Here is a 55,476-nt window from a genome sequence, read left to right on the forward strand (position 1 = left end):
CCAGTTCCGGATGTTGGCGGATATAATCCAGCGCCTGCCGCCAGTTGTTCTTGTTGCCCTGATTATCCTGATAGGGGAAGTGGCGGCGGAAGCAGTAACGGCAGTTGACCGCACAGCCGCCCTTGACCAGCAGCAGCGCGCGATTGCGGTATTTGTGCAGCAGGCCCGGCACCACGCTGCGCTGCTCATCGAGCGGATCGGTGGTGAACCCTGGGGCGTTGATGAACTCCTCTCTGGCGGTCAGCACCTGGCGCAGCAGCGGGTCGTTGGCATCGCCGGGGCGCATGCGCGCAGCGAAGGCGCGCGGCACGCGCAGGGCGAACAGCCGGCGGGCATCGCGCCCCTGCGGCAGTTCCGGGTGCGTATTCAGTGACAAAAGCTGCAGTAATTCATCTGGATCGGTAATAACATCGGCGAGTTGATGCAACCAATCTTCTCTATGTGCCGTACTTTGGGTTATAATGTGTGCCATTTTTTTGGCTAAGCTACCAGTTCAAATATTCAGAGGGCCATCATGGCGACTTATTCTAGCAACGATTTCCGTCCGGGTCTTAAAATCATGTTCGAGGGCGAACCTTACGCCGTCGAAGCCAGTGAGTTCGTTAAGCCGGGTAAAGGCCAGGCGTTCGCGCGCGTGAAAATGCGTCGTCTGCTGACCGGCACCCGCGTGGAAAAAACCTTCAAGTCTACCGATTCTTGCGAAGGCGCAGACGTGATGGACACCAACATGAACTACCTGTACAGCGACGGTGAGTTCTACCACTTCATGCACCCTGAGTCTTTCGAACAGCATCAGGTTGACGGCAAAACCGTCGGCGACGCGGCCAAATGGCTGCAGGATAACGCAGAGTGCATCATCACCCTGTGGGATGGCCGTCCAATCGCCGTTCAGCCGCCGAACTTCATCGAAGCGGAAATCACCGATACCGATCCTGGCCTGAAAGGCGATACCGCAGGGACTGGCGGCAAGCCGGCTACCCTGAGCACCGGCGCCGTGGTTAAAGTGCCGTTGTTCGTCCAGATCGGCGAAGTGATCAAAGTTGACACTCGCTCTGGCGAATACGTCTCTCGCGTTAAATAAGTTTCAAAGCAGAGGAACCCCCGCGGTTCCTCTGTTTTATCCCATCCCCGTTCGTTGGCAGAAAACCCGCATGTTCAAGAAAACGTTGTTGGCCGTGCTCTCCCTGTTGTTTCTTTTCTCCCTTAGCGGTTGCAATACGTTTCGCGGTTTCGGCGAGGACGTTCAGCATCTCGGCGGCGCCATTTCGCGCACGGCCAGCTGATCCCGCCCTTTAACCCGATGTATTTGCGCCACAAAGCCGGTGGCGATTCCACCCCCTGCGCCAATTTTGACTAAGCTTAGAAAGCCGTACTTTTTCATCAACGACAAATAAGGACTTTCTTATGCTGAAGAAAAGTATTATCGCGATCTTCTCTTTGATGATTTTGACCTCGTTGACCGCCTGTAATACCACCCGCGGCGTGGGTGAGGACATTCAGGCCGGCGGCAAGGCCATTCAGCGCAGCGCGGAATAATCCGTTCTCCACCCGGCGGCGTTCCGCGTGCGGAGGGCCGCCGCATTTCCTCCTCTTGCCTGAGCGTTAACGCTGCTGCTATCCTGCCGCAGTGCGGGTGAGGTTACCCGCCGTTCTTCACCCCGCTGAACGGGACGACCCGTTTACGCGTCATTTTATCGGGGACGACCCCAGTGGTAGGGAGGCCGTCTCATGGCCTGGATTATTCTGCTTATCGCCGGTTTGCTCGAAGTGGTTTGGGCTATCGGTCTGAAATACACCCACGGTTTTACCCGGCTGACGCCGAGCATCATCACCATCGCTGCGATGGTGGTCAGCATGTTGCTGTTGGCCAACGCCATGAAAACGCTGCCCGCCGGCACCGCCTATGCGGTGTGGACCGGCATCGGCGCGGTGGGTGCGGCCATCATGGGCATGGTGCTGTTGGGTGAATCGACCAATATTGCGCGCATCATCAGCCTGTGCCTGATCGTGGTCGGTATACTCGGGCTGAAGTTCAGCAGTCACTGATCGGCGGGCTGCTCCACCCAGATCAGCGCATCGGTGGCGAAACCGTAGCCTTTGGCCGTCTGCAATAAGCTGTCGCGTACGCCGGCGTCAAGCGTCGGGGTGCGCGACAGGATCCACAGATAGTCGCGGTTAGGGCCGCAAACCAGCGCGTAGCGATATTCCGGGTCCAGGGCAATCACGTTATAGCCGCCGTAGAAGGGGCCGAAGAACGACACTTTCAGCGCCGCGACCTGCGGTGAACCGATAAAGTAGGCTTTGCCTTCGCTTTCTTGCCATTGCTGTTTCTGTGGATTGAAGCCGCGATTGATGACTTTCAGCCCGCCGTCGGCGCGTGGGCTGTAGTGGGCGGTTACCTGCTGCAAACCGCGTTCAAAACGATGATCCAGACGCGCGATTTCGTACCAGGTGCCGAGATAGCGCTGACTGTCGAAAGGGGTCACGACCTTGATGTCTTTGGGCGGGGAGACGCTGCAAGCGACGGAGAGCAGGGCAGAAAGCATGACGCTAAGCTTTGACCATAAACGCATCGGTGACTCCTGTTTACCGGGGGCGAGTAGACAGTGTAGCCGATGAGAAAAGGGCGGCCAACGGGCGTTGGCCGCCTGAGCGGTTTACAGGGTGACGACGCCGATAACGGTGACCACGCTGAGGATCGCCGCCAGACCGTAGAACACCCATTTGCCGGCCGGTACGTGGATCTTCAGATCGTGCATCGCATGGTGGATGCGGTGCAGGCCGCACCACAGTGGCAGAATGATCATCAGCAGCAGGAACAGGCGGCCGATCAGGCTCTGGCAGAACGCCAGCACGCGCTCGTAACCCAGTGCTTCACCGGGGAACAGCCCCAATGGCAGCAGAATGCCGACCAGCAGCACGATGGCCGGCGCGACGATCGCGCCCCACATGCCGCCGGCGCCGAACAATCCCCAGAAAACCGGCTCGTCGGAGCGTTTAGGTGCTTGATTTATCATGTTTCCTCCGGATTAGATCAGGGCCACGGCCAGGATGACCACGCTGACGACGATGGTGACGGCCCACAGCCCTTTCACGATGGGGCCTGGGCCCATTTTCTCGCTGTTGACCACGATATTGGCGGCCTTCGGCGCCAGATCGAACCAGGTTTTGGTGTGCAGCGCCGCCGCCAGCAGGGCGACGACGTTGATCAACAGCACCAGCGGGTTCTGCAAGAAGCCGACGAAGCCGGCCCAGCTCTCGGCTCCGCCCTTCAGCGCGAACACGCCGTAGAGCAGCACGATGCTGAACCAGACCGCCAGCACCGAGGTGCCTTCGCGCAGCATGTAGAAACGGTAAAAGCCGAGCTTTTGCCACCAGGTGGGCGTCATGGTGCGCACATAGGGCTTACGTTGAGTTGTCATGGCAATTTTCTCCCTTATTGCGGCTTCAACATGGCGATCATGAAGTCTTTGGCGCTCTCCACCTTGCCCTGCTGGATAGCGGCGGCGGGATCGACGTGTTTCGGACAGACTTCGGAGCAATAGCCGACGAAGGTGCAGCTCCAGACGCCGTTTTGGCCGTTAAGCTGCGGCATGCGCTGTTTCTTACCGTGGTCGCGGTTGTCCAGGTTGTAGCGGTGCGCCAGCGTGATCGCCGCCGGGCCGATAAATTCGGGATTGAGGCCGAACTGCGGGCACGCGGCGTAGCACAGGCCGCAGTTGATGCAGCCGGAGAACTGGTGATACTTGGCCATCTGCGCCGGGGTCTGCACGTTCGGGCCGTCTTCCGGTTTGCGATCGTTGCCGATGATGTACGGCTTGATCGCCTCCAGGCTTTCGATGAAGTGGGTCATGTCGACCACCAGATCGCGCTCGATCGGGAAGTTGCCCAGCGCTTCGACCTTCATGCCGCCGACGTAATCGCGCAGGAAGGTTTTGCACGCCAGCTTCGGCACGCGGTTGACCATCATGCCGCAGGAGCCGCAGATCGCCATGCGGCAGGACCAGCGGTAGGAGAGATCCGGCGCCAGGTTATCCTTGATGTAGCCCAGCGCGTCGAGCAGCGAGGTCTGTTCGTCGTAAGGCACAGCGTAGGTGACGAAATGCGGCTCGGCGTCGCGTTCCGGGTTATAGCGCATGACTTCGATCTTCAGGGTTTGCATCTCAGCCATTTGCCTGCTCCTTATTCTTTTTCTCCTGCGCTTCGGCTTCTGCGCCATAGACGCGTTTGGCCGGCGGCAGCTTGGTGATTTTCACGTCGCTGTATTCGAGACGCGGCGCGCCCTGCGGGTTATGGAACGCCAGCGTATGCTTGAGGAAGTTGACGTCGTCGCGCTCGGTGCAGCCTTCGTCCAGGCGCTGGTGAGCGCCGCGCGACTCTTTGCGGTTAAACGCAGAGTGCGCCATGCATTCGGCGACGTCCAGGCCGTAGCCCAGCTCGATGGTGTACAGCAGATCGGTGTTGAACACGCTGGAGTTGTCGGTGATGTTGACGCGCTTGAAGCGCTCTTTCAGCTCCGCCAGCTTATCGATGGTTTTTTGCATCAGCTCCGGCGTGCGGTAGATGCCGCAGCCCTCTTCCATCGACAGCCCCATTTCGTCGCGGATCTTCGCCCAGTTTTCGTTGCCTTCCTGCTTCATCAGGTTGCTCAGGCGGGTTTCGACGTCGCGGGTTTGTGCATCCAGCGCGCTGCCGTTGGCCGGCGCGGTTTCCAGCGCGCGGCGCGCCGCGTGCTCACCGGCGACGCGGCCGAACACCACCAGTTCTGCCAGCGAGTTGGAGCCGAGACGGTTGGCGCCGTGCAGGCCGACGGAGGAGCATTCGCCGACCGCGAACAGCCCCTTGATGCGGGTTTCGCAATTCTGGTCGGTTTCAATGCCGCCCATGGTGTAGTGCGCGGTAGGGCGCACCGGGATCGGATCTTTCACCGGATCGACGCCGACGTAGGCCTTGGCCAGTTCACAGATGAACGGCAGCCGCTCCAGCAGCTTTTTCTCGCCCAGGTGGCGCAGATCGAGGTAGACCACGTCGCCGCGCGGGGTGGCGATGGTGCGGCCGGCGCGCCATTCGTGCCAGAAGGCCTGGGACACTTTGTCGCGCGGGCCCAGCTCCATGTATTTGTTCTTCGGCTCGCCCAGCGGGGTTTCCGGGCCCATGCCGTAATCTTGCAGGTAACGGTAGCCGTCCTTGTTCACCAGAATGCCGCCTTCGCCGCGGCAGCCCTCGGTCATCAGGATGCCGGAACCGGGCAGGCCGGTCGGGTGATACTGCACGAACTCCATGTCGCGCAGCGGCACGCCGTGGTGGAACGCCATGCCCATGCCGTCGCCGGTAACGATGCCGCCGTTGGTGTTGTAGCGGTAGACGCGCCCGGCGCCACCGGTAGCCATCACCACCGCGTTGGCGCGGATCTGCACGCGGGTGCCTTCCATCATGTTGAGCGCCACCAGGCCGCGCGCTTGGCCGTCGTCCACCAGGATATCCAGCACGAAGTGCTCGTCGAAGCGTTGAATTTGCGGGTATTTCAGCGAGGTCTGGAACAGGGTGTGCAGCATGTGGAAGCCGGTCTTGTCGGCGGCGAACCAGGTGCGTTCGATCTTCATGCCGCCGAAGCGCCGCACGTTGACCGACCCATCCGGTTTGCGGCTCCACGGGCAACCCCACTGCTCGAGCTGGGTCATCTCGCGCGGGCACTGATGCACGAAGTGATCGACCACGTCCTGTTCGCACAGCCAGTCGCCGCCGGCGACGGTGTCGTGGAAGTGGTAGTCGAAGGTATCGTGATCCTGGGTGACGGCGGCGGAGCCCCCCTCGGCGGCGACCGTGTGGCTGCGCATCGGGTAGACCTTAGAGATCAGCGCGATTTTCAGTTGGGGATTGGCTTCCGCTGCGGCTATTGCTGCACGTAAACCAGCGCCCCCGGCCCCAATAATGGCAAGATCGGCGTTAAAGGTTTGCACTGCATTCCTCCAATGTTCTTGTTAAGAACGGCAAGTTAAATATCTATGCTTAAAATTTAGCGAACTCTTCGGGTGCTAACTAATTGAACCGATTAATGTTGCTTAAAGGTTAAGGATAGATATCTCCCACCAATAATGGGGAATTAACTATACCTAAAGTTAAGTAGTCGAAATTTGATGTGATCGATTGTTTTGTCGATTAACGCTCGTCCAACAGGCTTGTCTGTCTTTCTGCGTGTTCGGCGTGCTTTACCCTTTTTAACGCGCTTTTGCCGCCCATTTATCGGAAATTGGTGTTATGGCCGGTTGCGCATCGTGAAGAATTTGTTTGGCTGCAAGGATGCGAGTAGACTGCATCCCCTGTTTGATTTCGGAGTTAATTACCATGAGCGAAACGGCAAGCTGGCAGCCTAGTGCACCCATCGCCAATTTGTTGAAACGCGCAGCGATTCTGGCTGAGATCCGGCGTTTCTTCGCCGATCGTGGCGTGCTGGAAGTTGAGACGCCCACCATGAGCCAGGCGACGGTCACCGACGTTCACCTGTTCCCGTTCGAGACGCGTTTCGTCGGGCCGGGGGCGGCAGAGGGCCTGACGCTATACATGATGACCAGCCCGGAATATCACATGAAGCGCCTGCTGGCGGCGGGCAGCGGCCCGATCTACCAAATGGGGCGCAGCTTCCGCAATGAAGAAGCCGGGCGGCATCACAACCCGGAATTCACCATGCTGGAGTGGTACCGTCCGCACTACGACATGTACCGCCTGATGAACGAAGTGGACGATCTGCTGCAACAGGTGCTGGACTGCGAGAGCGCGGAGACCCTGTCTTATCAGCAGGCCTTCCTGCGCCATCTGGACATCGATCCGCTGTCGGCGGAGAAGGCGCAGCTGCGCGAAGCGGCGGCCAAGCTCGACTTGAGCAACATCGCCGATACCGAAGAAGACCGCGATACGCTGCTGCAGCTGCTGTTCACCGTGGGCGTGGAGCCGCATATCGGCCGTGAAAAGCCGGCGTTCGTTTACCACTTCCCGGCCAGCCAGGCGGCGTTGGCGGAGATCAGCACCGAAGACCACCGCGTGGCGGAGCGTTTCGAGGTGTACTTCAAGGGCATTGAGCTGGCGAATGGTTTCCGCGAGCTGACCGACGGCCGTGAACAGCAGCAGCGCTTCGAGCAGGACAATCGCAAACGCGCGGAGCGCGGCCTGCCGCAGCAGCCGATCGACTACAACCTGTTGGCGGCGTTGCAGCACGGCATGCCGGAATGTTCCGGCGTGGCGCTGGGGGTGGATCGCCTGGTGATGCTGGCGCTGGGCGCCGAGAGCCTGAGCGACGTGTTGGCCTTCCCGGTTGGGATCGCCTGACGTTTCAGGCGCAGAGAAAAGCAAAAGGGTCGGCATTTGCCGGCCCTTTTTTTATCGCGAGAACCGCTTACAGCCCCCCGGCGTCGCGCTTGGTGTTCGGCGCCGGCGTGGACGGCGGCGTACGGCCGTTGTTGGTCAGCCGCGACAGCGTCTCGGTGCGCACCTGGAACGGCGGGTACGGCAGCGTGATGCCGTGCTCGCGGTAGCCCGCCAGGATCAGCTGGTGGATCTCGTGGCGCAGCGGCATGCGGTGGCCCATCTCGGCGGCGTAAATACGCATCTCGAAGATCTGAATGCCCTGTTGCAGATCGACCAGGTAGACTTCCGGCACCGGATTGTCCAGCACCAGCGAACAGCGCTCGGCGGCGTTCATCAGGATCTTGGTCACCTCTTCGCTATTGGCCTCGCCCGGGGCCGGCACGGTCAGCACCACGCGGGTGATGGCGTCCGAGAGCGACCAGTTGACGAACTGCTCGGTGATGAACGCCTTGTTCGGCACGATGATCTCTTTGCGGTCCCAATCGGCGATGGTGGTCGCTCGGGTATTGATCTTGGTTATCGTGCCGGTCAGGTTGCGGATCGTTACGGTATCGCCGATGCGGATCGGCTTCTCGAACAGGATGATCAGGCCGGAGATGAAGTTGGAGAAAATCTCCTGCATGCCAAAGCCGAGACCCACGCTGAGCGCGGTGACCACCCACTGCAGTTTCGACCATTCGATGCCGATCCAGGAAAAGCTGAGAATGGCGCCGAACAGCAACAGCAGGTATTTGGTGATGGTGGTGATGGCGTAACCGGTGCCCGGCGACAGATCCAGGTGCTGCAGCACCGCCAGTTCCAGCAGCGCCGGCAGGTTGCGCACCAACTGCATGGTGATGATCAATACCAGAATGGCGATCAGCACTGCGCCGAGGGTGATCGGATGGGCGGTTTCCACGCCGTTGACCGTCGAGGTCACGTCCCACAGCGAGATATTTTCCAGGAAGCTGAAGGCGGAGTGGATCTCCGACCACAAAACGATCACCGACACCAGCGCGATCAGCGTCAGGATCGAACGCACCAGCCGCAGCGACTGGGCGCTGATGGTATCCAGGTCTATCTCTGAGTAGTCCATATCCACCGAACCTTCGGTGCTGTTCGGGGTATGCGAGGTTTCGTCTTCGCCGCGGGCGCGCTGGGCCAGAATGTCCGCGCGGCGCTGTTTGGCGCGGTCGAAGGCGATGCGTCGCCGTTGAATCAGCATCCAGCGGCGGATGATGTGGTAGACGACCAGCAGCAGGAACCAGATCGCCACCGAGGTTTCCAGGCGCGCCAGCAGCGCCTGCGCGGTGGTGAGATAACCGACGCTCGACGCCAGCGCCGCCAGCAGCGGCGCCGACAGCAGCAGCCCCCAGAAGGCGCTGTTGAGCATGTTGTCGCCGGAGCCGTTTTTATCCAGATACAGCGGGATGCCGGCGCGCTTGAGGCTGTGGGTGACCAGCGCCAGCGCCAGACACAGCAGAATGAAGCACAGCCGCCCCAGCGTGTTGGCGAACTCGCGCTCTTTCAGGCTATCGAAGGTGATCAGCGCCATGATCAGCGGCACGATCAGCCAGATCGACATCTTGTAGTAGCGCATGGCGCGCGAAACCTGCTTCACCGGCCAGCGGAAGTGCACGATGAACAACCCCTGCGGGTGGGCGAAGGCGGCGCAGATCATGCAGATCCACAGGATCGGCAGCGTGGCGGTCACCCCTTTGCCGATCGCTTCCGCTACCGGGTAGTTCCAGGCGCTCTGCAGGCCGTAGCCGAGCGCGGCCCACAGCACCGGCAGCGGCATCGCCACCAGAATCGACCAGAACACGGTGCGTACCGTCAGGAAGAATTCGTCCTGCGTCACCTTGCCGACGCGGCTGCTGGCGCGCTCGAGGAAGGCGTGGTAGTGCTTGCGCGAACTGATGCTGAAAATCACCAGCAGCAGGGCGCCGAAGATCGGGATCAGCGTTTCGCGGCTGGTCACCATCATCATGAAGGCGCCGCCGAGCTGCGACAGCGTGTCCAGTGACAGAACGCGCGTCAGATCGTGCGCCACGTTGAGCGGATAAGAGAAGTTGATCGGATTGACGTCCGGCACCCAGAACAGATAGCGGTGGGTGGCGTCGCGAATTTCGTTCAACGCTTCGATCAACTGGGTGTTGGCCACCTTCAGCTTGGTCAGCTCGAGGATTTGGGTGTCGCAACCGGACAACAACGAGTTCAGCAGCTCGCGCTGGGTGCGCAGCTGGGCATCGACGATGCGCTGCTCCTGGTTGGTCAGCGCGCTGCCGTCGTCGCGCTTGAATTCGCGCTGCGACAGTTTTTCCAGCTGAGTTTCAAACTGCAGGCGCTGCACGCGCAGCTGGGCCATGTCGCCGTCCAGCTGTTGCGGCTTGGGCATTTCCGGCAGCGTTGCCACCTGGGCGCGCAGGGTTTCCCCCAGCGCCGACGACGAACCGAGCCACTGGGCCTGCTCGATGATGGTGCTCAGCGCCTGGCGCACCTGCAGCGTCTGCGCCGCCGCCTGCCGCTGCTGCGATGAAATCAGATCCATGCGCTGCGCCTGGCTGTTCAGCGCGGCGGACAGTTCGCGGTTGATCTGCAGCTGTTGGCTGATGCTTTTTGGCAAATCGCCGTTCTGCTCGGCCAGCTGCTCGGTTTTTTCCAGCGCCTGTTCCGCTTCGCGTTGGCGCTGGGCGTTGAGGTTGTTGCGCAGCGCCTGCAGTTGAACGTCTATTTTCTCGTGGCGCTTTTTATAGACTTCGGCGCGCATGCGCGCCAGCTCCTGCCGGTTGTTGGCCGACAGCTGCGCCAGTTCCAGCTCGTCCACTTTGGCCTTGCGCGCCGCGGCTTCGGTCTGCAGCAGAGCCAGGGCGGCCTGCGCGTACGGCGTGGTCGGGTTGGCGGGCTGCGCCTGCAGGCGGCGCTGCACTTCCGTCAGCGCACGGCGGGCGTCGGTCTGCTGCTGCGGCAGCTGGCCGAGCGAATCGCTGATTTCCCGCGTGCGATCCTGCTCTTGCTGCAGCAGGCGCGCCTGTTCCAGCAGCAGACTGCTGGTTTGCAGGATCTGCTGTTCCAACTCGGCGGCCGGCAGATCGTCGCCGTTCGGCAGGATCTTGTTGCTTTCCAGCACCAGCTGGCGGCGCAGTTCCTGCGTCATCTTCGGGAAATCGTCGATCACCCTCTGATACTGCTCGGAGCGAGTCTGCGACTCTTTACGCTCCGCCAGCCAGTTGAGGGCGCTTTGCAGCGCCTCGGTGGTCTCCGCCTGATTCGGCGCGTTTTTGCTGCTTTCCGCCTGCTTCAGCTCTTGCTTGAGCTGGGTCTCGGTCGGCAGGGGGGCGGCCAGCGCCGGTTGCCACAGCAGGCAACCGAGCAAAAGCGTGATGATCAGGCGCACGGCGTCGATTCCTTTAGAGCGGGGTCTGTGGTGTTTCAGCGGCGGCCGGGATTTCGGCGAACGCCTCACCCATGCGGGTGACGGTGCCGTTTTGCAACTGCGGCGCGAGCTGCACGCTGCCTGCGGTAAACAGATTGATCACCGTGGAGCCAAGCTTGAAGCGGCCCATCTCTGCGCCTTTTTCCAGCGCGATGGCGCCCTCTTCACCGGCGGCCGGGTAGGTCCAGCGTTTGATGATGCCTTCGCGCGGCGGCGTGACGGTGCCGGCCCAAACGGTTTCGATGCTGCCGACGATGGTGGCGCCGACCAGAATTTGCACCATCGGCCCGATGTCGGTGTCGAACACGCAGATCACGCGCTCGTTGCGCGCGAACAGGTTAGGCACGTTGGCGGCGGTGAGCGGGTTGACCGAGAACAGATCGCCCGGCACATAGATCATTTCGCGCAGCACGCCGGCGCATGGCATGTGCACGCGGTGGTAATCGCGCGGCGCCAGATAGGTGGTGGCGAACAGGCCGTTGCGGAACGGTTCGGCCAGCAGGTAGTTACCGGCCAGCAGCGCTTCCAGGCTGTAGTGATGGCCTTTGGCCTGGAAGATTTGATCGTCGCGGATCGGGCCGAGCTGGCTGATGGCGCCATCGGCGGGCAGCGCCAGCCAGTTGGCGTCGGCGATGATTGGGCGTGCGCCATCGCGCAGCGGGCGCACGAAGAAGTCGTTGAAGGTGGCGTAAGACGCCAGGTCCGGATTTTGCGCTTCCTGCATGTCCACGCGGTAGAAGCGGGCGAAGGCCTTGATCACCAGTTGGGTCAGCCAGCCGGCCCGTTTGTCGGCGCCCCAGCCCGCCAGGCGGGTCAGCGCCAGCTTCGGTAGCCAATATTGCAATTTAATCTTGATGCTATCCAGCACGTTAACCTCGTGAATCAGGGTAAAGGGCGCGCATTGTAACGAGGGCCTCGCCGCCGTCAATGCCCGCCCGTCAGTGTCAGTCTGCGGCGTCCGTGAAGTTCTTACGAACCTTCACCTGCGCCATGCTTTCCAGAATGCGGTGATAGTTGTCGAAACGCTCTTCCGCGATATCGCCTTTCTCCATCGCCGCGCGGATAGCGCAGCCGGGATCGGTATCGTGGCGGCAGTCGCGGAATTTGCAACCGCCTAAATAATCACGGAATTCGACAAATCCGCGGGTGATTTGTTCCGGCTCCAGGTGCCACAAGCCAAACTCGCGCACCCCCGGGGAGTCGATCACGTCGCCGCCGTGCTGGAAATGGTACAGCCGTGCGGCGGTGGTGGTATGTTGCCCGAGGCCCGATACGTCGGAAACCTGATTTACCAGAATTTGCTCTTCGGACGGCGGCAGCAGCGCATTCAGCAGGCTGGATTTGCCGACGCCGGACTGGCCGGCGAAGATGCTGATGCGCCCGGCCAGCGACTGTTCGAACTCCGCCATGCCTTCCCGCGTCTGGCTGGAGACTTCCAGCACCCGGTAGCCAATCTTGCGATAGATATCCATCATGCCGTCGACCAGCTTGCGCGCTTCGGCGTCCAGCAGGTCGATTTTGTTGAGTACGATCAGCGGCTCGACTTCGAGCGTTTCGCAGGCCACCAGATAGCGGTCGATGATGTTCAGCGACAGCTCGGGCAGGATCGCCGACACGATGACGATCTGATTGATATTGGCGGCGATCGGCTTCACGCCGTCGTAGAAGTCCGGGCGCGTCAGCACCGAGGTGCGTTCGTGCACCGCTTCCACGATGCCCTTCACCCCTTCATGGGTGCCCAGGCCGGGGCGCCACACCACGCGATCGCCGGTCACCAGCGAACGCAGCGTGCGGCGGATATTGCAGCGGTGCTGAGTGCCATCCGGCGCTTCAACGTCGGCGTGCATGCCGAAACGGCTGATGACGACGCCTTCCTGCGGCTCGCCCAGTTGGGAATCATCCGGTTCCGGTTTGTTATCAGCGCGCTTCAGACGGCGCTGATGGTTCGCCTGCACGCGGCGTTGCTGACCTTTGGACAGTTTGTTCTTACTCACTGCGCCTCACTTGACTCGATTTTATACCTTTACACGTACGGCGGCGGTTGGGGCCTTCCCCGGCCGCAGCCTTGAACCCGTCGGGGTATATGTCGCCCAGGGCGACCAAAAAGACTATGATACACGCTATTTTATATTAAATAACCGTTGTTAGCCGTCGGCTGCGGCGCGTCGCCACCGGCGGCGTCCGCCGTCTCGTCCGCACAGCGTTTTTCTCTCGGCTTTTAGGCAGGAAACATCATGACAGGAAACGAAAATAACCTGATTTGGATCGATTTGGAGATGACCGGGCTGGATCCCGAGCGTGACCGCATCATCGAGATCGCCACGCTGGTCACCGACGCCAACCTGAACATCCTGGCGGAAGGGCCGGTGATCGCCGTGCATCAGTCCGACGAACAGCTGGCGCTGATGGACGAGTGGAACGTGCGCACCCATACCGGCAGCGGGCTGGTGGAGCGGGTGAAAGCCAGCCGCCAGGACGATCGCGCCGCCGAGCTGGAAACGATAGCCTTCCTGCAGCAGTGGGTGCCGGCCGGCAAATCGCCGATCTGCGGCAACAGCGTGGGCCAGGATCGCCGTTTCCTGTTCCGCTATATGCCGGAGCTGGAGGCCTACTTCCATTACCGCTACCTGGACGTCAGCACGCTGAAGGAGCTGGCGCGCCGCTGGAAGCCGGAAATTCTCGCCGGCTTTAAAAAGCAGGGCACCCATCAGGCGCTGGACGACATTCGTGAATCGGTGGCCGAACTGGCGTATTACCGCGAACATTTCATCCAGCTCTAAGGTGCGAGGGCCTCTGCGGGGAAAAAACGCCGGTTTTAGCCGCTTAATTCGCCAATCTGGCGCTTTAATCGGCAATCAAACAAAAATCGCGTTTTTTTGCTTTCAGGGGCTTGCGGCAAAAAGGATTTCTCGTATAATGCGCACCCCGTACCGATGAAGAATTTCGTAACGTTCCACCATCGATACGCCGGGCGGGAATAGCTCAGTTGGTAGAGCACGACCTTGCCAAGGTCGGGGTCGCGAGTTCGAGTCTCGTTTCCCGCTCCAAATTCAACAATGTCGCGATGCGGCATGATGAATAAATAAAGCAGTATCAAGCAGTACCTATGCGACGCGGGAATAGCTCAGTTGGTAGAGCGCAACCTTGCCAAGGTTGAGGTCGCGAGTTCGAGCCTCGTTTCCCGCTCCAAAAATTCAAAGGTCACGCCAGTGTTTGGTGGCCGGATGCCAAAAGCATCTCAATGCGGGAATAGCTCAGTTGGTAGAGCACGACCTTGCCAAGGTCGGGGTCGCGAGTTCGAGTCTCGTTTCCCGCTCCAATTTTCTCTTCGTTTCAAACTCAAATCCAACGCCTTATCCGGCGCGGGTTTTTGTCCCGTTTTACACGCCTGGTAAAAATGTTGTGAACAGAGTTATCCACAGCCTCTGCACATAAACTCGCCTGCCTGAAAAATCAACGTCATACAAATTAAATATTTATCTATTTGATTTATAGGTTTATTTATTTATCCCAAAACGTTATGCCGATCACTTGCTCTTTTTGTTGCAGTTGAAAGACAACGTGTTTTTATTTTTATGCACAAATCCACAGAGTGAGTCTTCCGGCGCTATGTCCGAATGGCGCACGCCGTCAGGCATCCCTTGGCAAACCTTTTTCCACAGCCCGTATCAGCCGTTTTTTCTGCGCCGTTTGCACCTCGATGCCCTGCGCTTCGCGGCGGGCGAGCTGTTGCGCCAGCGCCCAGTGGATATGTTCGTCCAGCATGGCGTTCTGGCCCAAACGGGTGCGCAGTGCGAGCACGATGCCGTCCTCGTAGGGCGCATTGCCCAGCGCCACGGCGATATTGCGCAGCCAGCGCAGGTGGCCGATGCGGCGTATCGCCGAGCCTTCGGTGATGCGCAGGAATTTTTCCTCCGTCCAGTTGAACAGATCGATCAGCTGCGGCGCATGCAGCGCGGCGCGCGGGCTGAAATCGTCTTCGTCGGTAAGCTGCGAAAAGCGGTTCCACGGGCAGATCAGCTGGCAGTCGTCGCAGCCGTAGATGCGGTTGCCGAGCAGCGGGCGGAACTCCTCCGGGATCGCGCCTTCCAGCTCGATGGTCAGGTAGGAGATGCAGCGCCGGGCGTCTACGGTATAGGGGGCGACGATGGCGCCGGTCGGGCAGGTGGTGATGCAGGCGACGCAGCGGCCGCACTGCTCTTCCTGCGGCTGGTCTACCGGCAGCGGCAGATCGATCAGCAATTCGCCGAGGAAAAACCACGACCCGGCTTCACGGTTGAGAATTAGTGAGTGTTTACCAACCCAGCCGATGCCCGCCTTGGCGGCCAGCGCGCGTTCCATCACCGGCGCAGAATCGACAAAGGGGCGGAAATTCAACTCGCCGCAGTAGGCCTGGATCTGATCGCCCAACTTTTTCAGGCGCTGGCGCAACAGCTTGTGATAGTCGCGCCCCAGCGCATAGCGGCTGACGTAGCCCAGCTGCGGATTTTGCAAGGTGCTGGCAAACGCCGCCTTGGCCGGCAGGTAGTTCATGCGTACGCTGATCACTCGCAGCGTGCCCGGCAACAGTTCGTGAGGGCGTGCGCGCAGCATGCCGTGGCGCGCCATCCATTCCATTTCGCCGTGGTACTGTTTGTCGAGCCAGGCCTGCAGCTTCGGCTCTTCAAGGCTCAAATCGGTATCGCAGATGCCAACCTGCTGGAATCCTAGCGATTGCCCCCATTGCTTGATATGTTGGGCGAGTTGATGGAGATCGAGGGGGTGCGTCATGACGGGCCACAGTGAAAAAGCATACGCTGACAGTTTATCACACTCCGTCTGGCCTGCGGATTGGATCCGTCGCTCGGAACCCGCAGCGGCGGCCTCGCTCGGTATTTCTCTTTACGATTTGATGCAGCGCGCCGGTCAGGCGGCCTACGCGCTGGCGCGCAACGCGTACCCCTCCCGCGACCACTGGCTGGTGCTGTGCGGCCACGGCAACAACGGCGGCGACGGCTATGTGGTGGCGCGCCTGGCGAAGGCGGCGGGCGTGCAGGTGACGCTGATCGCCTGCGACGGCGCACGGCCTTTGCCACCGGAAGCCGCAGCGGCCCGCGAGGCCTGGCAAGCCGCAGGCGGCGACATTCTGCCTGCGAGCAGCCGCTGGCCGGCGTCTGTTTCTCTCATCATCGACGGCCTGTTAGGTACCGGCCTGGGCAGCGCGCCGCGTGCGCCCTACGACGCGCTGATCGAGGCCGCCAACCGCCATTCGGCACCGGTGGTGGCGCTCGACATCCCGTCCGGCCTGCTGGCGCAGAGCGGCGCGGCGCCGGGCGCGGTCGTGCGTGCCGCGCACACCGTCACGTTCATCGGCCTCAAACCGGGGTTGCTGACCGGCCAGGCGCGCGACTGGGTCGGGCAACTTCATCAGAATGCGCTAGGCTTATCGGGTTGGTTGGCGAAGCAACCGGAGCAGATTCAGCGGCTTACCGCCGAGGTGTTGCCGCGTTGGCTGCATCCGCGCCGTCCCTGCGCCCATAAGGGCGAGCATGGCCGCCTGCTGTTGGTGGGCGGCGATCGCGGGTTCGGCGGCGCCATTCGCATGGCGGCGGAAGCGGCGCTGCGCAGTGGGGCTGGGTTGGTGCGAGTGCTTACTCACATGGAGCATGTCGCGCCGCTGTTGGCGGCCCGGCCGGAGCTGATGGCGCAGGCGCTGGACGAGGCGACGCTGCGACAGGCGATGCAATGGGCGGATGTGCTGGTGATTGGCCCGGGTCTGGGCCAGGCTGAGTGGGGCAAAAACGCCTTGAACGTGCTGCAAACCAGCGATAAACCGGCCTTGTGGGACGCCGATGCGCTGAACTTGCTGGCATTAAATCCCGAGAAACGGCAGAATCGCGTGATGACTCCGCATCCTGGAGAGGCGGCGCGGCTGTTGAGCTGCAGCACTGCCGACATCGAGAGTGATCGCTTACTTGCCGTGCGCAAGCTGACGGCGCGTTACGGTGGCGTGGCGGTGCTGAAAGGCGCCGGTACGCTGATCGCCGATGAGCAGGGGCAGATGGCGATCGCCGACGTCGGCAACGCCGGCATGGCCTCCGGCGGCATGGGCGATGTGCTGTCGGGCATCATCGGCGGTTTGCTGGCGCAAAAGCTCTCGCTGTATGATGCCGCCTGTGCGGGCTGCGTCGTACACGGCGCGGCCGGCGATCGCGTAGCGGAAAGACAAGGAACAAGAGGCATGTTGGCGACCGATTTACTGCCGGACATCCTTCATTTCGTTAACCCTGAGTGGGCAAAATAGACTTTATCGAATGAAAGAACTCGTTTTACCTCTGCCGGACGAGGCAGCGACTGTCGCTTTGGGCACCACTTTGGCCCAGGCATGCGATCGCGCCAGCGTCATCTATCTCTACGGCGACCTGGGCGCCGGTAAAACCACCTTCAGCCGTGGTTTCCTGCAGGCGTTAGGGCATCAGGGCAACGTCAAAAGCCCGACCTACACGCTGGTGGAACCCTATGCCTTGCAGCCGCTGGCGGTGTATCACTTCGATCTGTATCGCCTGGCCGATCCGGAAGAGCTTGAATTCATGGGCATTCGCGATTACTTCGCGCAAGACGCCATCTGCCTGGTCGAATGGCCGCAGCAGGGCACCGGCGTGCTGCCGGAGCCGGATCTGGCGCTGCATCTTAGCTATCAGGGCGAGGGGCGAGAGGCGAAGATCGAGGCGATTTCCGCATACGGCAGCCAGCTGTTAGACCGCATTCATGGATCACAGGGATGATGCTGCAATGACGCACGTGTTGAAAAAATTTGCGGTCATCATGCTGATCGCCGTGCTGGGGCCGCTCGGCACGTTGAACGCGCTGGCGGCGTCCTCGCTGTCCGATATCAAAGTGTCCAACGCCCAACGCGAAGCGACGGTGTCGGTGAGCTTCAATGGCCCGCCGGACTATGCGTTTTTCCCGCTGCACGGCCCGGAACGCGTGGTGCTGGACGTTAACCAGAAGGGCAAGGTCGGCGGTCTTCCGCTCAATTTCAGCGGGCAAAACCTAGTGAAAAGCATTCGTTCCAGCGCGCCGAAAGACGCGCAGAGCGTGCGCCTGGTGTTTGATCTGACCCAGCGCGCCAAAACCCGCGTCGCCACCCGCCAGAACGGCGGCGTGCATACCGTGGTGTTCACCATTACGGCCGAAGGCGGCGCCAATACCGTGGTGCGTAAAGCGCCGGTGCAAACGCCTGCGCCGGTTGCGGTCAATCCACCGCCGCGTCAGGCGCCGGTCACGGTCAGCCAGCCACCGCGGCAGGCGCCGGTCGCGGTGCGTGAAGCGCCGGAGCCGCCGCTGCGCAAAGCGCCGACAGGATCGAATCCCTTCACCAATAAACAGACCGTGGTCGCAGGCACCGCCACAGAGGTCACGCCGCGCAGCAGCCGCGTTTCCGCCGGTTCCGGCGATCGGGTGGTGGTAGCGATCGACGCCGGCCACGGCGGCCAGGATCCGGGCGCCATTGGCCCGAGCGGGCTGAAAGAAAAGAATGTCACCATCGCCATCGCGCGCCGCCTGCAGGCGATGCTGGACGCCGATCCGCAGTTCAAACCGGTGCTGACCCGTACCGGCGACTATTTCATCTCGGTGATGGGGCGCTCCGACGTGGCGCGTAAACAGGGCGCCAACGTGCTGGTCTCCATCCACGCCGACGCCGCGCCAAACCGCAGCGCCAGCGGGGCTTCCGTCTGGGTGCTGTCCAATCGCCGCGCCAACAGCGAAATGGCCGGCTGGCTCGAACAGCATGAGAAACAGTCCGAGCTGCTCGGCGGCGCCGGCGATCTGCTGGCCAACAGCCAGGCTGACCCTTACCTGAGCCAGGCAGTGCTGGATCTGCAGTTCGGCCACTCGCAGCGCGTGGGATACGACGTGGCGGTGAAGGTGCTGCAGCAACTGCAGAGCGTCGGATCGTTGCATAAACGCCGGCCGGAACACGCCAGCCTGGGCGTGCTGCGTTCGCCGGATATTCCCTCGCTGCTGGTGGAAACCGGATTTATCAGCAATAGCACGGAGGAGCGGCTGCTGGGCAGTAGCGCGTATCAGGAGAAGATTGCCAGGGCCATTCATAACGGCCTGCGCAGCTACTTCCTGGCGCATCCGCTGCAAGCCGACCCAAAGGTGGAAAACCGACCGCTGGACGTCGCAGCGGCGGTTAACACCTCAACACCAGACGTGCGCCAGCCTGAGCCTATCGTCAGCTCGGCCGGCGCGAGCCGCAGCGTAAGCGGCAAGACCCGGATCCACGTGGTGAAGCGTGCGGAAACGCTGTCCGGCATCGCCGACAGCTACGGCACCACCATGGCGGCGCTGCGTGATCTGAACAAACTGAAAAAAGACGGCGTGTGGGTAGGGCAACGCCTGAAGGTGCCGGCGGGGAAAGCCGCCGCCGTCACCACCACCGTCGCCAAGGCGAAAACGCCGGCGAAGAAAACGTCTAAACATAAAGTGGCCCGCGGGGATACGCTCTCCTCCATCGCTTCTCGCTACGGGGTCAGCGTCGGCGATCTGAAACGGGTCAATAATCTGAAGTCGGACGTCGCGCCGCTGGATCGGACGCTGACCATTCCGCAGGCCTAGCGCCATCGCTACAGGAGCCAGCATGCCTATCCAGGTGTTACCGCCGCAGCTTGCCAACCAGATCGCCGCCGGAGAGGTGGTTGAACGCCCCGCGTCGGTCGTCAAGGAGCTGGTGGAAAACAGCCTGGACGCCGGCGCAACGCGCATCGATATCGATATTGAACGCGGCGGTGCCAAGCTGATCCGCATTCGCGACAACGGCTGCGGCATCGGCAAGGACGATCTGGCGTTGGCGCTGGCGCGGCACGCCACCAGTAAAATCAGCACGCTCGACGATCTGGAGGCTATCGTCAGCCTCGGTTTCCGCGGCGAAGCGCTGGCCAGTATCAGCTCGGTTTCCCGTTTGACCCTGACGTCGCGCACCGCCGAGCAAAGCGAGGCGTGGCAAGCCTATGCCGAAGGGCGCGAGCAGGCGGTGACCGTCAAACCCGCCGCGCACCCGGTCGGGAGCACGCTGGAAGTGCTGGATCTGTTTTACAATACGCCGGCGCGCCGCAAGTTCATGCGCACCGAAAAAACCGAATTCGGCCATATCGATGAAGTGGTGCGGCGCATTGCGCTGGCGCGTTTCGATGTGGCGATCAACCTCAGCCACAACGGCAAACTGATCCGCCAATACCGGGCGGCGAAAGAAGAGAGCCAGCACGAACGCCGTTTGGGCAGCATCTGCGGCCCGGCGTTTTTGCAGCATGCGCTGAACATCGACTGGCAGCACGGCGATTTGAGCATCCGCGGTTGGGTGGCGGATCCGGCCGGGGCGCGCCAGCTGGGTGAAATGCAGTATTGCTACGTCAACTGCCGCATGATGCGCGATCGCTTGATCAATCACGCTATTCGTCAGGCCTATCAGGATCAGCTGAAGGACGATCAGCAGCCCGCTTACGTGCTGTATCTGGAGGTCGATCCGCATCAGGTGGACGTCAACGTTCATCCCGCCAAGCACGAGGTGCGTTTCCATCAGGCGCGGCTGGTGCACGATTTTATCTACCAGGCGGTAACCACCGTGCTGCAGCAGACCGGTCAGACGCCGCCGCTGCCGCTGGCGGAAACGCCTGACGAAGCGCCCGCGCCGGTCTGGCAGCCGGAGAACCGCGTCGCCGCCGGCGGCAACCATTTTTCTCAGCCTGCGCCGCGTCGCGAAACGCCGCCACCGGCCGGCACCGCCCGCGAGCGGGCGCCGCAGCCGGGTTGGCAAACGGCGGGCGGTTACCAGAAACGCGAAGGCGAGCTGTACGGTAAACTGATGCAGCCCGCCGCCGAGCCGCAGGCCGATGCCGCGCCGGAAGTTTCGAGCAAGCCGCCGCTGTTCCCGTCGGCGAAAGCCGCAGCGGAAACGCCGTTGGCGAGCGGCCAACACAGTTTTGGCCGGGTGTTGATGATCCATCCGCCGTGCTACGCGCTGATTGAGCAGCGCCAGCAGCCGGCGTTGCTCAATCTGGCGGTAGCCGAACGCTGGCTGCGCCAGGCGCAACTCAACCCGCCGGCGGAAGGGCTGCGGCCGCAGCCGCTGCTGATCCCGATTAAGCTGACGTTGGAGAAGCGAGAAGCGGCGGCCATTGCACGGCATCAGGCGCTGCTCGTGGCGATGGGGCTGGATCTGCAGACGGATCACGGCCGTGTGACGCTGCGCGCAGTGCCTTTACCATTACGCCAACAAAATTTACAAAAACTGATACCCGAACTGTTAGGCTATCTGGCCGAACATCAGGAGATGTCGCCCGCGGTGCTGGCCACCTGGCTCGCTCGCCGTCTTGGCAGCGAACATGAACAGTGGAACACCTCGCAAGCGATACAATTGTTGACCGACGTTGAACGACTTTGCCCGCAGCTGGTCAAATCGCCACCGAGCGGACTTTTACAACCCGTTGATTTACAGGCCGCACTGGCGGCCCTCAAGCATGACTGACACTGAAATGACACCACGTCCCCCGGCTATTTTCATCATGGGGCCGACCGCCTCGGGCAAGACCGCGCTGGCGATCGCGCTGCGCGAACGCCTGCCGGTGGAACTGATCAGCGTCGATTCCGCGCTGATTTACCGCGGCATGGATATCGGCACCGCCAAGCCGAGCGCCGAAGAATTGGCGCAGGCGCCGCATCGGCTGATCGATATCCGCGATCCCGCCGAAGCCTACTCGGCCGCGGAGTTTCGCGCCGACGCGCTGAAGGAGATGGCCGACATCACCGCCGCCGGGCGCATTCCGCTGCTGGTCGGCGGCACCATGTTGTATTTCAAGGCGTTGCTGGAAGGATTGTCGCCGCTGCCGTCCGCCGATCCCGCGGTGCGCGAGCGCATCGAATGGCAAGCGGCGGAGCAGGGCTGGGAGGCGTTGCATCGGCAGTTGCAGGCGATCGATCCGGTCGCGGCATTGAGAATTCATCCGAATGATCCGCAGAGACTGTCCAGAGCACTGGAAGTTTTTTTTATTTCGGGTAAAACTTTAACGGAACTGACTAAAATTTCGGGTGAATCGTTGCCGTATCAAGTTCACCAATTTGCGATAGCGCCGACCAGCCGTGAGTTGATCCATCAACGCATCGAGCTGCGGTACCATCAAATGTTGGCGGCGGGTTTTGAGACGGAAGCGCGTGCACTTTTCGCACGGGGTGATTTGCATACGGACTTGCCCTCCATTCGCTGTGTCGGTTACCGCCAGATGTGGTCATACTTGTCTGGTGAAATTAGTTACGATGAGATGGTTTATCGTGGTATTTGCGCAACACGTCAGTTGGCTAAACGCCAGATGACCTGGTTACGGGGTTGGGAGTCGGTCCATTGGTTGGACAGTGAAAAGCCGGGAGAGGCTTTGGACTCGGTGACACAGGTTGTTAGTGCATAGGTTGGGTGATTGTGTACAATTGCTGAGTATTCAGCGCGCAAATTTTTTACGTCGTTTATTTTAGAGCCGACAGGTTCTTAGTTACAAACAACAAGCAAATAAGGAAAAGATAGAATGGCTAAGGGGCAATCTTTGCAAGATCCGTTCCTGAACGCATTGCGTCGTGAACGTGTTCCGGTTTCTATTTATTTGGTGAATGGTATTAAGCTGCAAGGCCAGATTGAGTCTTTTGACCAGTTTGTCATCCTGTTGAAGAACACGGTTAGCCAGATGGTGTACAAGCACGCTATCTCTACCGTTGTCCCGTCTCGCCCGGTCTCGCATCACAGCAACAACCCGAGCGGCGGTTCAAGCAACTATCACCATGGCAACAATCCGTCTGCGCAGCAACAGCCGCAGCAGGAAAGCGATGACGCTGAATAAAGCGCGTTGCAAGTCAACCATGACGGGGAGCATAAGCAGCCGCGGGCTGTTTATGTCCCCCAAACTCACGGTGAGTGTCCGTTTGAGAGGTTGCACGCTTGTTTGACCGTTATGAAGCCGGTGAGCAGGCCGTACTGGTTCATATCTATTTCTCGCAAGACAAAGATACGGAAGACCTCAACGAGTTCGAATCGTTGGTTTCCTCAGCCGGTGTCGAAGCTTTGCAAGTGGTGACCGGTAGCCGCAAAGCCCCGCATCCGAAGTACTTTGTCGGCGAAGGAAAGGCCGAAGAAATTGCAGATGCGGTGAAAGCCAGCGGCGCGTCTGTTGTCCTGTTTGATCATTCCCTTTCCCCGGCGCAGGAAAGAAACCTCGAGCGCCTGTGCGAATGCCGGGTGATCGATCGCACCGGGCTGATTTTAGACATCTTCGCCCAGCGTGCCCGCACCCATGAAGGTAAGCTGCAGGTGGAGCTGGCGCAGTTGCGTCACATCGCCACGCGTCTGGTACGCGGCTGGACGCACCTGGAGCGGCAAAAAGGGGGGATTGGCCTGCGCGGGCCGGGGGAAACCCAGCTTGAGACCGACCGTCGCCTGTTGCGCGATCGCATCAGCTTGATTCTGCGCCGCCTGGAGCGGGTAGAAAAGCAGCGTGAACAAGGCCGACGCGCGCGGACCCGCGCCGATGTGCCGACCGTATCGCTGGTTGGCTACACCAACGCCGGCAAATCCACCCTGTTTAACCGAATAACGTCTGCCGAGGTGTATGCGGCGGACCAGCTATTTGCCACCCTGGATCCTACGTTGCGGCGCATTGACGTGCCGGACGTGGGGGATACCGTGTTGGCGGATACCGTAGGCTTTATCCGGCACCTGCCGCACGATCTGGTGGCCGCCTTCAAGGCGACGCTGCAGGAAACGCGCCAGGCATCTCTGCTGCTGCACGTCATCGATGCCGCAGATCCGCGCGTCGATGAGAACATCGAAGCGGTGAACACCGTGCTGGCGGAGATAGACTCGGATGAAATCCCTACACTGTTAGTGATGAACAAAATAGATATGCTGGACGATTTTGTGCCGCGTATCGACCGCAACGACGAAAACCTGCCGATCCGGGTGTGGCTGTCCGCCGCCAGCGGAGAGGGTATTCCGTTGCTGTATCAGGCGTTGACGGAGCGCTTATCGGGGGAGATCGCGCATTACGAATTGCGCTTACCGCCACGGGCAGGCCGTCTTCGCAGCCGTTTTTACCAGCTTCAGGCGATTGAAAAAGAGTGGAACGAGGAGGACGGCAGCATTGGCGTGGTGGTGCGAATGCCGATCGTCGAATGGCGTCGTCTCTGCAAGCAAGAACAGGACCTGATTGACTTTATCGTATGATCATATCCTGTTACATTTATGCTTCGCGAAAGCCTGAAGTACCCAATCACAGAATATGGAGCTAAAACATGGCGTGGAATCAGCCCGGTAATAACGGACAGGACCGCGACCCGTGGGGGAGCAGCAATAACAATGGCGGCAACTCTGGCGGTAACAACAAAGGCGGTCGTGATCAAGGGCCACCTGATTTGGACGATATCTTCCGCAAACTGAGCAAGAAATTGAGCGGTTTCGGCGGGGGCAAAGGCTCCAACAGCAATAGCGGCGGCACCGGCACCTCTGGTCCGGGCTTCAGCGGCCGCATTATCGGTATCGCGGCGGTGGCCGTGGTGGTGATTTGGGCCGCCAGCGGCTTCTATACCATCAAGGAAGCCGAGCGCGGCGTCGTGACGCGTTTCGGCAAGTTCAGCCACCTGGTGCAGCCGGGCCTGAACTGGAAGCCGACCTTCATCGACGACGTGCGTCCGGTGAACGTGGAGTCCGTGCGCGAGCTGGCGGCGTCCGGCGTGATGCTGACCTCCGATGAAAACGTGGTGCGCGTGGAAATGAACGTGCAGTACCGCGTAACCAACCCGGAAGCGTACCTGTTCAGCGTCGTCAATGCCGACGACAGCCTGAGCCAGGCGACCGACAGCGCCCTGCGCGGCGTGATCGGCAAATACTCGATGGACCGCATCCTGACCGAAGGCCGTACCGTGGTGCGTAACGATACGCAGCGCATGCTGGAAGAGACCATTCGTCCTTACAACATGGGCATCACGTTGCTGGACGTCAACTTCCAGGCGGCGCGTCCGCCGGAAGAGGTGAAGGCATCCTTCGACGATGCGATCGCCGCGCGTGAAAACGAGCAGCAATACATCCGTGAAGCGGAAGCTTACGCCAACGAAGTTCAGCCGCGTGCGAACGGCCAGGCGCAGCGTCTGCTGGAAGACTCCAAGGCTTATAAGGACCGTACCGTCCTGGAAGCTCAGGGTGAGGTGGCGCGCTTTGCCAAGCTGTTGCCGGAATACAAGTCCGCACCGCAGATCACCCGCGAGCGTCTGTATATCGAAACCATGGAAAAAGTGCTGGGCCATACCCGTAAGGTGTTGGTGAGCGACAAAGGCAACAACCTGATGGTGCTGCCGCTGGATCAGATGCTGCGCGGCCAAGGCGCGGCGCCGGAGAGCGGCAACAAGGATACCAGCCTGATTCGCCTCAATCCGAATCCTGCGCCGGCTGCCAACAGCAGCGCCCCGCGCACCAGCGGCGGTTCGATTATGGATCAGCGCCGGGCGAATGCGCAGCGTGACGACACCACTCGCGTAGGGAGAGAGTAATCAATGCGTAAGTCTTTTGTAGTTATTGTCCTCGCGGTGCTGGTGGTGCTGTACGCTTCGCTGTTCGTGGTGCAGGAAGGCCAGCGCGGCATCGTACTGCGCTTCGGCAAGGTTCTGCGCGACGGCGAAAACAAGCCGCTGGTGTATGCGCCGGGTCTGCACCTCAAGATCCCGTTCATTGAGACCGTGAAGAACCTGGATGCGCGCATCCAGACCATGGACAACCAGGCCGATCGTTTCGTGACCAGCGAGAAGAAAGACCTGATCGTCGACTCCTATCTGAAGTGGCGCATCAGCGACTTCAGCCGTTACTACCTGGCGACCGGCGGCGGTGACGTCTCCCAGGCCGAAGTGCTGCTGAAACGCAAGTTCAGCGACCGTCTGCGTTCCGAAATCGGCCGCCTGGACGTGAAAGACATCGTGACCGACTCGCGCGGCAAGCTGATGTCCGACGTGCGTGACGCGCTGAACACCGGCACCGTGGGTGATGGCGAAGAAGTGGCGACCACCGAAGCCGATGACGCTATCGCCTCTGCGGCGGCGCGCGTTGAGCGGGAAACCACCGGCAAACAGCCGCAGGTTAACCCGAACAGCATGGCGGCGCTGGGCATCGAAGTGATCGACGTGCGTATCAAGCAGATCAACCTGCCGGCCGAAGTGTCCGACGCCATCTACCAGCGTATGCGCGCCGAGCGTGAAGCGGTAGCCCGTCGTCTGCGCTCGCAGGGCCAGGAAGAAGCCGAGAAGCTGCGCGCCAGCGCGGACTACGAGGTGACCCGCACCTTGGCGGAAGCCGAGCGTCAGGCGCGTATCACCCGCGGTGAAGGCGATGCCGAAGCGGCCAAGCTGTTCGCCAACGCGTTCAGCCAGGATCCGGACTTCTATGCCTTTATCCGCAGCCTGCGTGCCTATGAAGCCAGCTTCAAGGACAACCAGGACGTGCTGGTACTGAGCCCGGACAGCGATTTCTTCCGCTACATGAAGTCGCCTGATACCCTGCGCAAGTAAGCGCGGCAGGCAATCTGATCGAGGGCCCGTTTTCGCGGGCCCTTTCTCGTTTTTGGGGGATGCATGAACTCAACGATTTGGCTGGCGCTCGGGCTGGTTCTGGTGTTGGAAGGATTGGGGCCGATGCTGTTTCCGCAGGCCTGGCGCAAAATGATTGTGGCGATGTCGCAGTTGCCGGACGCGACGCTGCGGCGATTTGGCGGTGGAATAGTGGTTGCGGGCTGCGTGATCTACTACATGTTGAGCGGCCGCACGGGTCTTTAAAGTCTAGCCCAAAATTTATGCAATCGTATGCTAAAAGTGCTGAAAATCGAAAATTACGGTGGTAGAATCCATTTTTAAGCAATCGGTGATTTTGAAAAATGGGTAAGAACGTCGTCGTACTGGGCACCCAATGGGGTGACGAAGGTAAAGGCAAGGTTGTAGACCTGCTGACTGAACGGGCTCAATATGTTGTGCGCTACCAAGGTGGCCATAACGCTGGCCACACTCTGGTAATCAACGGTGAAAAAACCGTTCTTCATTTAATTCCTTCAGGTATTCTGCGTGAAAACGTCACCAGCATCATCGGCAACGGTGTTGTTCTGGCGCCGGACGCGTTGATGAAAGAAATGGGTGAACTCGAAGCGCGTGGCATCCCGGTACGCGAACGTCTGTTACTCTCTGAAGCTTGCCCGTTGATCCTGCCTTACCACGTTGCGTTGGATAACGCGCGTGAGAAAGCGCGCGGCGCAAAAGCGATCGGCACCACCGGTCGCGGCATCGGCCCGGCTTACGAAGATAAAGTCGCTCGTCGCGGTCTGCGCGTCAGCGATCTGTTCAACAAAGAAACCTTCGCCGCTAAGCTGAAAGAAATCGTCGATTACCACAACTTCCAGCTGGTCAACTACTACAAAGTTGAAGCCGTCGATTATCAGGCGACGCTGGACTACGTGCTGTCTATCGCCGACATCCTGACCGCCATGGTGGTTGACGTTTCCGAACTGCTGGACGGCGCGCGCAAGCGTGGCGACCTGATCATGTTCGAAGGCGCTCAGGGCACCCTGCTGGATATCGACCACGGTACTTACCCGTACGTTACCTCTTCCAACACCACCGCCGGCGGCGTGGCTACCGGTTCCGGCATCGGCCCGCGTTATGTGGACTACGTGCTGGGCATCGTGAAAGCCTACTCCACGCGCGTGGGTGCAGGCCCGTTCCCAACCGAACTGTTCGATGAAACCGGCGAGTACCTGTGCAAGCAGGGTAACGAGTTCGGCGCCACCACCGGCCGTCGCCGTCGTACCGGCTGGCTGGACGCGGTAGCGGTACGTCGCGCGGTGCAGATCAACTCCCTGTCCGGCTTCTGCCTGACCAAACTGGACGTCCTGGACGGCCTGAAAGAAGTGAAGATCTGCGTGGGTTACCGCATGCCGGACGGCCGTGAAGTGGACACCACTCCGCTGGCGGCTGAAGGCTGGGAAGGCATTGAGCCTATCTACGAAACCATGCCGGGCTGGAGCGAAACCACCTTTGGCGTGAAAGAGCACAGCAAGCTGCCTCAGGCTGCGCTGAACTACATCAAGCGCATCGAAGAAGTGACCGGCGTACCGGTAGATATCATCTCTACCGGCCCGGATCGCAGCGAAACCATGATTCTGCGCGACCCGTTCGACGCATAATCAGGCTTTGCGGCATTAAACAAACCGGGCGCGTCCCGGTTTGTTTTTATCCTGACTCCCTCCGATTGCGGTTTCACGTCAAAAAATCCTTTCATAAACCCGCCTTAGGGTGCGGGATTCGCTAAATAATTAGCGACGAACTCTCCGGCTGGTTTATTATCCAATGAGTAATCTTTTGAATAGCGCCGAAAAGCGGCGTATCAGACGGGTAAAACGATACCCAGAGGTAAGATGTGCAGTTAACAAGTTTTACTGATTATGGCCTGCGGGCGTTGATCTACATGGCCTCGTTGCCGCAGGACAAGATGACCAGCATCTCGGAAGTGACCGAGGTTTACGGCGTGTCTCGCAACCATATGGTGAAGATCATCAATCAGTTGAGCCGGGTAGGTTTTGTCACGGCGGTGCGCGGCAAGCATGGCGGCATTCGCTTGGGCAAACCGGCCGAGAGCATTCGCCTCGGCGACGTGGTACGGGCGCTGGAGCCGCTCGCGCTGGTTAACTGCAGCAGTGATTTTTGCCACATCACCCCTGCCTGCCGATTGAAGCAGGTGCTCCACCAGGGCGTACAGAATTTCCTTGAAGAGCTGGATAAGCATACGTTGGCCGACATGGTTGAAGACAATCCGCCGCTCTACAAGCTATTGCTTGTCGAATAAAACGACGTTGAGAAGACAAGGCTCAACGTCATCCTGCTGATGACAACGGAGGAACCGCAATGTCACAAGATCCATTCCTGGAACGAGAAGCAGAAAAATACGAATCCCCTATCCCCAGTCGTGAATATATCCTGGCCCATTTGGCGAAAAGAGAAACGCCGGCCAGCCGCGAAGAACTGGGCAACGAACTGGGCCTCAGCGGTGAAGAGCAGCTGGAAGCGCTGCGTCGCCGCCTGCGCGCCATGGAGCGCGATGGCCAGTTAGTGTTTACCCGCCGCCAGTGCTACGCGCTGCCGGAACGTCTGGATCTGCTGCGCGGCACGGTGATCGGCCACCGCGACGGCTACGGCTTCCTGCGCGTTGAAGGCAGCAAAGACGATCTGTACCTGTCTGCCGAACAGATGAAAATGGCGATCCACGGTGACGTGGTGCTGGCGCAGGCGCTGGGCGCGGATCGCAAAGGGCGCCGCGAAGCGCGCATCGTGCGCGTGCTGGTGCCGAAAACCAGCCAGATTGTCGGCCGCTTCTTCATGGACGCCGGTACCGGCTTCGTGGTGCCGGACGACAGCCGTCTGAGCTTCGATATTCTGATCCCGGCGGACAGCGTCAGCGGCGCGCGCATGGGCTTTATGGTGGTGGTGGAGCTGACTCAGCGCCCGACCCGCCGCACCAAGGCGGTCGGCAAGATCGTCGAGATCCTCGGCGACAAGATGGGCACCAGCATGGCGGTGGACATCGCGCTGCGCACCCATGAGATCCCGCATACCTGGCCGCCGCAGGTGGAAAAACAGGTGGCCGATCTCAGCGAGCAGGTGCCGGAAGCGGCCAAGAAGGGCCGCGTCGATCTGCGCAAGCTGCCGTTGGTGACCATCGACGGTGAAGACGCACGCGACTTCGATGACGCCGTGTACTGTGAGAAGAAACGCGGCGGCGGCTGGCGCCTGTGGGTGGCGATCGCCGACGTCAGTTACTACGTGCGCCCGCGCACCGCGCTGGACGACGAAGCGCGCAGCCGCGGCAACTCGGTGTACTTCCCGTCGCAGGTGATCCCGATGCTGCCGGAAGTGTTGTCCAACGGGCTGTGCTCCCTGAACCCGCAGGTCGATCGCCTGTGCATGGTGTGCGAGATGACCATCTCCGCCCAGGGGCGCCTGTCCACGGCCAAGTTTTACGAGGCGGTGATGAGCTCGCACGCCCGCCTGACCTACAACAAGGTGTGGCACATTCTGCAGGGCGATCAGGAGCTGCGCGAGCACTACCATCCGCTGGTCAAGCACCTGGAAGAGCTGCACGTGATGTACAAGGTGCTGGATAAGGCGCGCGCCGAGCGCGGCGGCATCGCGTTTGAAACCGAAGAAGCCAAGTTCATTTTCAACGCCGAGCGTCGCATCGAGCGCGTGGAGCCGACGGTGCGCAACGACGCCCACAAGCTGATCGAAGAGTGCATGATCATGGCCAACGTGGCGGCCGCGCGCTTCGTCGAGAAACGCAACGAGCCGGCGCTGTACCGCGTGCACGATCGTCCGAGCGACGACCACATCTCCGCGCTGCGCAGCGTGCTGAGTGAGCTGGGGCTGACGCTGGGCGGCGGCAACAAGCCGCAGCCGAAGGACTATGCGGTGCTGATGGATGAAGTGTCCGAGCGCCCTGACCACGAAATGCTGCAAACCATGTTGCTGCGCTCGATGAAGCAGGCGATTTACGATCCGGAAAACCGCGGCCACTTCGGCCTGGCGCTGGCGTCTTACGGCCACTTCACCTCGCCGATCCGCCGTTATCCGGATCTGGCGCTGCACCGCGCGATCAAATATCAGTTGGCCAAAGAACACGGCGAGCCGAAAGAGCGCTGGACGCCGACCGGCGGCTGGCACAGCGAATTCGAAGAGATGCTGCAGTTGGGCGAACACTGCTCGATGACCGAGCGCCGCGCGGACGAAGCGACGCGCAACGTCGCCGACTGGCTGAAGTGCGATTTCATGCAGGATCACGTCGGTGAAGTGTTCAGCGGCATCATCTCCAGCGTGACCGGCTTCGGTTTCTTCGTGCGCCTGAACGATCTGTTCATCGACGGGCTGGTGCACGTATCAACGCTGGATAATGATTACTATCGCTACGATAATATCGGTCAGCGCCTGATCGGCGAATCTTCCGGCACCGTCTATCGCCTGGGGGATACGGTGGAGATCCGCGTGGACGCGGTGCATATGGATGAGCGCAAGATTGACTTCGCGCTGGTGTCCAGCACCCGCAAAGCGCGCGGTGAAGGTAAAACCGAGCGCGATCGCGCCAAGAAGGGCGGCCAGCGCACGCTGCGCGACAACGGCAACGCGGGGCGCGGCAAGCGCCGCGGCGGCAAACCGCCGGCCAACTTCGAGCCGGACAGCGCCTTCCGCAAGCAGGATGACGCCAAGCCCGCGGACAACGTGAAGAAGGCGAAAAAGAAAGCCAAGAAAGCGTCCGACAAAACGCGGAAAATCGCGGCGGCGACCAAAGCCAAACGCGCAGCCAAGAAGAAAGGTGCCGAGCAGGCTTAACCTGCCGCACATCGTTATCATCGGCCGGTTATCGCCGGCCGCACGAATTTAAAAGAGCATCATGAGCGAAATTATTTACGGCATCCACGCCGTCAAAGCCCTGTTAGAGCGCGATCCGCAACGCTTCCTGGAAGTGTTTATCCTGAAAGGCCGCGAAGATCGCCGCCTGCAACCGCTGATCGCCGAGCTGGAAGCGACCGGCATCGTGATCCAGGTGGCGAACCGCCAATGGCTGGATGACAAGGTTGAAGGCGCGGTGCACCAGGGGATCATCGCCCGGGTGCGCGAGGGGCGTCAGTATCAGGAGAACGATCTGCCGGGCCTGCTGGAAAGCGTGGAGACACCGTTCCTGCTGGTGCTGGACGGCGTGACCGACCCGCACAACCTCGGCGCCTGCCTGCGCAGCGCCGACGCTGCCGGCGTGCACGCGGTGATCGTGCCGCGCGACCGTTCCGCCCAGCTGAACGCCACCGCCAAGAAAGTGGCCTGCGGCGCCGCCGAAAACGTGCCGCTGATCCGCGTGACCAACCTGGCGCGCACGCTGCGTCTGCTGCAGGAAATGAACGTCTGGGTGGTGGGCACCGCCGGCGAAGCCGACCATACGCTGTATCAGAGCAAAATGACCGGCCCGATGGCGTTGGTGATGGGCGCGGAAGGCGAAGGCATGCGTCGTCTGACCCGCGAACACTGCGACGAACTGATCAGCATCCCGATGGCCGGCACCGTCTCTTCGCTGAACGTGTCGGTCGCCACCGGCATCTGCCTGTTCGAAGCGGTGCGCCAGCGCGGCTGATTCTTCTGACGGGGGCTTAGTGCTCCCGTTAATTCCCCCTCTTGTGATCCCGCCTGCGGCAGAAATCTCTGCGCCGACCATACTTACTCCTGACGCTTTTCTCAGGGAGCACTCTCATGGTCTGGACTACGCACACCGTTTTTAACCAACCCAAGCCGCTGGGCAACAGCAACCTGTTTCTCTCCGATACGCCGCTGCGCGAAGCGTTGCAGCGCGAGCAGGGCGGCTGGGACGCCGAGGTATTGGCCTCGCTGGGCCAGCAGCTCGGCACCCAGGAGTCGCTGGAGCTGGGGCGCCTGGCCAATGCCAACCCGCCGGAGCTGCTGCGCTACGACGCCACTGGCCAGCGGCTGGACGACGTTCGCTTTCACCCCGCCTGGCATATCCTGATGCAGGGGCTGATCGCCAACCGGGTGCACAACCTGCCCTGGCAGGAGGATGCGCGCATCGGTTCCTTCGTGGCGCGCGCCGCGCGCTTTATGCTGCATGCGCAGGTCGAGGCCGGCACGCTGTGCCCGGTGACCATGACCTTCGGCGCTACGCCGCTGTTGCTGCAGGCGTTACCGGCCGAGTTTCGCTCCTGGCTGACGCCGCTGCTGTCGGATCGTTATGACGCTCACCTGCTGCCCGGCGGGCAAAAGCGCGGCCTGCTGATCGGCATGGGCATGACGGAGAAACAGGGCGGCTCCGATGTGCTGAGCAATACCACCACCGCCGCGCCGCTCGGCGCGCGCGGGCCGGGTGAAGCCTACCGGCTGGTGGGGCACAAGTGGTTCTTCTCGGTGCCGCAGAGCGATGCGCACCTGGTGTTGGCGCAGGCCGAAGGCGGGTTGTCCTGCTTCTTCCTGCCGCGCATTTTGCCGGACGGCAGCCGCAACGCCATTCGCCTGGAGCGGTTGAAAGACAAGCTGGGCAACCGTTCCAACGCCAGCAGCGAAGTGGAATTTCAGGACGCCACCGCCTGGCTGCTGGGGGAGGAGGGCGACGGCGTGCGGCATATCCTGAAGATGGGCGGCCTGACCCGTTTCGACTGCTCGCTCGGCAGCCACGGCCTGATGCGCCGCGGGTTGTCGGTGGCGCTGTATCATGCGCTGCAGCGGCAGGCGTTCGGCAAGCTCTTGATCGAACAGCCGCTGATGCGTCAGGTTCTGGCGCGCATGGCGCTGCGGCTGGAAGGGCATACCGCGTTGCTGTTCCGGCTGGCCCGCGCCTGGGAGAGCCGCAGCAATGAGGGCGAGCTGATCTACAGCCGCCTGCTGACCCCGGCGGCCAAATACAGCATCTGCCGCCAGGGCATGCCGTTCATCGCCGAGGCGATGGAGGTGCTGGGCGGCATCGGCTACTGCGAAGAGAGCGAGCTGCCGCGCCTGTATCGCGAGATGCCGGTCAACAGCATCTGGGAAGGTTCCGGCAACATCATGTGTCTGGACGTATTGCGCAGCCTGCACAAACTGCCGGGCGCGCTCGAGATGCTGCAGTTCGAACTGCAGCCGGTGCGCGGCCAGAATCGGTTGTTCGATCATGCCTGGCGGCAGTGGCAGCAGCGCGCCCGGCAACCGAGTGAGGAGATGGGGCGGCTGCTGACCCAGCAGCTGTTCGATCTGTGCTGCGCCGCGCAGCTGCTGCAGCACGCCAGCCCGCAGGTAGCCGACGCCTGGTGCCATCTGACGCTGGATCACCGCGGCGAGAGCCTGCTGTCGGCCGAGGTGTGCGAACTGCTGCTGAACCGCGCCATCGGCGGTTAGGGAAAAGGGTGGCGCGCGGCGGCGAAAACCTTTTTAATTCAGTCTCACTCTGACAGGAAAATGCACATGGATATTCTCAGCGCGTTGGCGGCGTTCGCCTCTTACTTCTTCAGCGGTTTCGCCATGGTTTTGGTGTTTCTGTTCGTCTATACCCGCATCACCCCGCACGACGAATGGGCGTTGATCAAGGCCGATAACCAATCCGCCGCCTTTGCTTTCATCGGCGCTTGCCTGGGGTATGTGATCCCGTTGGCCAGCGCGGCGATCAACTCGATCAGCCTGCTGGATTACCTGCTGTGGGGCGTGGTGGCGCTGGTGGTGCAACTGCTGTTGTTCGCGGCCGTGAAGATCTACATGCCGCGCATCAGCGACAAGATCGAAGCGAACCACCTGGCCGCCGGGATTTTCCTGGGGGGCGTCTCCGTCAGCGGCGGCGTGTTGAATGCGGCTTGCATGAGCTATTAAAGGTATAAGATGGCCGAGGCGCGCCAGCCAAGCGGGTGCGCCTGTTCTTCCATCCGCAGGATGCGGTAATAGCTGGCGCCGTGCTGGCCGGCGGTGCGGGCGATGGCCTGCTCCGCCTCCTGCGGTGAACCGGGCAGATCGTTAAAGGTGATCTCGGCGATTTCACTGAGCGGCGTCACGCGATCGGCGGGCGCCAGTTCGGCGGACTGTGCGCCGGTGCTGAGCAGCCCTACTGAAAGCAGGAGGGAGGTGAGTGCGGTGGAGCGTTTCATGGCGTTCCCCTTCGTCAGATCCTGAATCGCACCCGCAACATGCGGCATGCTGTCCGCCAGTGTGCAACACCCTACTTCAGCCTGTGCAAAGCCAGTGTAAATCTGCTTAAAAAATCCCCGCCTTACCGATACAGGATCGCCTGGGAATACCATTGGCCCGGCACGACGGTTTCGCTGTTCATGATGATCACGTAATACCGGGCGCCGGCGGCGGTGGCCTTGCGCTGGATCTCCGCTTCCACGTCCATCGGGCTGCCGCGCACTACGGCGGTGACGGTACCTATCTTCACCAGCTCGGCGGTCTGCGCGCGGACGATCTCCTGCGCCTGTGCGGTGGGCGGCGGCGGCGGTTTCGGCGTGGTGGTCATGATGCCGCAGGCGGAAAGCTGTGCGGCCAGCGTCAGGATGATGAGTGTACGGACAAGCGTCATGATGACCTCGGAAGAGCCGGTAGATGGCTTCAGTGTAACGCAATATAAGCTGGAACAGATTGAGCTAACGCTGGCCGGCGCAAGTTTGTCATGATGAATGCCAACAGGTGCGTTGAGGATGAACGGATGATCGAAATTCATGACGAGCGGGCGGGCGATATCGCGGTGATCCATGCGGTGCCGGCGGGGCAGTATCATCGGCCGTTGCCGACGGTGTTTTTCTGTCACGGCTATACCTCGTCGAAAGAGGTGTACGCCTACTTCGCCTATGCGCTGGCGCGCGTCGGTTTTCGGGTGGTATTGCCGGATGCCGATCGGCACGGCGAGCGGTTCGACGGCGATGAGGCGCGGCGTCTGGCCACGTTTTGGGAGATCCTGCGCAGCAATATCGACGAGCTGCCGCAGATCAAGGCGCATTTTGAGCGGCTCGGCCTGATTGCCGACGGGCGTATCGGCGTCGCCGGCGCCTCTATGGGGGGCATGACCGCGCTTGGCGCCTTCGCGCGCTTCCCGTGGGTCCGGGCGGCCGCCAGCCTGATGGGTTCCGGCTATTACCGTTCGCTGGCGCAAACGCTGTATCCGCCGTTGGGCGCAGAGGGCGAGGCGCTCTCGCCGGCGGCGTTTGCGGCGCGCACCGCCGTGCTGGCGGAATATGAGCTGGAGGGGCGTTTGGAGACGATCGCCGGGCGGCCGCTGCTGCTGTGGCACGGCGAGACGGACGACGTGGTGCCGGCGGCGGACAGCCTGCGTTTGGCGGCTGAACTGCGCCGGCAAGGTGCGGGCAGCCGTCTGACGTCGCTCGTCGAACCGGGGGTGAAGCACCGCATCACGCCGCTGGCGCTGTCCGCCACGGCCGACTTCTTCCGCCGCGAGCTGTAGTACGCATCCTGGCGCGATGCCTGGAATTGCACCGCTCTGTGCCTGCTGTTTCGGCCATCGTTTGGCCGAATAAAGGGGAGAATGCCAGCGAGAATTCTTTCAGGGCAGCAAGGAGCAAAGGGCATGATAAAAAACATCGGCAGTGCGGACGGTTTAATGGGAACGATGAAAGCACGCGCCGAGCTTAACTCAGCGGCCTTCAGCGAGATGTTGGGGGCCGCCGACGGCAAGGCGCGGCAAAACAAGGCGAATCCGCTGTCGCGCATCACCGCGCAGACGATGCAAAACGTGACGGCGCTGTTCGCCTCCGCGGCGAAAGCGGCGCCCACTCACCCCGCGGCAGCCGGTGCGCTCTCGTTCGAACAGCGGGCGACGCTGGCGGAAAGCGCAGAGCTGCTGCAAACGCGAACGAACTATCTGCGGACGGCGCTGCAATTGCACAATCCGGGCAAGGCGTTCAGCATGCCGGCGCTGCTCAAGCTCTGATGAGGAAAGCGGAGCGCCCAACGAGCGGCGCTCCGGTGCGGACTGAACGGGCTTTCTGATGAAGCCCTGGGGATTTCCCTGGCGTGGCTTGTCTCTTTAGCGATACAGCTCGGCGCTGACGTGCATCGTGCTGTTGTCGCCCGGTTCGTGCAGGGCGATGATGCGATAAGAGGTCGCGCCGCGTTGATCGGCGATTTTACTGACCTGGCTGCTGGCGTCATCCGGCGAAACCACGTTCTGGTTCAGGGTGACGAAGCCGACGCTCTGGCGTTGATCGGCCTGGTGCGACGTGATCTCCGTGGCGGCCATTACGTTGGCGGAGAACAGGGCGGCCAGCGCCGTTGCGAGAATGATGCGTTTCATAGTGCCTCTCTTACTTTTTGCCGTTACGGCCTGACAGCGAGTGTCGCTGCGGCAAAAAGTCATTTATCTGCATTGAATAACCTGGAATCTTTTTCGTCGCGCTGTCTGCGGCGGATATGGTTAATTTTAGTCCGTTGCGGCGGATTAAAAAGCGGGGTCTTTTGATGGCCTCTTTCAAAAAAAGTGAAATAGATTTGTGACTCAGCGCTGATTTCATTGAAAGATTTTTGAAACCGATGGATCGGCGTACATAGGTTCTCCCACGAGCAAATCGTGCTATTTCCCATAACGCCTCGCATTAACGCGAATAAAACCCACGCAGTCCTTGAGTTTCCCGCCCTGTGTCAGTATGATTACGCGTCATTTTTCAGCCGCACACTAAACACGTTCCTTGCTTCCATGGGCCGCGGTTGACCCTGACAGGAGGCTGAATAATCCGTAAGGAGCAATTCGATGCGTCATTACGAAATCGTTTTTATGGTCCATCCTGACCAAAGCGAACAGGTTCCGGGCATGATCGAGCGTTACAGTGCTACCATCACTAACGCGCAAGGTCAGATTCACCGTCTGGAAGACTGGGGCCGCCGTCAGCTGGCTTATCCGATCAACAAACTGCACAAGGCTCACTACGTTCTGCTGAACGTTGAAGCGCCGCAGGAAGCGATCGATGAGCTGGAAACTAACTTCCGCTTCAACGACGCCGTTATCCGCAGCATGGTTATGCGCGTTAAGCACGCGGTAACTGAAGCATCTCCGATGGTTAAAGCGAAAGACGAACGTCGTGGCGATCGCCGCGAAGACTTCGCTAACGAAACCGCAGATGATGCAGATGCTGGGGATTCTGAAGAGTAATTGCCGCCGTGACGGCTAATCGTCTGGTTTTGTCGGGCACTGTGTGCAAGGCGCCGGTTCGAAAAGTGAGTCCTTCCGGGATACCGCACTGCCAATTTGTGCTAGAGCACCGTTCGCAGCAGATGGAAGCCGGATTCAGCAGACAAGCATGGTGCCGAATGCCCGTGGTTGTCAGCGGACAACAGTCACAAGCACTAACTCAAAGATTAACGGTCGGCAGTCAGATTACCGTGCAAGGCTTTGTAAGCTGCCATCAAGGGCGCAACGGGCTGAGCAAATTGGTTCTGCATGCCGAGCAGATTGAATTGATAGATTCTGGAGACTAGCCAAATGGCACGTTATTTCCGTCGTCGCAAGTTCTGCCGTTTCACCGCGGAAGGCGTTCAAGAGATTGACTATAAAGACATCGCTACGCTGAAAAACTACATCACCGAAAGTGGTAAAATTGTACCGAGCCGTATCACCGGTACTCGTGCAAAATATCAGCGCCAGCTGGCCCGTGCTATCAAGCGCGCGCGCTACCTGTCTTTGTTGCCGTACACTGATCGTCATCAGTAATCGGCCACTGTCCATTAACGACTTTGAGAGGATAAGGTAATGCAAGTTATTCTGCTTGATAAAGTAGCAAACCTGGGCAGCCTGGGTGATCAAGTTAACGTTAAAGCGGGCTACGCTCGTAACTTCCTGGTACCACAGGGCAAAGCTGTTCCTGCTACCAAGAAAAACGTTGAGTTCTTCGAAGCACGCCGTGCTGAACTGGAAGCCAAACTGGCTGACGTTCTGGCTGCTGCTGAAGCTCGCGCAACCAAGATCAACGAACTGGGTTCAGTCACCATCGCTTCCAAATCTGGCGACGAAGGTAAACTGTTCGGCTCTATCGGCACCCGCGACATCGCTGACGCAGTGACTGCGGCAGGCGTTGAAGTTGCCAAGAGCGAAGTTCGTCTGCCGAACGGCGTTCTGCGTACCACTGGCGAGCACGAAGTGCACTTCCAGGTACACAGCGACGTGTTCGCACAGCTGAATGTAGTTGTGGTTGCAGAAGCGTAATTTACGCTGCTGTTAACCCGGTTAAAACGCCAGCCTCGCGCTGGCGTTTTGCTTTTCTGCGCCCGGCAAAACGCGCTACGCTTGAAGACGGGATAAAAAGGAGAGCGTGCGATGGCAAAGATTACGCTACAGCGGGTTTACGATTTCAGCGCGCCGGCGCCGGAACACTGTTATCTGATAGACAGGCTATGGCCGCGCGGCATCAGCAAGGAGCGGCTGACGGGCGTGCAGTGGCTGAAACAGGTGGCGCCGGATGACGAACTGCGCAAGTGGTTCCATCAGCATACCGACCAGTGGGCGGTCTTCGAGGCGCGTTACCGCCAACAGCTGGCGGCCAACGACGCCTGGCGGCCGCTGGTGGCGCTGTTACGGCAGGGGCAAGCGCTGACGCTGCTGTATGGCAGCAAAGATACCGAGCACAACCAGGGCGTGGTGCTGCGCGAGTTTTTGCTGGCGCAGCTGTAGGGATTAGCGTTCCCGGCGGTAGCTGCCGTCGGCCTGGCGGCGGAACAGCGCCTGGCTATTGTCCACTGTGGTGACCGACAGCGCGTTAATCACGCCGTTGGCGCCGCGTTCGATGCGCACTTCCTGGCCGGCTTTCATGTTGCTCAGCGGCTTGTCGCCGCCTTCCACCTGCGCCATGGCGAACACTTCATTCACCGGCAGATTGTTGTCGCGAAACAGCTGGGCCAGGGTCTGGCCGGGCTGGATTTGGTAACGCTGCCAGTTGCCCGCCGGCGTTGGTTCGTTGGCAGACGTGGTGCCGCCGTTTTGCCGCTCGGCCTGCAGCGGCACGCTGGTTTCCTGCTGGGAAACCGGGAACGGCTGTCTTTCGGGCGAGTAGGGCCACAGCAGGGCCAGCAGCAGGATGATACCGAAGATCAGCACCCAGCGGCGGTGAAAGTAGGGCAGCGGCTCCATCCAATGGAAACCGTCCGGCAGATGCCAGACTTTGGCCAGCAGCGCTTTGACCTGCTGCATTTTGTCGTTGGCCGGCGGTGGCTCCGATGGCGGTTCCGCGCCTTCAGACGTGGGTGCGGCGCCCGATTTCAGGCGCTGGCTGACGTTCAGCCAGGTGCGCAGCAGCGGCTGGTAGATGCGGGTGGTTTTCCTTCTCCTGGGCGCGATTCTGCCCATGGTGACCTCTCTTCGACGGCGAAATAATGAGCGCGGCGCGGCAAGCGCGTCGCCTGCCCGATATCCTGCTTTCAGTATAGTCCGCTAACTGATTGAAGTGAAAGGCGGCTGAGCGGCAGGGCCGGGGTTTGCGGCTGCGGGCGTTAACAGAAGGTTATTGTTTCTTTTTCTACGACAAAAGTCATCATTCTCCACACAAGATTTTACCCGGCATTGACGCGCTGTTATGCTGCGCTTTCGACTTTTTACAGACTTAAGGAAAACCCCATGACAACCCCTTCTTTTGACAGCGTTGAAGCGCAAGCAAGTTACGGGATTGGTTTACAGGTCGGCCAGCAGCTGCAAGAGTCCGGGCTGGAAGGTTTGCAACCGGAAGCTTTGCTGGCGGGCCTGCGTGACGCGCTGGAAGGGAATGCCCCGGCGGTTCCGGTAGACGTGGTGCACCGTGCGCTGCGTGAAATCCACGAGCGTGCGGACGCGGTGCGCCGCGAGCGCCAGCAGGCGATGGCCGTTGAAGGCCAGAAATTCCTGGACGACAACGCCAAGCGCGACGACGTGACGCTGACCGAGTCCGGCCTGCAGTTCTCCGTGCTGGAGCAGGGCAACGGCCCGATCCCCTCCCGTCAGGACCGCGTGCGCGTGCACTACACCGGTCGTCTGATCAACGGCGACGTGTTCGACAGCTCGGTCGAGCGCGGCCAGCCGGCAGAATTCCCGGTCAGCGGCGTGATCCCAGGCTGGATCGAAGCGCTGACCCTGATGCCGGTCGGCTCCAAATGGCAGCTGTATATCCCGCATAACCTGGCCTACGGCGAGCGTGGCGCAGGCGCGTCCATCCCGCCGTTCAGCGCGCTGGTGTTCGACGTCGAGCTGCTGGAAATCCTGTAATCCCACCGAGGATTGCTCCGGGCGCCTTCGTGGCGCCCTTATTTTATGCGCCGCGCAGCGCGCGCGGGAACAGCAGATTGTTTTCCAGGCTGATGTGCTCCATCAGATCGCCGATAAACTCATCGATGCCGGTGTACAGCGCTCGCCAGGTGGTGCAGGCGCCCTCCGGCGGCGTCACGTTATCGGTGAGGAACTTCACCACTTCCAGCTGCTCACCCGCCTCGTCATGTTCATGCTCCATCACCGAAATCGGTCCGGCGGCCTGCGGCCCCATGCCCTGTTTGATCAGCGGGAACAGGATCTGTTCCTCTTTCATCATGTGATTCTCCAGATCCAGACGGATCAGGTTCAGCTGCTTCGCCAACCCGCGCGGGCAGCTGGGTTTGTCGCCGTGCACGCGTTCGACTTTTTCCGCCATCAGCACCAGTTCTGCCAATTGCTCGCGGTGCCGCTGATGAAAGCGCGGCAGAATGTAATCGATCACCTCACCGAGCGGCGCTGTGCGCCAGTCCCGGCTTTGTTCCGGCGTGGCGGCGAGTGCGGCCAGCGCGTTCTCCAACTGGTCGATGTCCAGCCCTTTACGCTCGGCGGCGCGCGCCAGCGACTGCCGGCCGCCGCAGCAGAAATCCAGCTGATGCTGGCGAAACAGCCGGGATGCCCGGGGAATGGCGATGGCGAGCGCGCCAAGGGATTGGTTGCGGTAATCCATGGTAGTGCCTCTTTAAACGAAGGAATTTTATAACATGTATTTTAAATGCAATTTAAAGGGCGCGCCAGTGGGAAAATAGCGAAGATGGCCGGGGGGATTGCCCCGGCCGGGTGATTATTTCGCGCTTAAATCGATGCGATAGACCGTGAAGCCGATACGGTCATTGCCCTCGGCGGTCATCGGATATTGAGCGTGCTCCTTGATAAACGCCGTCGCTTTGTCCGACGGCGAAGTCTCGAAGCGGATATCCAGCGGCTGCTGGCTGTTGAAGGTCGCCAAACGCCAGTTGTTGTCCGCCTGCGGATGCACCGCGCCGTGCCGTTGGGTTTCGGCGCTGATGTAGGCCGCCAGCACCGAACGGTTCTCATCCGGCGAAGCGAAGGCGATGTGTTTGTCGCCGGTGCCGGCAAACTTGCCGCCGTAGGCGCGGTAGTTGTTGGTGGCGACCAGGAAGGTGGCGTTCGGATCGATCGGCTTGCCGTTGAAGGTCAGCTGCTTGATGCGCTCCGCCTTGTCGTTGATCAGCTGGCATTCGCCGTCGTAGCGTGCCGGCTGGCTGACGTCGATCTGGTAGTTGACGCCGTCGATCACGTCGAAGTTATAGGTGCGGAATCCGTCCCAGTTGATCAAGCCCTGCGGCTTGGCGCTGTTGACGTCGATCTGGTTGAACTGGCCGGCGGAGCACTCCAGCCACTCTTTCACCTCTTTGCCGCTGGCCTTCACTACTACCAGGGTATTGGGGTAGAGATAGAGATCGGCGGCGTTGCGGAAGGTGAGCTGGCCCTTTTCCACTTCGACGAAGCTGGCCGGATCGTTCTTGCGGCCGCCGACCTTGAACGGCGCCGCCGCCGACAGCACCGGCAGATCGGCCAGATCCGGATCGCCCTGAATGTAATGTTCAACGTAGGCCTTCTGCGCATTGTTGACGATCTGCACCGTCGGATTGTCCTGCACCAGCGCCAGGTAGCTGTACATGTTGCCGTCGGATTTGCCGATCGGCTGGCTGACGAACTCGCGCGTGCCCTTGTGATCGTCCGCCAACACTTTCACCAGCGCGGCGTCTTCCGCCGCCAGCGATTTCTTGTTCTCTTTGTCGTAGATCGGCCGCGCTTCCGCTTTGGCGGCGGTCACTTTCCAGCTGCCGCCATCGTTGTTGAGCTGCAGGTCGACCACGCCGAGATGATCGCCCCATTGGCCCGGCATCACCGCCGGTACGCCGTTCAGCAGGCCTTTATCGATATCCGCGCCTTTGATATTGGCGAAGTCCTTGCTCGGGAACACCGCATGGGCGTGGCCGAACATGATGGCGTCGATGCCCGGCACCTGGCTGAGGTAATAGACCGAGTTTTCCGCCATTGCCTTGTAAGGCTCGTTGGACAGCCCGGAATGCGGGATCGCCACCACCAGATCGGCGCCCTGTTTACGCATTTCCGGCACGTAGCGCTTGGCGGTGGCGGTGATGTCGTCCACCGTCACTTTGCCCTGCAGGTTAGCTTTATCCCACACCAGGATCTGCGGCGGCACGAAGCCGATGTAGCCGATGCGCAGCGTATGCGCCTTGCCGTCGCGGTCTTTCACCGGCGTATCGACGATGATGTAGGGCGTGAACAGCGGTTTTTGCGTTTTGGCGTCGATGACGTTGGCGTTGATGTACGGGAATTTGGCGCCGGCGATGGCGTTCTTCAGGTAGTCCAGCCCGTAGTTGAATTCATGGTTGCCGATGTTGCCGACCACGTAGTCCAGCGTGTTCATCGCCTTATAGACCGGGTGCACGTCGCCCGGCTTCAACCCCTTGGCCGCCATGTAGTCGCCGAGCGGGCTGCCCTGAATGATGTCGCCGTTGTCCACCAACACCGCGTTGGTAGCCTGTTGGCGCGCCTGCTGGATCAGGCTGGCGGTGCGCACCAGGCCGAACTTGTCGGTCGGCGTGTCCTTGTAGTAATCGAAGTCCATCATGTTGCTGTGCAGATCGGTGGTTTCCAGCACGCGCAGATCGACGGTCGCCGCCTGCGCCGAGGCGCACACCAGCAGCGCAAGCGCGGACAGCGTCAGTGGATGCTTCATCATTTGGGGGCTCTCCATTCCATTATTCGAGTGTTATCGCAGAGGGAAATGTAATTAACATTGCTTGCCACAGTAAACTGTGAAGTGTGGCAGAAAACGGCGGCAGGTAACGCGGGGAAGTTCACAGTTGCGCCCAACAAGATCTGAGGAATTCCCGGGGGTTAGCCGGTTGAGATGGATATTCGGCGTAAAAAAAACTAGTCTGCTAGCAGAGACAGAGGGAAATTTCCCACGGAGATGCAGAGTTGAGGTGCATGATGTTAGAGCGAATTTGCCAACTGTCCCGCGAGGCGGGGGCGGCGATCATGGCGGTGTACGACGGTGAACAACCGCTTGATGTCGCACAGAAAAAAGATGATTCACCGGTGACGGCGGCCGATCTGGCGGCGCATCACATCATCAAGCGCGGCCTGGCGGCGCTGACGCCCGAGGTGCCGCTGCTGTCGGAAGAAGATCCGCCGGCGTGGGAAGAGCGCCGCAGCTGGACGCGTTACTGGCTGGTCGATCCGCTGGACGGCACCAAAGAGTTCTTGCACCGCAACGGTGAGTTCACGGTCAATATCGCTCTGATTGAAGAGGGGCAGGCGGTGATGGGCGTGGTGTACGCGCCGGCGATAGACGTATTGTATCTGGCGGAGCGCGGCAAGGCCTGGAAAGAAGAGAAGGGCGTGCGGCAGGCGATCGGCGTCAGCAACGCGCATCCGCCGCTGGTGGTGGTGAGCCGCTCGCATATCGACGACGAGCTGAAAGATTATCTGCAGCAGCTGGGCGAGCACCAGACCGTGTCCGTCGGTTCCTCGCTGAAGTTTTGCCTGGTGGCGGAAGGCAAGGCACAGCTCTATCCGCGCTTCGGGCCGACCAACATTTGGGATACCGCCGCAGGGCATGCGGTGGCGGTGGCCGCCGGGGCGCAAATTCACGATTGGCAGGGCAAGCCGTTGCTCTATACCCCGCGTGAATCCTTCCTCAACCCCGGCTTCCGGGTGTCGCTGTTCTGAGTTAGTTCGCCAACAGCTGGTGCAGCTTGGACATCACCTGCTGCACCTCTTCCGGCGTCAGCGCGCCGTCTTTGGCAAACTGAATGCGCCCTTGCTTATCCAGCACCACAATGGCGGAGCCTTTCGGCTGCAGATCCCAGGCCTTGCGCACGTTACCGTCGCTGTCGACGATAAACTGCGACCACGGGAACTCCTTCTTGCTGTCTTCAATGCTGCTGCGCACGAACATCGCGGTGCCCATCAGGGCATCGTCGGTGTTGACGATTGTCGTCGTTTGGTAACGATCGTGTGGTAGCTTCGCCTTCTTGATCGCTTCAATCAGTGGGTCGTTCATGTCTTTGGCGGAGCTGCGGCCGGCAATATGTTGTATCACTCGCACTTTTCCACTGAGCTGCGCGCTGTTCCAGTTCTGGTAGCTAAAATTACCTTCAGCGTAATTGAGCTCTCCTTTGTCGCTGACGCCGACCGGCGCCACGCGCTGCTGGAGCTGGAAGTTGTGCGCGGAAGCGAAAAGCGGGGCGAGCAGCAGGGATACCATCAGCATGCGACTTGTTTTCATGCTTTCTCCTTGTAATGGGGGGAATTTGTGCGACAGCACTTCGACAGCCTAAAGCATAGGATGTGATAAGAGGTCTGTCCTGTTAACCGGATCGCAGATTTTCCCTTGGTTCGCTAATCATCAGATTTTGAAGGGATATCCTGAAAACGTTATAAATTATCATATACAATTCTGTCAAAAAGTGTAAATCCAGTGCAGATCACCGGGCAGAAGTGAACGATCTGGTCTTTACTGGGTCTACTACATGCAATCAAGTTGCGTTCTGAATTTCGAGGCTGCCACCTTTGGCGGCTCGCTGAGCGCATGGATCAACGGGAGGAGCGTAAAAGAATGAGAATCTTCCAGCGTTATAACCCTTTGAAAGTGGCGAAGTACGTTAAGACCCTGTTTCGCGGAAGGCTGTATATCAAGGACGTGGGCGCATTTGAATTCGACGAGGGGAAAATCCTGCCGCCGAAGATTCGCGACAAGCGCCATTTCAGCGTGATGTCTGAAGTGAACCGTCAGGTGCTGCTGCTGCAGGCCGAGATGGGGTGAACACCTCGCTGACAGCGGTAAAAAAATGCGGCCCCGATGGGGCCGCTGATGTTTTTGTCTTATCGCCGTCAAGCTACGGGGTGTCTTCCGGCGCTTTCGGCAGCACCGCCGCCGGTTTGTCGCTCAGCCGGGTGACCAGCAGCTGGTCTATCTTGTAGCTGTCGATATCCACCACTTCGAACTTGTAGCCGGCGTATTTGACGAAGTCGGTGCGTTTCGGGATCTTGCGCAGCATATACATCATAAAGCCGCCGATGGTCTCGTAGTTGCCCGCCTGCGGGAACTCGTCGATATCCAGCACGCGCATCACGTCGTCGATCGGCGTGCCGCCCTCAATCAGCCATGAGCTTTCGTCGCGCGCCACGATCTGCTCTTCCTGGCCCTGGCCGACCAAATCGCCCATCAGCGTGGTCATCACGTCGTTGAGGGTGATGATGCCCACCACCAACGCATATTCATTGAGGATCACCGCGAAGTCTTCGCCGGCGGTCTTGAAGCTTTCCAGCGCTTCGGACAGCGTCAGCGTATCCGGCACGATCAGCGCCGAGCGGATCTGCACGCCGCTGCTCAGCACCAGGCTCTGGTTGCCCAGCACGCGGTTCAGCAGGTCTTTGGAGTCGACGTAGCCGACCACCTGATCGATATGGCCGTCGCACACCAGGAACTTGGAGTGCGGATGGGTCGAGACCTTCTCCTTGATGCTCTCTTCGCTTTCGCGCAGGTCGAAGTACACCACGCTTTCGCGCGAGGTCATCGAAGACGGCACGGTGCGCGATTCCAGTTCGAACACGTTTTCAATCAGCTCATGTTCCTGCTTGCGCAGCACGCCCGCCAGGGCGCCGGCTTCCACCACCGCGTAGATGTCGTCGGAGGTGATGTCGTCCTTGCGCACCATCGGCAGCTTGAACATACGGAAGATCAGGTTGGCCATGCCGTTGAAGAACCACACCAGCGGGCGGAAGATCATGATGGAGAAACGCATCGGGTTGATGATCCGGACGGCGACCGTCTCTGGTGCAATCATACCGATGCGCTTCGGGGTCAAATCGGCGAACAGGATAAACAGGCTGGTCACCAGCACGAAGGAGCAGATGAAGCTGACCTGTTCCGCCAGTTCGGGCGACAGGAAACGATCGAACAACACCTTGAAGGTGGGAGAGAAAGCCGCGTCGCCGACGATACCGCCGAGGATGGCCACGGCGTTCAGGCCGATCTGCACCACGGTGAAGAAGATGCCTGGGGTTTCTTGCAGTTTAAGCACTCTGGCGGCGTTGACGTTGCCTTCGTCCGCCATCAGCTTCAGTTTGATCTTGCGCGAGGCGGCCAGAGAGATTTCCGACAGTGAGAAGAACGCACTCACCGCGATCAGAAAAAGAATCAGTAAAATACTGTTTAACATAATCTATCCATACGTGCCGACGGGATGCCGGCGCTCTTGAGGAAGGGTAGTACATAGTAAAAAAAGCAGCGATAACAACCAGAAGGGAAGCTATCGGGCCGCAGAAGCGGCCCGCACAGTATAGCAGTTGCCCCACAGGGGCCGCCAGCGGTTAAAAAAGTGCCGCCGGCCGGCATCGGATCAGCCCTGCGGCGGCAGGCAAACGCCGATGCCGCCCAGCCCGCAGTAGCCTTCCGGATTCTTGAACAGGTACTGCTGATGATCGTCTTCCGCGTAATAGAACGGCAGCGCCGGCGCGATCTCGGTAGTGATGACGCGCTTGTCGCCCGCCGCCTCCATCGCCTGCTGGAAGCGCTGCAGGCTGCTTTCCGCCTCGGCCTGCTGCTCCGGGCTCAGCGTATAAATCGCCGAGCGGTACTGGGTGCCGACGTCGCCGCCTTGGCGCATGCCCTGCGCCGGATCGTGATTTTCCCAGAACACCTGCAGCAGCTGTTTGTAGCTGACGACCTGCGGATCGAACACCACGCGCACCACTTCGGCGTGGCCGGTCTGGCCGCTGCACACTTCGCGGTAGGTCGGGTTCGGCGTGTAGCCGCCGCTGTAGCCGGCGGCGGTGCTGTAGACGCCCGGCTGCTGCCAGAACAGGCGCTCGACGCCCCAGAAACAGCCCATGGCGAAGATCGCCACCTCCATGCCTGCCGGCACCTGGGTCATCGAGTGTTCGGTGACCACGTTGAGCGTTGCGACAGGCATTGGCGTGGTGCGGCCAGGCAGCGCGCTTGCCTTATCGACGGTTTGTGATTTATCAAAAAATGGCACCACGGTTGACTCCTGTTGTCACAGTAAGAATTGACCCTACATGGGGGCGGTTCGGTTGTATCTCACCGCGTCTTTGCCCACAATAAGTGGCAAGTTGAGTTTATGTATAAGCTTAACGCAGTATTTTGAGCGCCAAAAGTGAAGAATTCGCCTGTTGCGCGGTGGTGGCAAGCGCGGCGGGCGGCGTCCGGAACAAGGTTGAAGAGGGCTGCCGTCATGATAGCGCGGAGTCTGCCCTGGCCCCGGAGCGAACACCATAACAGGAAAGTAAAATCAATAAGGAGAACACGTGCCAAAGTACCCGGTCATGTGCTTGATATCTGTGTTGCTTGCGGCACCTGCGGCCTATGCGGCCAACGTGCGCTTGCAGGTGGAGGGGTTAAGCGGAGAGTTGGAAAAAAACGTCCGGGTGCGGCTGTCGTCGATCACGCCTGAAGAGGTCGGCACCGACGGGCGCTTCCGCGCGCGGGTGGATGAGGCGGTGCGCCAGGGGCTGCGCGCGCTCGGCTATTACCAGCCGACCATCGAGTTTACGCTGGACGATCGGCCGGGGATGTCGCGCCCGGTGCTGCACGCCAAGGTCAATCCGGGCGAACCGGTGCGTATCGCCGGCGCCAACATCGTGCTGGAAGGCGGCGCGAAGACCGATGAGGACTATCTGGCGCTGGTGAAGAAGGGGCGGCCGACCATCGGCGAGATCCTCAACCACGGCAAGTATGACAGTTTCAAAGGCTCGCTCACCGGCCTGGCGCTGCGCAAAGGCTACTTCGACGCCGACATGACCAAAAGCCAACTCGGCGTGGCCGAAGATCTGCACAAGGCGTTTTGGGATATCGATTTCAACAGCGGCGAACGTTACCGCTTCGGCAAGGTGAAATTCACCGGTTCGCAAATCCGCGAAGACTATCTGCAAAATCTGGTGCCCTTTCATCAGGGGGATTACTACAGTTCGGAGGATTTGGCCGAGCTGAACCGCCGTTTGTCCGCCACCAACTGGTTCAACTCGGTGGTGGTATCCCCTGATTTCAACGATGCCAAAGAGAACAAGATTTTGCCGTTGGACGCGCTGGTGACGCCGCGCACGCGCAACACCGTCGAAACCGGTATCGGCTACTCCACCGACGTCGGCCCGCGGGTGAAAGGCACCTGGAAAAAGCCCTGGCTCAACGATCGCGGGCATAGTCTGGAAACCAGCGCCAGCGTGTCGGCACCGGAGCAGCAGCTGGATCTGACCTACAAGATCCCGTTGCTGAAGAACCCGCTGGAGCAGTATTACCTGCTGCAGGGCGGCCTCAAGAACGTCGATCTTAACGACACCAAGTCCGTCACCTCCAAAGTGGTGGCCTCGCGCAACTGGGATCTTTCCAGCGGCTGGCAGCGGGCGATCAACCTGACCTGGCGCTGGGATAACTTTACCCAGGGTAACGTCAGCAACACCACCATGCTGCTGTATCCTGGCGTCAGCTTCAGCCGCACCCGTTCGCGCGGCGGTCTGATGCCGACCTGGGGCGACAGCCAGCGCTACTCTATCGACGTGTCCGACACCTCCTGGGGCTCCGGCGTGGACTTTGCGCTGATGCAGGCGCAGAACGTCTGGATCCGCACCCTGGCCGACAAGCATCGTTTTGTGGCGCGCGGGCAGGTGGGCTGGATAGAAACCAACGACTTCGACAAGGTGCCGCCGGATCTGCGCTTCTTCGCCGGCGGTGACCGCAGCATTCGCGGCTACAAGTACAAAGACATCTCGCCGCGCGGTGACGACGGCAAGCTGACCGGCGCCTCCAAGATGCTGACCGGCTCGCTGGAGTACCAATACAACGTGACCGGCAAATGGTGGGGGGCGATGTTCGTCGACTCCGGTGAAGCGGTGAACGATATCAAGAAGAGCAACTTCAAGACCGGCGCCGGCGTAGGCGTGCGCTGGCAGTCGCCGGTGGGGCCGGTGAAGCTGGATATCGCCGCGCCTGTGGGAGACAAGGACACCCACGGGATGCAGTTCTACATCGGTTTGGGGCCTGAACTATGAGCCTGGTTAAAAAGATTTGTCTCGGATTTCTGGTCGTTCTGCTGTTGCTGATCGGCGGCCTGGCCTTCCTGATAGGCACCACCACCGGTTTGCATATGGTCATCAACGGCGCGGCGCGCTGGGTGCCGGGGCTGGAGATCGCCGGCGTCAGCGGCGGCTGGCGCGATCTGACGCTGAAGGGCGTGAAGTATCAGATGCCGGGCGTGACGGTCAACGCCGGGCAGTTCCATCTGTCGCTCGATCTCTCCTGCTTTAAGCGCAGCTCGCTGTGCGTCAATGCCTTGACCGCCCAGGATGTGGACGTGGCGGTGAACACCAAAGAGATGGCGCCTTCCGCGCCGGTGGAGGAGAGCAGTGAGCCGACCACCAATCTCAGCACGCCTTACCCGATCACGCTGCGCCTGTTGGCGTTGAACAACGTCAAGGTCACCGTCGACGACACCGCCATCTCGCTGGCCGAGTTCCGCACCGGCGCGCAGTGGCAAGAGCGCGCGCTGACGCTGATGCCGACCAAGATCGGCTCGCTGCTGATCGCCTTGCCGAAAACCCCGCAAAACCCGCTGCCGGAAGCGGTGCAGCCGGCGGTCGAGGTGGCGAAAAAGGTCGGCGAGCAGGTTACCGACGCGGCGAAGCCGGCACCTCAGCCGGAAGAGAAGCCGCTGGGCGAAACGCTGAAGGAACTGTTCGCCAAACCGCTGTTGCCGGATCTGCCGGACATCCGCCTGCCGCTGGATATCACCGTCAAAGAGATCAGCGGCGAGCAGCTGCGCTTGACCGGCGATACCGACGTGCTGATCACGAGCCTGTTGCTGCAGGCCAGCACGCAGGATCAACATATCCAGCTGGACAACTTCGACGTGAAGTCGCCGCAGGGCACGCTGTCGCTGCAGGGGCAGGCGACACTGACCGGCGACTGGCCGGTGTCCCTGACCGCCAACAGCGCGCTGAACATCGAACCGCTGAAGGGCGAGAAGGTGAAGCTGAACGTCGGCGGCGGGCTGCGTGACGAGCTGAAGGTGGCGCTGAACCTGTCCGGCCCGGTCGGCGCCCAGCTCGATGTGCAAACCCGGCTGGCCGAAGCCGGCCTGCCGCTGGCGCTGACGTTGCAGAGCAAGCAGCTGAAATGGCCGCTGAGCGGCGAGGCGCAGTATCAGGTCAACGATTTCCGCCTGCGCTTTAACGGCAAGGCGACCGACTACGCGCTGTCGACGCGCGCCAATCTGAAAGGCCAGGATCTGCCGCCGGCGGTGCTGACGCTGGACGGCAAAGGCAACGTCGAGCAGTTCAAGCTGGAGCGCCTGCGGCTGGCGGCGCTGCAGGGCAATACCGATCTCACCGCGCTGGTGGACTGGAGCAAGGCCATCAGCTGGAACTCGCAATTGACGCTGAGCGGCATCAATACCGCCAAGCAGTGGCCGGAATGGCCGGCGAAACTCGACGGCAAGATCACCACGCGCGGCAGCCTGCACGGCGGCAGCTGGCAGCTGCAGGTGCCGGTGCTGCAGTTGGACGGCAACGTGAAGCAGAACAAGGTCACGGCGCGCGGTACGCTGAGCGGCAACGCCGCCGGGCAGTGGAAAATCCCCGGCATCGATCTGGCGTTGGGGCGTAACCAACTGAACGTCAAAGGGCAGCTGGACGAGAAGAGCTGGAACCTGGACGCCAACATCGACGCGCCGCGTCTGGACGGCGCGCTGCCGGGCCTGGGCGGCACCGCCAAAGGGCTGCTGAAGCTGCGCGGCAATCTGCAGGCGCCGCAGCTGCTGGCGGATTTGACCGCTTCCGGCCTGCAGTGGCAGGCGCTGCGCATCAACCGCGTGAAAATAGACGGCGACGTGCGCTCCACGGATCAGATTCAGGGGCAGTTGGCGGTACGCGTCGAGCAGCTGAAGCAGGATGCGCTGGAGGTCAGCCTGCTGACCCTCGACGCCAAGGGCAGCGAGAAGCAGCACCAGCTGCAGCTGAAGATCGACGGCAAACCGGTCTCCGGCCAGCTGGCGTTGCAGGGCAGTTTCGATCGTCAGCAGCAGCGCTGGCGCGGCAATCTGAACAACACTCGCTTCGATACGCCGGTAGGGGAATGGCGCCTGACTCGCGCCATCGCGCTGGACTACCTGAACACCGAGCAGAAAATCAGCGTCGGGCCGCACTGTTGGCAGAACCCGAACGCCGAGCTGTGCGTGCCCAAGACCATTGAAGCCGGCCAGAGCGGCCAGGCCAGCGTGGTGCTCAACCGGTTCGATCTGGCGATGATCAAGCCGTTCCTCGGCCCGGAAACCGCCCTGAGCGGGGTGTTCACCGGCCGGGCCGACGTCAGCTGGAAACCGGGCGGCGCGCTGCCGGAGGCGAAAGTCACGCTGGCCGGCAACGGCGTCAAAGTGGTGCAGCAGGTGCAGGGCAACGCGCTGCCGATCGCCTTCGACACGCTGACCCTCAACGCCGGCCTGAACAACGGTCGCGCGCTGGCCGACTGGCGGATCAAGCTGACCAACAACGGCCAGTTCGACGGCAATATCCAGGTGGCGGATCCGCAGGTGCGGCGCACCATCAGCGGCAACGTCAATATCACCAACATCTCACTGGCGCTGATCAACCCGGCGCTGATGAAGGGCGAAAGCGCGGCGGGCATGCTGAACGCCAACCTGCGCCTGGGCGGCAGCGCGCAGAAGCCGCTGGTGTTCGGGCGCCTGGCGTTGGATCGGGCGAAGGTGCAGGGGCACTGGATGCCGTTCGATATGACCGACGCGCGGCTGGCGGTGAATTTCAACGGCATGACCTCGACGCTGGAAGGGCTGCTCAGCACCACGCGCGGCCAGCTGAATCTGGCGGGCGACGCCGACTGGCGTGACATCAACGCCTGGCGTGCGCGCATTGCCGCCAAGGGCGATAAGCTGCGGGTGACGGTGCCGCCGATGATCCGCATCGACGTGTCGCCGGATCTGGTGTTCGAAGCCACGCCGCAGCTGTTCTCGCTCAACGGCAAGGTCGACATTCCCTGGGCGCGCATCACGGTGCAGGAGCTGCCGGAAAGCGCGGTGGGCGTCTCTTCCGACGAGGTGATGCTGGACGACCAACTGAAGCCGATTCAACCGAAGACCGCGTCGATCCCGATCAACAGCAATCTGATGATCCACGTCGGCAATGACGTGCGGCTGGACGCGTTCGGCCTCAAGGCCCGTCTGAAGGGCGACCTGAAGGTGGTGCAGGACAAGAAAGGGCTGGGCCTCAACGGCCAGATTGACATCCCTTCCGGCCGCTTCCATGCTTATGGTCAGGATTTGATCGTGCGTAAAGGGCAGCTGATGTTCTCCGGCCCGCCGGATCAGCCGCTGCTGAATATCGAGGCGATCCGCAACCCGGAATCCACCGAGGACGATGTGACCGCCGGCGTGCGCGTGACCGGCCTGGCGGATGCGCCGAAGCTGGAAGTGTTCTCCGATCCGGCCAAATCGCAACAGGAAGCCCTGTCTTATCTGCTGCGCGGCCAGGGCTTGAGCAGCTCCGGCGCCGACGGCAACGCCATGACCTCGATGTTAATCGGCATGGGGGTTGCACAAAGTGGTCAACTTGTGGGTAAAATCGGCGAGGCATTCGGCGTAAGTAATTTGGCTCTGGACACTCAGGGGGTTGGCGACAGTTCCCAGGTTGTCGTGAGCGGCTATGTTCTCCCAGGCTTACAAGTAAAATATGGGGTGGGCATCTTCGACTCCTTGGCCACGCTGACGTTGCGTTATCGCCTGATGCCTAAGTTGTATCTTGAAGCGGTGTCTGGTCTCGACCAGGCATTAGATTTGCTCTATCAGTTTGAGTTTTAGCGATGCGAATAATTGTCTACGGCAGTTTACGGCGCAAACAGGGAAACAGCCATTGGATGACCAACGCCCAATGGCTCGGCGAGCACGAGCTCGAAGGCTATCAGATTTATAATCTGGGCCATTACCCGGCGGCGATCCCTGGAGAGGGCACGATACATTGCGAGGTGTATCGTATTAACTCATCGATTCTGGCAGAGCTGGACGAACTGAAAAGCAACACCAAGGACTATAAGCGCGAGCTGATTCAGACGCCTTATGGGAGTGCGTGGATCTACCTGTACAAACACAGCGTGGACGGTTACCCGCGAATTACCAGCGGTGACTGGCTGAAGCGTCTCGACGAACAGTAATAAAAAAAACACCGCTCAATGAGCGGTGTTTTTTCATCGGACGGCGGCAGGCATTACTTCTTGGCGGCGCGTTCGAACGAGGCGATGATTTCCGCTTTAGCCGCGGCAGCGTCTGCCCAGCCTTCCACTTTCACCCATTTGCCTTTTTCCAGATCTTTGTAGTGCTCGAAGAAGTGAGCGATCTGGGCTTTCAGCAGTTCTGGCAGGTCGTTCACGTCTTTCACGTGATCGTACTCTTTGGTCAGCTTGCTGTGCGGTACCGCAACCAGCTTGGCGTCTTCACCGGCTTCGTCGGTCATCTTCAGCACGCCAACCGGACGGCAGCGGATCACGGAGCCCGGCTGCAGCGGGTATGGGGTTGGGACCAGCACGTCAACCGGGTCGCCGTCCAGAGACAGGGTGTGGTTGATGTAGCCGTAGTTGCACGGGTAGAACATCGCGGTGGACATGAAACGGTCAACGAACAGCGCGCCGGTTTCTTTGTCGATTTCGTATTTGATTGGATCGGCGTTGGCCGGGATTTCGATTACTACGTAGATGTCTTCCGGCAGGTCTTTGCCAGCAGGGACCAGATTCAAGCTCATGTCGGTTTCCTTTAATCATCAAACCAGAAATGGAGTGGCGGCTATTATAGCGGACTCTTTTGCGATTTCCTGCCCTTTTCATCGTCGAAAACCCAGTGCGCCGGCGCACGGAGAATTTCCAGATTAATCCCGCCGCGGCATGAAGTTTTGCCTCCGCCTGCCGATAACTTCAACAAACAATAATGAGCCAGCAAAGCTGGCTCCGCGTTTTGCCACCCCTACTACGTCTGATCTCACTATTCTGAAGCCGGGAAGAACTCATGCTAAAAAAGATTACGGTGAAGGCTGGGCTGATCGCCCTGCTGAGCCTGATGACCATGCTGCTGATCATGGTCAGCGTTATTGGCGTCAACGCGATTAACGAAGGATCGCGCTCGATCCATACCTTAAACCAGATCCTCGGCGAAGAGCTGGGCTCGCTGGCCAACAGCTCCAACCTGACGCTGCGCGCCAGAACCGCCGCCTCGCTGGCGGTGCGCCAACGGGAGATCGGCCAGACTGATGTCTCCGACGCCACCGTGGGCCGCATCTACGGTTACCTCGAGCAGTCGAACAAGGAAATGGCGCGCTTTGTCGGCGTCGGCACCGTGACCGAGCGCGGCCGCGAACTCTCCAACCGCCTGCAAAACAGCTACCGCGCCTATCTGGATCAGGGCGTGAAGCCGATGGCCGCCGCTATCAAGGCCGGCAAAATCGATGAGTATTATCATATTCAGGAAACGCGCATCTCCGCGTTGAGCATCGCGTTCGAAAAGGATCTCAGCGATTTCCGCAGCTTCGCGATGAAGCTCGGCGCGCAGCAGGTGTATGACGCGGAAAGCAACGCCAGCACCAAGATCTCGCTGATCGTGGTGGCGGGCCTGCTCAGCGTGCTGCTGGCGGTGCTGGCCTGGTTCGCGCTGCGGGTGATCATTCTGCGCCCGCTGGACGAGTCCATCGCGCAGCTGGAACACATCGCCGGCGGCGATCTGACCCACGAGATCCGCGGCGAGGGCGATACCGAGATGGGCCGCCTGGTGCGGGCGATGCAGCGCATGCAGCAGGCGCTGGC

At 60.6% G+C, this 55,476-nt stretch carries 57 protein-coding genes and 3 tRNA genes (2 of these 60 running past the window's edge); 39 read left to right on the forward strand and 21 right to left on the reverse strand.

Annotated elements, in window-relative coordinates:
* Window positions 1-472: the 5' end (the start) of an EF-P beta-lysylation protein EpmB gene (epmB, locus tag ACF8MC_RS23165; RefSeq protein ID WP_164105461.1), read on the reverse strand. 557 nt of this gene lie to the left of the window's left edge; 472 of the gene's 1,029 nt are visible here — the first part of the coding sequence; it begins with the start codon at window positions 470-472; its stop codon lies beyond the left edge, outside the window.
* A 42-nt stretch (window positions 473-514) separates the two neighbouring features.
* On the opposite strand from epmB, the gene efp reads away from it, so the two are divergent.
* The 4 genes from efp to sugE all read left to right on the forward strand — a co-directional run bounded on the left by efp (window position 515) and on the right by sugE (window position 2,046).
* Entirely contained in the window at window positions 515-1,081 is a 567-nt protein-coding gene (efp, locus tag ACF8MC_RS23170; RefSeq protein WP_004929666.1) for an elongation factor P, read from the forward strand.
* Between the two features lie 70 nt (window positions 1,082-1,151).
* Window positions 1,152-1,283 (forward strand): entericidin A/B family lipoprotein, encoded by a 132-nt coding sequence (locus ACF8MC_RS23175; RefSeq protein WP_019453400.1) that lies wholly within the window; start codon window positions 1,152-1,154, stop codon window positions 1,281-1,283.
* 121 nt (window positions 1,284-1,404) lie between these two features.
* Window positions 1,405-1,536 carry an entericidin A/B family lipoprotein gene (locus ACF8MC_RS23180; protein WP_033636766.1) on the forward strand — a complete coding sequence of 44 codons (132 nt, stop codon included), beginning with the start codon at window positions 1,405-1,407 and terminating at the stop codon, window positions 1,534-1,536.
* A 192-nt stretch (window positions 1,537-1,728) separates the two neighbouring features.
* A complete protein-coding gene (gene sugE, locus ACF8MC_RS23185) occupies window positions 1,729-2,046 on the forward strand; it encodes a quaternary ammonium compound efflux SMR transporter SugE (RefSeq protein ID WP_004929669.1) in 318 nt (105 codons plus the stop codon).
* On the opposite strand, the gene blc is transcribed toward sugE, so the two are convergent.
* From blc to frdA, 5 genes are all read right to left on the reverse strand, one after another.
* Window positions 2,040-2,573 (reverse strand): outer membrane lipoprotein Blc, encoded by a 534-nt coding sequence (gene blc / locus ACF8MC_RS23190; protein WP_060431092.1) that lies wholly within the window; start codon window positions 2,571-2,573, stop codon window positions 2,040-2,042. The two genes, sugE and blc, sit on opposite strands and share 7 nt — an antisense overlap.
* Before the next feature lie 84 nt (window positions 2,574-2,657).
* On the reverse strand, window positions 2,658-3,017 hold the full coding sequence (gene frdD, locus ACF8MC_RS23195) for a fumarate reductase subunit FrdD (protein WP_004929672.1): 360 nt from the start codon (window positions 3,015-3,017) through the stop codon (window positions 2,658-2,660).
* A 12-nt stretch (window positions 3,018-3,029) separates the two neighbouring features.
* Window positions 3,030-3,422, reverse strand: coding sequence for a fumarate reductase subunit FrdC (gene frdC, locus ACF8MC_RS23200; protein WP_004929673.1), 393 nt, complete (start codon window positions 3,420-3,422; stop codon window positions 3,030-3,032).
* A gap of 14 nt (window positions 3,423-3,436) precedes the next feature.
* A complete protein-coding gene (locus ACF8MC_RS23205) occupies window positions 3,437-4,171 on the reverse strand; it encodes a succinate dehydrogenase/fumarate reductase iron-sulfur subunit (protein WP_033636770.1) in 735 nt (244 codons plus the stop codon).
* Entirely contained in the window at window positions 4,164-5,960 is a 1,797-nt protein-coding gene (frdA, locus tag ACF8MC_RS23210; RefSeq protein ID WP_033638926.1) for a fumarate reductase (quinol) flavoprotein subunit, read from the reverse strand. Before frdA ends, ACF8MC_RS23205 begins: the two co-directional genes overlap by 8 nt.
* Window positions 5,961-6,345: 385 nt before the next feature.
* Between frdA and epmA the strand changes: the two genes are divergently transcribed.
* A complete protein-coding gene (epmA, locus tag ACF8MC_RS23215) occupies window positions 6,346-7,323 on the forward strand; it encodes an elongation factor P--(R)-beta-lysine ligase (RefSeq protein WP_004929681.1) in 978 nt (325 codons plus the stop codon).
* Between the two features lie 67 nt (window positions 7,324-7,390).
* On the opposite strand, the gene mscM is transcribed toward epmA, so the two are convergent.
* The 3 genes from mscM to rsgA all read right to left on the reverse strand — a co-directional run bounded on the left by mscM (window position 7,391) and on the right by rsgA (window position 12,771).
* The gene (mscM, locus tag ACF8MC_RS23220) at window positions 7,391-10,738 is read right to left on the reverse strand and encodes a miniconductance mechanosensitive channel MscM (protein WP_164105459.1); all 3,348 of its coding nucleotides are present in this window, start codon (window positions 10,736-10,738) and stop codon (window positions 7,391-7,393) included.
* A 13-nt stretch (window positions 10,739-10,751) separates the two neighbouring features.
* A complete protein-coding gene (gene asd, locus ACF8MC_RS23225) occupies window positions 10,752-11,645 on the reverse strand; it encodes an archaetidylserine decarboxylase (protein ID WP_033636775.1) in 894 nt (297 codons plus the stop codon).
* 76 nt (window positions 11,646-11,721) lie between these two features.
* Window positions 11,722-12,771, reverse strand: coding sequence for a small ribosomal subunit biogenesis GTPase RsgA (gene rsgA / locus ACF8MC_RS23230; RefSeq protein WP_049194612.1), 1,050 nt, complete (start codon window positions 12,769-12,771; stop codon window positions 11,722-11,724).
* A gap of 240 nt (window positions 12,772-13,011) precedes the next feature.
* Here rsgA and orn point away from each other — a divergent pair, with 240 nt between their 5' ends.
* From orn to ACF8MC_RS23250, 4 genes are all read left to right on the forward strand, one after another.
* Window positions 13,012-13,557, forward strand: a complete 546-nt coding sequence (gene orn, locus ACF8MC_RS23235) for an oligoribonuclease (protein WP_033636776.1) — start codon at window positions 13,012-13,014, stop codon at window positions 13,555-13,557.
* Between the two features lie 191 nt (window positions 13,558-13,748).
* Window positions 13,749-13,824, forward strand: a tRNA-Gly gene (locus ACF8MC_RS23240).
* A gap of 66 nt (window positions 13,825-13,890) precedes the next feature.
* A tRNA-Gly gene (locus tag ACF8MC_RS23245) sits at window positions 13,891-13,966 on the forward strand.
* A gap of 54 nt (window positions 13,967-14,020) precedes the next feature.
* Window positions 14,021-14,096, forward strand: a tRNA-Gly gene (locus ACF8MC_RS23250).
* Between the two features lie 311 nt (window positions 14,097-14,407).
* Here ACF8MC_RS23250 and queG read toward each other — a convergent pair.
* Entirely contained in the window at window positions 14,408-15,547 is a 1,140-nt protein-coding gene (gene queG, locus ACF8MC_RS23255) for a tRNA epoxyqueuosine(34) reductase QueG (RefSeq protein ID WP_033648708.1), read from the reverse strand.
* On the opposite strand from queG, the gene nnr reads away from it, so the two are divergent.
* From nnr to ACF8MC_RS23335, 16 genes are all read left to right on the forward strand, one after another.
* Window positions 15,546-17,060 (forward strand): bifunctional ADP-dependent NAD(P)H-hydrate dehydratase/NAD(P)H-hydrate epimerase, encoded by a 1,515-nt coding sequence (gene nnr, locus ACF8MC_RS23260; protein ID WP_164105457.1) that lies wholly within the window; start codon window positions 15,546-15,548, stop codon window positions 17,058-17,060. The genes queG and nnr overlap by 2 nt on opposite strands.
* A 10-nt stretch (window positions 17,061-17,070) precedes the next feature.
* Window positions 17,071-17,541: a tRNA (adenosine(37)-N6)-threonylcarbamoyltransferase complex ATPase subunit type 1 TsaE gene (gene tsaE / locus ACF8MC_RS23265; RefSeq protein WP_033648706.1), complete on the forward strand. Its 471-nt coding sequence runs from the start codon at window positions 17,071-17,073 to the stop codon at window positions 17,539-17,541.
* 7 nt (window positions 17,542-17,548) lie between these two features.
* Window positions 17,549-19,381, forward strand: a complete 1,833-nt coding sequence (gene amiB, locus ACF8MC_RS23270; protein ID WP_164105455.1) for an N-acetylmuramoyl-L-alanine amidase AmiB — start codon at window positions 17,549-17,551, stop codon at window positions 19,379-19,381.
* A 22-nt stretch (window positions 19,382-19,403) separates the two neighbouring features.
* Complete coding sequence (gene mutL, locus ACF8MC_RS23275; protein WP_164105453.1) at window positions 19,404-21,287, forward strand: DNA mismatch repair endonuclease MutL; 1,884 nt, start codon at window positions 19,404-19,406, stop codon at window positions 21,285-21,287.
* Window positions 21,280-22,221: a tRNA (adenosine(37)-N6)-dimethylallyltransferase MiaA gene (miaA, locus tag ACF8MC_RS23280; protein WP_048321235.1), complete on the forward strand. Its 942-nt coding sequence runs from the start codon at window positions 21,280-21,282 to the stop codon at window positions 22,219-22,221. The genes mutL and miaA overlap by 8 nt, the downstream gene beginning before the upstream one ends.
* Window positions 22,222-22,335: 114 nt before the next feature.
* On the forward strand, window positions 22,336-22,644 hold the full coding sequence (gene hfq, locus ACF8MC_RS23285; RefSeq protein WP_004933678.1) for an RNA chaperone Hfq: 309 nt from the start codon (window positions 22,336-22,338) through the stop codon (window positions 22,642-22,644).
* Window positions 22,645-22,742: 98 nt separating this feature from the next.
* Entirely contained in the window at window positions 22,743-24,023 is a 1,281-nt protein-coding gene (gene hflX / locus ACF8MC_RS23290; RefSeq protein ID WP_004933675.1) for a ribosome rescue GTPase HflX, read from the forward strand.
* Window positions 24,024-24,091: 68 nt separating this feature from the next.
* On the forward strand, window positions 24,092-25,342 hold the full coding sequence (gene hflK, locus ACF8MC_RS23295) for an FtsH protease activity modulator HflK (RefSeq protein WP_033636782.1): 1,251 nt from the start codon (window positions 24,092-24,094) through the stop codon (window positions 25,340-25,342).
* 3 nt (window positions 25,343-25,345) lie between these two features.
* A complete protein-coding gene (gene hflC, locus ACF8MC_RS23300; RefSeq protein WP_004933669.1) occupies window positions 25,346-26,350 on the forward strand; it encodes a protease modulator HflC in 1,005 nt (334 codons plus the stop codon).
* 63 nt (window positions 26,351-26,413) lie between these two features.
* Complete coding sequence (locus tag ACF8MC_RS23305) at window positions 26,414-26,614, forward strand: DUF2065 domain-containing protein (protein ID WP_004933666.1); 201 nt, start codon at window positions 26,414-26,416, stop codon at window positions 26,612-26,614.
* 98 nt (window positions 26,615-26,712) lie between these two features.
* Window positions 26,713-28,011 carry an adenylosuccinate synthase gene (locus ACF8MC_RS23310; RefSeq protein ID WP_033654892.1) on the forward strand — a complete coding sequence of 433 codons (1,299 nt, stop codon included), beginning with the start codon at window positions 26,713-26,715 and terminating at the stop codon, window positions 28,009-28,011.
* Between the two features lie 233 nt (window positions 28,012-28,244).
* Window positions 28,245-28,670, forward strand: coding sequence for a nitric oxide-sensing transcriptional repressor NsrR (gene nsrR / locus ACF8MC_RS23315; protein WP_033636784.1), 426 nt, complete (start codon window positions 28,245-28,247; stop codon window positions 28,668-28,670).
* Window positions 28,671-28,729: 59 nt separating this feature from the next.
* Window positions 28,730-31,204 (forward strand): ribonuclease R, encoded by a 2,475-nt coding sequence (gene rnr, locus ACF8MC_RS23320; RefSeq protein ID WP_060422749.1) that lies wholly within the window; start codon window positions 28,730-28,732, stop codon window positions 31,202-31,204.
* A 61-nt stretch (window positions 31,205-31,265) separates the two neighbouring features.
* Entirely contained in the window at window positions 31,266-31,997 is a 732-nt protein-coding gene (rlmB, locus tag ACF8MC_RS23325) for a 23S rRNA (guanosine(2251)-2'-O)-methyltransferase RlmB (protein WP_004933653.1), read from the forward strand.
* Between the two features lie 116 nt (window positions 31,998-32,113).
* A complete protein-coding gene (locus tag ACF8MC_RS23330) occupies window positions 32,114-33,742 on the forward strand; it encodes an isovaleryl-CoA dehydrogenase (RefSeq protein WP_033654894.1) in 1,629 nt (542 codons plus the stop codon).
* Window positions 33,743-33,808: 66 nt separating this feature from the next.
* The gene (locus ACF8MC_RS23335) at window positions 33,809-34,207 is read left to right on the forward strand and encodes a DUF350 domain-containing protein (RefSeq protein WP_033636787.1); all 399 of its coding nucleotides are present in this window, start codon (window positions 33,809-33,811) and stop codon (window positions 34,205-34,207) included.
* Here the strand turns inward: ACF8MC_RS23335 and ACF8MC_RS23340 are convergent.
* On the reverse strand, window positions 34,204-34,479 hold the full coding sequence (locus tag ACF8MC_RS23340) for a DUF1471 domain-containing protein (RefSeq protein ID WP_033638652.1): 276 nt from the start codon (window positions 34,477-34,479) through the stop codon (window positions 34,204-34,206). The two genes, ACF8MC_RS23335 and ACF8MC_RS23340, sit on opposite strands and share 4 nt — an antisense overlap.
* A gap of 122 nt (window positions 34,480-34,601) precedes the next feature.
* Window positions 34,602-34,910 carry a biofilm peroxide resistance protein BsmA gene (bsmA, locus tag ACF8MC_RS23345; protein WP_033648696.1) on the reverse strand — a complete coding sequence of 103 codons (309 nt, stop codon included), beginning with the start codon at window positions 34,908-34,910 and terminating at the stop codon, window positions 34,602-34,604.
* A 126-nt stretch (window positions 34,911-35,036) separates the two neighbouring features.
* On the opposite strand from bsmA, the gene yjfP reads away from it, so the two are divergent.
* Entirely contained in the window at window positions 35,037-35,789 is a 753-nt protein-coding gene (gene yjfP, locus ACF8MC_RS23350) for an esterase (RefSeq protein WP_043148251.1), read from the forward strand.
* Window positions 35,790-35,912: 123 nt separating this feature from the next.
* The gene (locus tag ACF8MC_RS23355; protein ID WP_033654896.1) at window positions 35,913-36,275 is read left to right on the forward strand and encodes a hypothetical protein; all 363 of its coding nucleotides are present in this window, start codon (window positions 35,913-35,915) and stop codon (window positions 36,273-36,275) included.
* Between the two features lie 96 nt (window positions 36,276-36,371).
* Here the strand turns inward: ACF8MC_RS23355 and ACF8MC_RS23360 are convergent, their stop codons facing one another.
* Window positions 36,372-36,638 (reverse strand): DUF1471 domain-containing protein, encoded by a 267-nt coding sequence (locus ACF8MC_RS23360; RefSeq protein WP_033636793.1) that lies wholly within the window; start codon window positions 36,636-36,638, stop codon window positions 36,372-36,374.
* Between the two features lie 10 nt (window positions 36,639-36,648).
* Complete coding sequence (locus ACF8MC_RS23365) at window positions 36,649-36,855, reverse strand: hypothetical protein (protein WP_125863085.1); 207 nt, start codon at window positions 36,853-36,855, stop codon at window positions 36,649-36,651.
* A 236-nt stretch (window positions 36,856-37,091) separates the two neighbouring features.
* Here ACF8MC_RS23365 and rpsF point away from each other — a divergent pair, with 236 nt between their 5' ends.
* The 5 genes from rpsF (at window position 37,092) to ACF8MC_RS23390 (ending at window position 39,005) form a co-directional block, all read left to right on the forward strand.
* A complete protein-coding gene (gene rpsF, locus ACF8MC_RS23370) occupies window positions 37,092-37,490 on the forward strand; it encodes a 30S ribosomal protein S6 (RefSeq protein ID WP_004933634.1) in 399 nt (132 codons plus the stop codon).
* Between the two features lie 8 nt (window positions 37,491-37,498).
* Window positions 37,499-37,816 carry a primosomal replication protein N gene (gene priB, locus ACF8MC_RS23375; RefSeq protein ID WP_049233092.1) on the forward strand — a complete coding sequence of 106 codons (318 nt, stop codon included), beginning with the start codon at window positions 37,499-37,501 and terminating at the stop codon, window positions 37,814-37,816.
* Window positions 37,817-37,820: 4 nt separating this feature from the next.
* Entirely contained in the window at window positions 37,821-38,048 is a 228-nt protein-coding gene (rpsR, locus tag ACF8MC_RS23380; RefSeq protein WP_000135199.1) for a 30S ribosomal protein S18, read from the forward strand.
* 39 nt (window positions 38,049-38,087) lie between these two features.
* Window positions 38,088-38,540: a 50S ribosomal protein L9 gene (rplI, locus tag ACF8MC_RS23385; RefSeq protein WP_004933629.1), complete on the forward strand. Its 453-nt coding sequence runs from the start codon at window positions 38,088-38,090 to the stop codon at window positions 38,538-38,540.
* A 111-nt stretch (window positions 38,541-38,651) separates the two neighbouring features.
* Window positions 38,652-39,005, forward strand: a complete 354-nt coding sequence (locus ACF8MC_RS23390) for a DUF488 domain-containing protein (RefSeq protein WP_033648693.1) — start codon at window positions 38,652-38,654, stop codon at window positions 39,003-39,005.
* 3 nt (window positions 39,006-39,008) lie between these two features.
* Here ACF8MC_RS23390 and ACF8MC_RS23395 read toward each other — a convergent pair whose 3' ends face one another.
* Complete coding sequence (locus tag ACF8MC_RS23395; RefSeq protein ID WP_060451788.1) at window positions 39,009-39,677, reverse strand: OapA family protein; 669 nt, start codon at window positions 39,675-39,677, stop codon at window positions 39,009-39,011.
* Between the two features lie 267 nt (window positions 39,678-39,944).
* Here ACF8MC_RS23395 and fklB point away from each other — a divergent pair, with 267 nt between their 5' ends.
* Window positions 39,945-40,565 (forward strand): FKBP-type peptidyl-prolyl cis-trans isomerase, encoded by a 621-nt coding sequence (gene fklB / locus ACF8MC_RS23400; protein ID WP_004933618.1) that lies wholly within the window; start codon window positions 39,945-39,947, stop codon window positions 40,563-40,565.
* 43 nt (window positions 40,566-40,608) lie between these two features.
* Here the strand turns inward: fklB and ytfE are convergent, their stop codons facing one another.
* Together ytfE and ACF8MC_RS23410 are read right to left on the reverse strand one after the other, a co-directional pair.
* Window positions 40,609-41,274 carry an iron-sulfur cluster repair protein YtfE gene (gene ytfE / locus ACF8MC_RS23405; protein ID WP_033648691.1) on the reverse strand — a complete coding sequence of 222 codons (666 nt, stop codon included), beginning with the start codon at window positions 41,272-41,274 and terminating at the stop codon, window positions 40,609-40,611.
* 114 nt (window positions 41,275-41,388) lie between these two features.
* Entirely contained in the window at window positions 41,389-43,341 is a 1,953-nt protein-coding gene (locus tag ACF8MC_RS23410) for a bifunctional 2',3'-cyclic-nucleotide 2'-phosphodiesterase/3'-nucleotidase (RefSeq protein WP_164105450.1), read from the reverse strand.
* Window positions 43,342-43,595: 254 nt separating this feature from the next.
* On the opposite strand from ACF8MC_RS23410, the gene cysQ reads away from it, so the two are divergent.
* Window positions 43,596-44,336 carry a 3'(2'),5'-bisphosphate nucleotidase CysQ gene (gene cysQ, locus ACF8MC_RS23415; protein WP_033638653.1) on the forward strand — a complete coding sequence of 247 codons (741 nt, stop codon included), beginning with the start codon at window positions 43,596-43,598 and terminating at the stop codon, window positions 44,334-44,336.
* 1 nt (window position 44,337) lies between these two features.
* Here the strand turns inward: cysQ and ACF8MC_RS23420 are convergent, their stop codons facing one another.
* Window positions 44,338-44,895, reverse strand: coding sequence for a YtfJ family protein (locus ACF8MC_RS23420; protein ID WP_033636799.1), 558 nt, complete (start codon window positions 44,893-44,895; stop codon window positions 44,338-44,340).
* A 330-nt stretch (window positions 44,896-45,225) separates the two neighbouring features.
* Between ACF8MC_RS23420 and ACF8MC_RS23425 the strand changes: the two genes are divergently transcribed.
* On the forward strand, window positions 45,226-45,432 hold the full coding sequence (locus tag ACF8MC_RS23425; protein WP_033636801.1) for a DUF1107 domain-containing protein: 207 nt from the start codon (window positions 45,226-45,228) through the stop codon (window positions 45,430-45,432).
* Between the two features lie 73 nt (window positions 45,433-45,505).
* Here ACF8MC_RS23425 and ACF8MC_RS23430 read toward each other — a convergent pair whose 3' ends face one another.
* Window positions 45,506-46,831 (reverse strand): hemolysin family protein, encoded by a 1,326-nt coding sequence (locus ACF8MC_RS23430; RefSeq protein WP_033636802.1) that lies wholly within the window; start codon window positions 46,829-46,831, stop codon window positions 45,506-45,508.
* Window positions 46,832-47,011: 180 nt separating this feature from the next.
* Entirely contained in the window at window positions 47,012-47,653 is a 642-nt protein-coding gene (msrA, locus tag ACF8MC_RS23435; protein ID WP_033648689.1) for a peptide-methionine (S)-S-oxide reductase MsrA, read from the reverse strand.
* Between the two features lie 304 nt (window positions 47,654-47,957).
* On the opposite strand from msrA, the gene ACF8MC_RS23440 reads away from it, so the two are divergent.
* The 3 genes from ACF8MC_RS23440 to ACF8MC_RS23450 are packed head-to-tail and all read left to right on the forward strand — an operon-like array spanning window position 47,958 to window position 53,841.
* Entirely contained in the window at window positions 47,958-49,676 is a 1,719-nt protein-coding gene (locus ACF8MC_RS23440; protein WP_194243329.1) for an autotransporter assembly complex family protein, read from the forward strand.
* A complete protein-coding gene (locus tag ACF8MC_RS23445; RefSeq protein WP_039567824.1) occupies window positions 49,673-53,491 on the forward strand; it encodes a translocation/assembly module TamB domain-containing protein in 3,819 nt (1,272 codons plus the stop codon). The genes ACF8MC_RS23440 and ACF8MC_RS23445 overlap by 4 nt, the downstream gene beginning before the upstream one ends.
* 2 nt (window positions 53,492-53,493) lie before the next feature.
* Window positions 53,494-53,841, forward strand: a complete 348-nt coding sequence (locus tag ACF8MC_RS23450; protein ID WP_033648686.1) for a gamma-glutamylcyclotransferase — start codon at window positions 53,494-53,496, stop codon at window positions 53,839-53,841.
* A gap of 53 nt (window positions 53,842-53,894) precedes the next feature.
* Here the strand turns inward: ACF8MC_RS23450 and ppa are convergent, their stop codons facing one another.
* Window positions 53,895-54,425 (reverse strand): inorganic diphosphatase, encoded by a 531-nt coding sequence (ppa, locus tag ACF8MC_RS23455; protein ID WP_004933594.1) that lies wholly within the window; start codon window positions 54,423-54,425, stop codon window positions 53,895-53,897.
* 260 nt (window positions 54,426-54,685) lie between these two features.
* Here ppa and ACF8MC_RS23460 point away from each other — a divergent pair, with 260 nt between their 5' ends.
* Window positions 54,686-55,476, forward strand: the 5' portion of a protein-coding gene (locus tag ACF8MC_RS23460) for a methyl-accepting chemotaxis protein (RefSeq protein ID WP_033636809.1). It continues 763 nt past the right edge of the window; 791 of the gene's 1,554 nt are visible here — the first part of the coding sequence; its start codon is at window positions 54,686-54,688; its stop codon lies beyond the right edge, outside the window.

Source organism: Serratia sp. LACPHL-BACT-2024-00286 (assembly GCF_043109535.1).
GTDB lineage: Bacteria > Pseudomonadota > Gammaproteobacteria > Enterobacterales > Enterobacteriaceae > Serratia > Serratia sarumanii.

Bases quoted from the DNA above. Each gene is read 5' to 3' on its own strand.
- ACF8MC_RS23410 (WP_164105450.1), bottom strand. From the start codon at position 43,341: ATGATGAAGCATCCACTGACGCTGTCCGCGCTTGCGCTGCTGGTGTGC.
- ACF8MC_RS23420 (WP_033636799.1), bottom strand. From the start codon at position 44,895: ATGAAAACAAGTCGCATGCTGATGGTATCCCTGCTGCTCGCCCCGCTT.
- ACF8MC_RS23340 (WP_033638652.1), bottom strand. From the start codon at position 34,479: ATGAAACGCTCCACCGCACTCACCTCCCTCCTGCTTTCAGTAGGGCTG.
- hflK (WP_033636782.1), top strand. From the start codon at position 24,092: ATGGCGTGGAATCAGCCCGGTAATAACGGACAGGACCGCGACCCGTGG.
- cysQ (WP_033638653.1), top strand. From the start codon at position 43,596: ATGTTAGAGCGAATTTGCCAACTGTCCCGCGAGGCGGGGGCGGCGATC.
- ACF8MC_RS23450 (WP_033648686.1), top strand. From the start codon at position 53,494: ATGCGAATAATTGTCTACGGCAGTTTACGGCGCAAACAGGGAAACAGC.
- ppa (WP_004933594.1), bottom strand. From the start codon at position 54,425: ATGAGCTTGAATCTGGTCCCTGCTGGCAAAGACCTGCCGGAAGACATC.
- frdC (WP_004929673.1), bottom strand. From the start codon at position 3,422: ATGACAACTCAACGTAAGCCCTATGTGCGCACCATGACGCCCACCTGG.
- ACF8MC_RS23330 (WP_033654894.1), top strand. From the start codon at position 32,114: ATGGTCTGGACTACGCACACCGTTTTTAACCAACCCAAGCCGCTGGGC.
- ACF8MC_RS23440 (WP_194243329.1), top strand. From the start codon at position 47,958: ATGTGCTTGATATCTGTGTTGCTTGCGGCACCTGCGGCCTATGCGGCC.
- rlmB (WP_004933653.1), top strand. From the start codon at position 31,266: ATGAGCGAAATTATTTACGGCATCCACGCCGTCAAAGCCCTGTTAGAG.
- ACF8MC_RS23205 (WP_033636770.1), bottom strand. From the start codon at position 4,171: ATGGCTGAGATGCAAACCCTGAAGATCGAAGTCATGCGCTATAACCCG.
- ytfE (WP_033648691.1), bottom strand. From the start codon at position 41,274: ATGGATTACCGCAACCAATCCCTTGGCGCGCTCGCCATCGCCATTCCC.
- efp (WP_004929666.1), top strand. From the start codon at position 515: ATGGCGACTTATTCTAGCAACGATTTCCGTCCGGGTCTTAAAATCATG.
- blc (WP_060431092.1), bottom strand. From the start codon at position 2,573: ATGCGTTTATGGTCAAAGCTTAGCGTCATGCTTTCTGCCCTGCTCTCC.
- ACF8MC_RS23395 (WP_060451788.1), bottom strand. From the start codon at position 39,677: ATGGGCAGAATCGCGCCCAGGAGAAGGAAAACCACCCGCATCTACCAG.
- frdD (WP_004929672.1), bottom strand. From the start codon at position 3,017: ATGATAAATCAAGCACCTAAACGCTCCGACGAGCCGGTTTTCTGGGGA.
- miaA (WP_048321235.1), top strand. From the start codon at position 21,280: ATGACTGACACTGAAATGACACCACGTCCCCCGGCTATTTTCATCATG.
- epmA (WP_004929681.1), top strand. From the start codon at position 6,346: ATGAGCGAAACGGCAAGCTGGCAGCCTAGTGCACCCATCGCCAATTTG.
- ACF8MC_RS23430 (WP_033636802.1), bottom strand. From the start codon at position 46,831: ATGTTAAACAGTATTTTACTGATTCTTTTTCTGATCGCGGTGAGTGCG.
- fklB (WP_004933618.1), top strand. From the start codon at position 39,945: ATGACAACCCCTTCTTTTGACAGCGTTGAAGCGCAAGCAAGTTACGGG.
- ACF8MC_RS23425 (WP_033636801.1), top strand. From the start codon at position 45,226: ATGAGAATCTTCCAGCGTTATAACCCTTTGAAAGTGGCGAAGTACGTT.
- ACF8MC_RS23335 (WP_033636787.1), top strand. From the start codon at position 33,809: ATGGATATTCTCAGCGCGTTGGCGGCGTTCGCCTCTTACTTCTTCAGC.
- rpsR (WP_000135199.1), top strand. From the start codon at position 37,821: ATGGCACGTTATTTCCGTCGTCGCAAGTTCTGCCGTTTCACCGCGGAA.
- rplI (WP_004933629.1), top strand. From the start codon at position 38,088: ATGCAAGTTATTCTGCTTGATAAAGTAGCAAACCTGGGCAGCCTGGGT.
- ACF8MC_RS23390 (WP_033648693.1), top strand. From the start codon at position 38,652: ATGGCAAAGATTACGCTACAGCGGGTTTACGATTTCAGCGCGCCGGCG.
- hfq (WP_004933678.1), top strand. From the start codon at position 22,336: ATGGCTAAGGGGCAATCTTTGCAAGATCCGTTCCTGAACGCATTGCGT.
- tsaE (WP_033648706.1), top strand. From the start codon at position 17,071: ATGAAAGAACTCGTTTTACCTCTGCCGGACGAGGCAGCGACTGTCGCT.
- yjfP (WP_043148251.1), top strand. From the start codon at position 35,037: ATGATCGAAATTCATGACGAGCGGGCGGGCGATATCGCGGTGATCCAT.
- ACF8MC_RS23180 (WP_033636766.1), top strand. From the start codon at position 1,405: ATGCTGAAGAAAAGTATTATCGCGATCTTCTCTTTGATGATTTTGACC.
- rnr (WP_060422749.1), top strand. From the start codon at position 28,730: ATGTCACAAGATCCATTCCTGGAACGAGAAGCAGAAAAATACGAATCC.
- mutL (WP_164105453.1), top strand. From the start codon at position 19,404: ATGCCTATCCAGGTGTTACCGCCGCAGCTTGCCAACCAGATCGCCGCC.
- nnr (WP_164105457.1), top strand. From the start codon at position 15,546: ATGACGGGCCACAGTGAAAAAGCATACGCTGACAGTTTATCACACTCC.
- ACF8MC_RS23360 (WP_033636793.1), bottom strand. From the start codon at position 36,638: ATGAAACGCATCATTCTCGCAACGGCGCTGGCCGCCCTGTTCTCCGCC.
- ACF8MC_RS23355 (WP_033654896.1), top strand. From the start codon at position 35,913: ATGATAAAAAACATCGGCAGTGCGGACGGTTTAATGGGAACGATGAAA.
- sugE (WP_004929669.1), top strand. From the start codon at position 1,729: ATGGCCTGGATTATTCTGCTTATCGCCGGTTTGCTCGAAGTGGTTTGG.
- hflC (WP_004933669.1), top strand. From the start codon at position 25,346: ATGCGTAAGTCTTTTGTAGTTATTGTCCTCGCGGTGCTGGTGGTGCTG.
- ACF8MC_RS23305 (WP_004933666.1), top strand. From the start codon at position 26,414: ATGAACTCAACGATTTGGCTGGCGCTCGGGCTGGTTCTGGTGTTGGAA.
- ACF8MC_RS23310 (WP_033654892.1), top strand. From the start codon at position 26,713: ATGGGTAAGAACGTCGTCGTACTGGGCACCCAATGGGGTGACGAAGGT.
- ACF8MC_RS23365 (WP_125863085.1), bottom strand. From the start codon at position 36,855: ATGAAATCAGCGCTGAGTCACAAATCTATTTCACTTTTTTTGAAAGAG.
- rpsF (WP_004933634.1), top strand. From the start codon at position 37,092: ATGCGTCATTACGAAATCGTTTTTATGGTCCATCCTGACCAAAGCGAA.
- orn (WP_033636776.1), top strand. From the start codon at position 13,012: ATGACAGGAAACGAAAATAACCTGATTTGGATCGATTTGGAGATGACC.
- bsmA (WP_033648696.1), bottom strand. From the start codon at position 34,910: ATGACGCTTGTCCGTACACTCATCATCCTGACGCTGGCCGCACAGCTT.
- queG (WP_033648708.1), bottom strand. From the start codon at position 15,547: ATGACGCACCCCCTCGATCTCCATCAACTCGCCCAACATATCAAGCAA.
- ACF8MC_RS23175 (WP_019453400.1), top strand. From the start codon at position 1,152: ATGTTCAAGAAAACGTTGTTGGCCGTGCTCTCCCTGTTGTTTCTTTTC.
- amiB (WP_164105455.1), top strand. From the start codon at position 17,549: ATGACGCACGTGTTGAAAAAATTTGCGGTCATCATGCTGATCGCCGTG.
- ACF8MC_RS23445 (WP_039567824.1), top strand. From the start codon at position 49,673: ATGAGCCTGGTTAAAAAGATTTGTCTCGGATTTCTGGTCGTTCTGCTG.